Annotated in this window: 48 protein-coding genes and 1 pseudogene (1 of these 49 running past the window's edge); 36 read left to right on the top strand and 13 right to left on the bottom strand. The window is 64.4% G+C overall.

The features are described 5' to 3' along the window. From AAHK20_RS28750 to AAHK20_RS28715, 8 genes are all read left to right on the top strand, one after another. On the top strand, positions 1-166 hold the 3' end of the coding sequence (locus AAHK20_RS28750) for an acyl-CoA dehydrogenase family protein (RefSeq protein WP_449184893.1). The gene continues 965 nt to the left of window position 1, outside the view; the window shows 166 of its 1131 coding nt (coding positions 966-1131); its start codon lies off the left edge, out of view; its stop codon occupies positions 164-166. Positions 167-181: 15 nt separating this feature from the next. After that, positions 182-640 (top strand): YchJ family protein, encoded by a 459-nt coding sequence (locus AAHK20_RS28745; protein ID WP_449184892.1) that lies wholly within the window; start codon positions 182-184, stop codon positions 638-640. 352 nt (positions 641-992) lie between these two features. Next, complete coding sequence (locus AAHK20_RS28740; protein ID WP_449184891.1) at positions 993-2282, top strand: dienelactone hydrolase family protein; 1290 nt, start codon at positions 993-995, stop codon at positions 2280-2282. A gap of 470 nt (positions 2283-2752) precedes the next feature. Further along, positions 2753-4102, top strand: coding sequence for an adenosylmethionine--8-amino-7-oxononanoate transaminase (bioA, locus tag AAHK20_RS28735; protein WP_449184890.1), 1350 nt, complete (start codon positions 2753-2755; stop codon positions 4100-4102). Then, on the top strand, positions 4102-5289 hold the full coding sequence (gene bioF, locus AAHK20_RS28730) for an 8-amino-7-oxononanoate synthase (protein WP_449184889.1): 1188 nt from the start codon (positions 4102-4104) through the stop codon (positions 5287-5289). Before bioA ends, bioF begins: the two co-directional genes overlap by 1 nt. Then, positions 5286-6017, top strand: coding sequence for a dethiobiotin synthase (gene bioD / locus AAHK20_RS28725; protein WP_449184888.1), 732 nt, complete (start codon positions 5286-5288; stop codon positions 6015-6017). Before bioF ends, bioD begins: the two co-directional genes overlap by 4 nt. A 35-nt stretch (positions 6018-6052) precedes the next feature. Then, positions 6053-7153 (top strand): biotin synthase BioB, encoded by a 1101-nt coding sequence (gene bioB / locus AAHK20_RS28720; protein ID WP_449184887.1) that lies wholly within the window; start codon positions 6053-6055, stop codon positions 7151-7153. A 613-nt stretch (positions 7154-7766) separates the two neighbouring features. After that, positions 7767-9908: a phosphocholine-specific phospholipase C gene (locus AAHK20_RS28715; protein WP_449184886.1), complete on the top strand. Its 2142-nt coding sequence runs from the start codon at positions 7767-7769 to the stop codon at positions 9906-9908. Positions 9909-9975: 67 nt separating this feature from the next. On the opposite strand, the gene AAHK20_RS28710 is transcribed toward AAHK20_RS28715, so the two are convergent. Further along, positions 9976-10353, bottom strand: coding sequence for a hypothetical protein (locus AAHK20_RS28710; RefSeq protein ID WP_449184885.1), 378 nt, complete (start codon positions 10351-10353; stop codon positions 9976-9978). Between AAHK20_RS28710 and AAHK20_RS28705 the strand changes: the two genes are divergently transcribed. Continuing rightward, complete coding sequence (locus AAHK20_RS28705; protein WP_449184884.1) at positions 10340-10681, top strand: hypothetical protein; 342 nt, start codon at positions 10340-10342, stop codon at positions 10679-10681. The genes AAHK20_RS28710 and AAHK20_RS28705 overlap by 14 nt on opposite strands. Before the next feature lie 248 nt (positions 10682-10929). Here AAHK20_RS28705 and AAHK20_RS28700 read toward each other — a convergent pair whose 3' ends face one another. Then, positions 10930-11532, bottom strand: a complete 603-nt coding sequence (locus AAHK20_RS28700) for an RBBP9/YdeN family alpha/beta hydrolase (protein WP_449184883.1) — start codon at positions 11530-11532, stop codon at positions 10930-10932. A gap of 192 nt (positions 11533-11724) precedes the next feature. Here AAHK20_RS28700 and AAHK20_RS28695 point away from each other — a divergent pair, with 192 nt between their 5' ends. Genes AAHK20_RS28695 through AAHK20_RS28675 form a run of 5 tightly spaced genes read left to right on the top strand, consistent with a single transcriptional unit; the run spans position 11725 to position 14867 of the window. Further along, entirely contained in the window at positions 11725-12666 is a 942-nt protein-coding gene (locus AAHK20_RS28695) for a 2-hydroxyacid dehydrogenase (protein WP_449184882.1), read from the top strand. A 40-nt stretch (positions 12667-12706) separates the two neighbouring features. Beyond that, complete coding sequence (locus tag AAHK20_RS28690) at positions 12707-13630, top strand: hydroxymethylglutaryl-CoA lyase (RefSeq protein ID WP_449184881.1); 924 nt, start codon at positions 12707-12709, stop codon at positions 13628-13630. Positions 13631-13678: 48 nt separating this feature from the next. Further along, a complete protein-coding gene (locus tag AAHK20_RS28685; RefSeq protein ID WP_449184880.1) occupies positions 13679-14197 on the top strand; it encodes a YbaK/EbsC family protein in 519 nt (172 codons plus the stop codon). Continuing rightward, positions 14194-14439 carry a DUF1289 domain-containing protein gene (locus AAHK20_RS28680; protein ID WP_449184879.1) on the top strand — a complete coding sequence of 82 codons (246 nt, stop codon included), beginning with the start codon at positions 14194-14196 and terminating at the stop codon, positions 14437-14439. The genes AAHK20_RS28685 and AAHK20_RS28680 overlap by 4 nt, the downstream gene beginning before the upstream one ends. Further along, positions 14436-14867, top strand: coding sequence for a MaoC family dehydratase (locus AAHK20_RS28675; protein ID WP_449184878.1), 432 nt, complete (start codon positions 14436-14438; stop codon positions 14865-14867). The genes AAHK20_RS28680 and AAHK20_RS28675 overlap by 4 nt, the downstream gene beginning before the upstream one ends. Before the next feature lie 276 nt (positions 14868-15143). Here AAHK20_RS28675 and AAHK20_RS28670 read toward each other — a convergent pair whose 3' ends face one another. Then, positions 15144-16043 carry a DMT family transporter gene (locus tag AAHK20_RS28670; protein WP_449184877.1) on the bottom strand — a complete coding sequence of 300 codons (900 nt, stop codon included), beginning with the start codon at positions 16041-16043 and terminating at the stop codon, positions 15144-15146. Positions 16044-16160: 117 nt separating this feature from the next. On the opposite strand from AAHK20_RS28670, the pseudogene AAHK20_RS28665 reads away from it, so the two are divergent. Then, positions 16161-16628, top strand: a pseudogene (locus AAHK20_RS28665) (Lrp/AsnC family transcriptional regulator); the annotation flags it as partial. Positions 16629-16741: 113 nt separating this feature from the next. Here the strand turns inward: AAHK20_RS28665 and AAHK20_RS28660 are convergent. Next, on the bottom strand, positions 16742-17641 hold the full coding sequence (locus tag AAHK20_RS28660) for an alpha/beta fold hydrolase (protein ID WP_449184876.1): 900 nt from the start codon (positions 17639-17641) through the stop codon (positions 16742-16744). Between the two features lie 326 nt (positions 17642-17967). Here AAHK20_RS28660 and AAHK20_RS28655 point away from each other — a divergent pair, with 326 nt between their 5' ends. Then, positions 17968-18927, top strand: coding sequence for an NAD(P)H-dependent flavin oxidoreductase (locus AAHK20_RS28655; RefSeq protein WP_449184875.1), 960 nt, complete (start codon positions 17968-17970; stop codon positions 18925-18927). A gap of 130 nt (positions 18928-19057) precedes the next feature. On the opposite strand, the gene AAHK20_RS28650 is transcribed toward AAHK20_RS28655, so the two are convergent. After that, the gene (locus tag AAHK20_RS28650; RefSeq protein ID WP_449184874.1) at positions 19058-22480 is read right to left on the bottom strand and encodes a methylmalonyl-CoA mutase family protein; all 3423 of its coding nucleotides are present in this window, start codon (positions 22478-22480) and stop codon (positions 19058-19060) included. A gap of 131 nt (positions 22481-22611) precedes the next feature. After that, a complete protein-coding gene (locus AAHK20_RS28645) occupies positions 22612-23544 on the bottom strand; it encodes a LysR family transcriptional regulator (RefSeq protein ID WP_449184873.1) in 933 nt (310 codons plus the stop codon). Between the two features lie 285 nt (positions 23545-23829). Here AAHK20_RS28645 and AAHK20_RS28640 point away from each other — a divergent pair, with 285 nt between their 5' ends. Continuing rightward, a complete protein-coding gene (locus AAHK20_RS28640) occupies positions 23830-25194 on the top strand; it encodes an MFS transporter (protein ID WP_449184872.1) in 1365 nt (454 codons plus the stop codon). Positions 25195-25329: 135 nt separating this feature from the next. Here AAHK20_RS28640 and AAHK20_RS28635 read toward each other — a convergent pair whose 3' ends face one another. After that, positions 25330-26433: a porin gene (locus tag AAHK20_RS28635; RefSeq protein ID WP_449184871.1), complete on the bottom strand. Its 1104-nt coding sequence runs from the start codon at positions 26431-26433 to the stop codon at positions 25330-25332. A gap of 591 nt (positions 26434-27024) precedes the next feature. After that, positions 27025-27516 carry a peptide-binding protein gene (locus tag AAHK20_RS28630; protein ID WP_449184870.1) on the bottom strand — a complete coding sequence of 164 codons (492 nt, stop codon included), beginning with the start codon at positions 27514-27516 and terminating at the stop codon, positions 27025-27027. A gap of 564 nt (positions 27517-28080) precedes the next feature. On the opposite strand from AAHK20_RS28630, the gene AAHK20_RS28625 reads away from it, so the two are divergent. The 10 genes from AAHK20_RS28625 to AAHK20_RS28580 all read left to right on the top strand — a co-directional run bounded on the left by AAHK20_RS28625 (position 28081) and on the right by AAHK20_RS28580 (position 39286). Beyond that, on the top strand, positions 28081-29106 hold the full coding sequence (locus AAHK20_RS28625) for a bile acid:sodium symporter family protein (RefSeq protein WP_449184869.1): 1026 nt from the start codon (positions 28081-28083) through the stop codon (positions 29104-29106). Positions 29107-29746: 640 nt separating this feature from the next. Further along, complete coding sequence (locus AAHK20_RS28620) at positions 29747-31018, top strand: GGDEF domain-containing protein (RefSeq protein WP_449184868.1); 1272 nt, start codon at positions 29747-29749, stop codon at positions 31016-31018. A 131-nt stretch (positions 31019-31149) separates the two neighbouring features. Continuing rightward, positions 31150-33015 (top strand): EAL domain-containing protein, encoded by a 1866-nt coding sequence (locus AAHK20_RS28615; protein WP_449184867.1) that lies wholly within the window; start codon positions 31150-31152, stop codon positions 33013-33015. Positions 33016-33227: 212 nt separating this feature from the next. Continuing rightward, positions 33228-33920, top strand: coding sequence for an aspartyl/asparaginyl beta-hydroxylase domain-containing protein (locus AAHK20_RS28610; protein ID WP_449184866.1), 693 nt, complete (start codon positions 33228-33230; stop codon positions 33918-33920). 153 nt (positions 33921-34073) lie between these two features. Then, positions 34074-35102 carry a LacI family DNA-binding transcriptional regulator gene (locus AAHK20_RS28605; RefSeq protein WP_449184865.1) on the top strand — a complete coding sequence of 343 codons (1029 nt, stop codon included), beginning with the start codon at positions 34074-34076 and terminating at the stop codon, positions 35100-35102. Further along, a complete protein-coding gene (locus tag AAHK20_RS28600) occupies positions 35099-36556 on the top strand; it encodes an AGE family epimerase/isomerase (protein ID WP_449184864.1) in 1458 nt (485 codons plus the stop codon). Before AAHK20_RS28605 ends, AAHK20_RS28600 begins: the two co-directional genes overlap by 4 nt. Then, a complete protein-coding gene (locus AAHK20_RS28595) occupies positions 36553-37464 on the top strand; it encodes a carbohydrate kinase family protein (RefSeq protein ID WP_449184863.1) in 912 nt (303 codons plus the stop codon). Before AAHK20_RS28600 ends, AAHK20_RS28595 begins: the two co-directional genes overlap by 4 nt. Positions 37465-37572: 108 nt before the next feature. Further along, positions 37573-37794: a hypothetical protein gene (locus AAHK20_RS28590; protein ID WP_449184862.1), complete on the top strand. Its 222-nt coding sequence runs from the start codon at positions 37573-37575 to the stop codon at positions 37792-37794. Between the two features lie 77 nt (positions 37795-37871). Then, complete coding sequence (locus AAHK20_RS28585) at positions 37872-38117, top strand: hypothetical protein (RefSeq protein WP_449184861.1); 246 nt, start codon at positions 37872-37874, stop codon at positions 38115-38117. Positions 38118-38314: 197 nt separating this feature from the next. After that, complete coding sequence (locus AAHK20_RS28580) at positions 38315-39286, top strand: ion channel (RefSeq protein WP_449184860.1); 972 nt, start codon at positions 38315-38317, stop codon at positions 39284-39286. A 6-nt stretch (positions 39287-39292) separates the two neighbouring features. Here AAHK20_RS28580 and AAHK20_RS28575 read toward each other — a convergent pair whose 3' ends face one another. Further along, complete coding sequence (locus tag AAHK20_RS28575; RefSeq protein WP_449184859.1) at positions 39293-39910, bottom strand: glutathione S-transferase family protein; 618 nt, start codon at positions 39908-39910, stop codon at positions 39293-39295. 850 nt (positions 39911-40760) lie between these two features. Here AAHK20_RS28575 and AAHK20_RS28570 point away from each other — a divergent pair. The 6 genes from AAHK20_RS28570 (at position 40761) to AAHK20_RS28545 (ending at position 48762) form a co-directional block, all read left to right on the top strand. Then, positions 40761-41726 (top strand): 2-keto-3-deoxygluconate permease, encoded by a 966-nt coding sequence (locus AAHK20_RS28570; RefSeq protein WP_449184858.1) that lies wholly within the window; start codon positions 40761-40763, stop codon positions 41724-41726. A gap of 13 nt (positions 41727-41739) precedes the next feature. Next, the gene (locus AAHK20_RS28565; RefSeq protein WP_449184857.1) at positions 41740-42081 is read left to right on the top strand and encodes a UxaA family hydrolase; all 342 of its coding nucleotides are present in this window, start codon (positions 41740-41742) and stop codon (positions 42079-42081) included. Positions 42082-42104: 23 nt separating this feature from the next. Then, entirely contained in the window at positions 42105-43283 is a 1179-nt protein-coding gene (locus AAHK20_RS28560) for a UxaA family hydrolase (protein ID WP_449184856.1), read from the top strand. Positions 43284-43536: 253 nt separating this feature from the next. After that, the gene (locus AAHK20_RS28555) at positions 43537-44634 is read left to right on the top strand and encodes a porin (protein WP_498063350.1); all 1098 of its coding nucleotides are present in this window, start codon (positions 43537-43539) and stop codon (positions 44632-44634) included. A 248-nt stretch (positions 44635-44882) separates the two neighbouring features. After that, complete coding sequence (locus tag AAHK20_RS28550) at positions 44883-48479, top strand: indolepyruvate ferredoxin oxidoreductase family protein (protein ID WP_449184854.1); 3597 nt, start codon at positions 44883-44885, stop codon at positions 48477-48479. A 133-nt stretch (positions 48480-48612) separates the two neighbouring features. Further along, positions 48613-48762, top strand: a complete 150-nt coding sequence (locus AAHK20_RS28545) for a hypothetical protein (RefSeq protein ID WP_449184853.1) — start codon at positions 48613-48615, stop codon at positions 48760-48762. A gap of 119 nt (positions 48763-48881) precedes the next feature. On the opposite strand, the gene AAHK20_RS28540 is transcribed toward AAHK20_RS28545, so the two are convergent. The 4 genes from AAHK20_RS28540 to AAHK20_RS28525 are packed head-to-tail and all read right to left on the bottom strand — an operon-like array spanning position 48882 to position 53560. Continuing rightward, positions 48882-49607 (bottom strand): ABC transporter ATP-binding protein, encoded by a 726-nt coding sequence (locus tag AAHK20_RS28540; protein ID WP_449184852.1) that lies wholly within the window; start codon positions 49605-49607, stop codon positions 48882-48884. Beyond that, on the bottom strand, positions 49595-51424 hold the full coding sequence (locus AAHK20_RS28535) for a branched-chain amino acid ABC transporter ATP-binding protein/permease (RefSeq protein ID WP_449184851.1): 1830 nt from the start codon (positions 51422-51424) through the stop codon (positions 49595-49597). The genes AAHK20_RS28540 and AAHK20_RS28535 overlap by 13 nt, the downstream gene beginning before the upstream one ends. Positions 51425-51427: 3 nt before the next feature. Beyond that, positions 51428-52327, bottom strand: a complete 900-nt coding sequence (locus tag AAHK20_RS28530; protein WP_449184850.1) for a branched-chain amino acid ABC transporter permease — start codon at positions 52325-52327, stop codon at positions 51428-51430. Between the two features lie 30 nt (positions 52328-52357). Then, positions 52358-53560 (bottom strand): branched-chain amino acid ABC transporter substrate-binding protein, encoded by a 1203-nt coding sequence (locus tag AAHK20_RS28525; protein ID WP_449184849.1) that lies wholly within the window; start codon positions 53558-53560, stop codon positions 52358-52360. Between the two features lie 336 nt (positions 53561-53896). Between AAHK20_RS28525 and AAHK20_RS28520 the strand changes: the two genes are divergently transcribed. The 3 genes from AAHK20_RS28520 to AAHK20_RS28510 all read left to right on the top strand — a co-directional run bounded on the left by AAHK20_RS28520 (position 53897) and on the right by AAHK20_RS28510 (position 57444). Beyond that, positions 53897-55141, top strand: coding sequence for a D-amino acid dehydrogenase (locus AAHK20_RS28520; protein WP_449184848.1), 1245 nt, complete (start codon positions 53897-53899; stop codon positions 55139-55141). Beyond that, positions 55138-55911, top strand: a complete 774-nt coding sequence (locus AAHK20_RS28515; protein ID WP_449184847.1) for a maleate cis-trans isomerase family protein — start codon at positions 55138-55140, stop codon at positions 55909-55911. Before AAHK20_RS28520 ends, AAHK20_RS28515 begins: the two co-directional genes overlap by 4 nt. Positions 55912-56088: 177 nt before the next feature. Beyond that, positions 56089-57444: a Fic family protein gene (locus AAHK20_RS28510; RefSeq protein WP_449184846.1), complete on the top strand. Its 1356-nt coding sequence runs from the start codon at positions 56089-56091 to the stop codon at positions 57442-57444. Positions 57445-57671: the final 227 nt, after the last annotated feature.

Below are 57671 nucleotides of genomic sequence, written 5' to 3'. Positions count from 1 at the left end.
CGAAGCGGCCGAGCGCATCTGCTCGGCGGCGCTGCAAGTGCACGGCGGCTACGGCTACCTGAGCGACTTCCCGGTCGAGCGCATTTACCGCGACGTACGCGTGTGCCAGATTTATGAGGGTACGAGCGACATTCAAAAGATCCTGATCGCACGCGGTCTCAACTGACAACCACAATCAAGCATGACGAACCGCGTATCGACGACGCCTGCCGCCCGCCCCGTTGAATGCCCTTGTGGCGGCACCGCGCCGGGCAAGGCGTCCGCCGCCAAAGCGCCGCGCTTTGCGGACTGCTGCGGACGCTTCATCGATGGCGGCGAATCCGCCCCCACTGCGCTCGAACTAATGCGCTCGCGCTACAGCGCGTACGTGCTCGGCGCGACCGACTACCTGCGCGCCACCTGGGACCCGTCAACCTGTCCCCCTGATCTCGATGTCGACACGGCCGCCGCCGACGCCCCGCGCTGGCTCGGCCTGCAAGTCAAACGCTTCGAAGCCCTCGACGATACCCACGCGATCGTCGAATTCGTCGCACGATACAAAGTCGGTGGACGTGCGCAGCGTCTGCATGAAATCAGCCGATTCATGCGCGGCGCCGATTCGCGCTGGCGCTACGTCGATGGCGATGTAAGCGAGCGCTGAACACAGCATTTCACACCATCGTTGGTGGCGCCCAACAATCGCCGGGCGGCAGAAAACTGACTCTAACAAGCGCCGCCCAGGTTTTGCCTGACGTAGACCCCCTCGTATTGTTCAGCCCAGCTGAAAGATCGGGGTTCTCCTGCATTGCACAAAGAAAAATTGTCACGCTAGGATGACCCCACGTTTTGCCGCATCACGTTTGCCGCGAAATGTGATGCGCGCCAGCATCGCCTCCCTTGCAGTGCGCTTTCTAAAGTCGTTCGATTGGCTTCGCCCGGATGTCTTTTTTACTCCGGCGCGTGGGAAGCAGCGCGCTATTCAGGATTCACTTCAAAGCAGGCAGGTGTAGCGAATGAGTTTGAAGAACCTTTTGATCGGATGTACGGCAGCGTGCGCGCTGTCGATCGCCAACGCCGATCCTCTCGCAATCGCGAACATCGCTGCTGCCGGGCCGCTTTCCCAGGCCCGCGTTCCGAACCTCGAATATCACGACGCCTACCAGCCGAAGGTCGCCGTCGATATGAACGAGCAGATCATCCGCGTACCCGTCGATGCATCCGGCTCCGTCACGCTCGAGACGACGATCTTCAAGCCGGACGGTCCCGGCCCGTTCCCGATGGTCGTGTTCAACCACGGCAAAATCCAGGGCGACCCGCGCGACCAGGCGCGCAGCCGGCCGATCGCGTTCGCTCGCGAATTCGTGCGGCGCGGCTATATCGTCGTCGCGCCGAATCGCGAAGGCTTCGCGGACTCGGGCGGCACCTATCAGCAAGCCGGCTGCGACGTCGAACGCAACGGCGTCGCGCAAGCCGACGATGTCGCCGCGACGATCGCCTATATGTCGAAGCAATCGTATGTCGACGCGCAGCACATCGTCGTGGCCGGTTCCTCGCATGGCGGCCTCACGACGATCGCCTACGGCGTCAACGCCGCGCCCGGCGTGCGCGGCCTCGTCAATTTCTCGGGCGGCTTGCGCCAGGATGCGTGCAGCGGCTGGCAAAGCAACCTCACGCAGGCATTCGAAACGTACGGCGAAAACACGCGGGTGCCGTCGTTGTGGCTCTACGGCGATAACGATTCGGTCTGGACGCCGGCGCTTTCCGCCAAGATGTACGCGGCCTACACCGCGCACGGCGCGCATGCGCAGATGTTCGACTTCGGCGACTACAAGAACGACGCGCACCGGCTCGTCGTCGATCACGATGGCGTGAGCGTGTGGTGGCCGGCCGTCGAGGCGTTCCTCGCGCGCATCGGCATGCCGACGAGCGTCCAGTACCGCGTCGAAGAACCGTCGATGCCGAAGGCATCCGGCTACGCCGCGCTCGATGCCGTGAATGCCGTGCCGTTCCTCGATGCCGCAGGCCGCGCGGGCTATCAGAACTTCCTCAAGCAGTATCCGACGCGCGCGTTCGCCGTGTCCGATTCGGGCGCGTGGTCGTGGGCCGAAGGCGGCGACAACCCGATGGCGCTCGCGGTTCAGAACTGCGAAAAGGAAGGCGCGGGCGCGTGCCATCTCTACGCCGTCAATGATTCGGTGGTGTGGAAAGACGGCAGCTCGGCTGCGCCCACTGCGACCGCGCAAGCCACGCCTGATGCTCCCACTGCCGGCGATAGCGAGAGTCACTCGCTCGCGAGCCGCTAAAGATCGAATGATCGCCGCGCACTGACGCGGCGTTTTTTTGCGCGTCGGATCGCGCGTTCCTTCGCGCATCAAACCCCGCGTTGAACACATCGTCCCCCCGCGCTAACCCAATACGCAGACGAAAACACGCGTCGAACTCGCCGCCGCGGCTGAATATCGTCCGGTGAGTCGCGCGACTTTGCCGTCGTCAACCGCATCGAATTATCTCGATTTGATGCGAAACGCCGCGAGCTGCGTCTAACAGCCGTTTAGCTCGTCGACGCGGCCTATATGCATGTACTCCGTTGCCTAGTGCAACGTCGAGCAGAACGCGTTACTCTCACTGCCGTTTTTCCGATTGGCGGCGAGACGTGCAGCGTTTTCTGCTCGTCGATTCGCAATCGGGGTACCTGTCATGTGTTTCTGCATGAACACCGGCCGATGCGCGCCAAGAGAGGCGCATCAACGAACGTTCATGCTACGGAGTGGTTTTGAAAGCATCAGCAACCGAAGACTGGGTCGCACGCAGCCTCAAAGCCGTGTGGCATCCCTGTACGCAGATGAAGCACCATGAGCGCTTGCCGCTCATTCCCGTTGCGCGAGGCAGCGGCGCATGGCTCTACGATCGCGAGGGGCACCGCTATCTCGACGCGATCAGCTCGTGGTGGGTCAATCTGTTCGGGCACGCGAATCCGCGCATCAACGACGCGCTCAAAGCTCAGCTCGATACGCTCGAACACGCGATGCTCGCGGGCTGCACGCACGAGCCCGCGGTCGAACTCGCGGAGCGCTTGGCGCTGCTCACGCACAACACGCTGGGTCATGCGTTCTTTGCGTCGGACGGCGCATCGGCCGTCGAAATTGCGCTCAAGATGAGCTTTCACTATTGGCGCAATCACGGTAAGAGCGAGAAGCGCGAGTTCGTCTGCGTGGCAAACAGCTATCACGGCGAGACGATCGGCGCACTCGGCGTAACCGATGTCGCGCTGTTCAAGGACGCGTACGACCCGCTCATTCGTCATGCGCATGTGGTGGCCTCGCCCGATGCGCGCCAAGCGCGCGAAGGAGAAAGCGCGGCCGATGTCGCGCGCCGTGCGCTCGAAAACGTGCGCACGCTCTTCGAAGCGCGCGCTACGCAAATCGCAGCGCTAATCGTCGAGCCGCTCGTGCAATGCGCGACGGGCATGGCGATGCACGATCCCTCTTACGTCGCGGGGTTACGTGCGCTGTGCGATCAATACGGCGTGCACCTGATCGCCGACGAAATCGCCGTCGGCTGCGGGCGCACCGGCACGTTCTTCGCGAGCGAGCAAGCGGGCGTTTGGCCTGACTTTCTGTGCTTGTCGAAAGGCATCAGCGGCGGGTATTTGCCGCTGTCGATCGTGCTGTCGCGCGACGAAATCTTCGCGGCCTTCTACGACGACGACACCACGCGCGGCTTCTTGCATTCGCACTCGTACACCGGCAATCCGCTTGCATGCCGCGCCGCGCTTGCGACGCTCGACCTGTTCGCGAGCGACAACGTGCTGGCCGCAAACGCGAGCAAAGCGGCGCTGCTCCGCGAAGCGCTGAAGCCGCTCGCGACGCACGAGTCCGTGCGCAATTTCCGTCAATGCGGAACGATCTTCGCATTCGATGCCGTGGTCGAAGGCGCTTCTGCCAAAACCTTCTCGCGCCGCTTCTTTGAAAAGGCGCTCGCCAAGGAACTGCTGCTGCGTCCGATCGGCACGACGGTCTACCTGATGCCGCCATATATTCTGGATGCCGAAGAAATCTCCCTGCTTGCCGCTCGAACACGCGAGACGTTCGAAGCGACGCTAGCGGAAGCGGAGGCACCGTAATGTTCATCCTAGACACGCTCAAAGAAGGCCTTGCCGATCTCGACGCGCGCGGCCTGCGCCGCCGCCGGCGCATCGCCGACACCCCTTGCGGCGCGCACATGCACGTCGACGGCCGCGACATCGTCGGCTTCGCGAGCAACGACTATCTCGGCCTCGCCGGCCACCCCGCGCTCGCTGCCGCGCTCGCCGAGGGCGCCGCGCGCTACGGCGCGGGCAGCGGCGGCTCGCACCTGCTCGGCGGGCACTCGCGCGCGCACGAACAACTCGAAGACGACCTCGCCGAATTTGCGGGCGGCTTCGTCGATGCGCCGCGCGCGCTGTCGTTTTCCACCGGCTACATGGCGAATCTCGCGGCGCTCACTGCGCTCGCGGGCCGCGGCACCACGCTCTTCTCCGACGCGCTCAATCACGCCTCGCTGATCGACGGCGCGCGGCTCGCGCGCGCCGACGTGCAGATCTATCCGCATAACGACGCCGAAGCGCTGGCCGCCATGCTCGAAGCGTCCGACGCCGCGGTGAAAGTGATCGTCAGCGACACGGTGTTCAGCATGGACGGCGACATCGCGCCGCTCGCCGCGCTGCTCGCGCTTGCCGAGCGGCACGGCGCGTGGCTCGTCGTCGACGATGCGCACGGCTTCGGCGTGCTTGGCCCGCAAGGCCGCGGCGCGCTCGCTGCCGCAGCGCTGCGCTCGCCGCATCTCGTCTACATCTGCACGCTCGGCAAGGCCGCGGGCGTGGCGGGCGCGTGCGTGATCGCGCACGAGACGGTAATCGAATGGCTGTTGCAGCGCGCACGTCCGTACATCTTCACGACGGCGTCGCCGCCTGCGGTCGCGCATGCGGTATCGGCCAGCATCAAGATCATCGCGGGCGACGAAGGCGACGCGCGGCGCGCGCACCTCGCGACGCTCATCGAACGCACGCGTGCGATGCTCAAAGCCACGCGCTGGCAGCCGGTCGATTCGCACACCGCTGTGCAGCCGCTCATCATCGGGTCGAACGAAGCCGCGCTTGCCGTCGCTGCGCGTCTCGACGAGGCGGGCCTGTGGGTGCCCGCGATTCGCCCGCCGACCGTGCCGGTGGGCACGTCGCGTTTGCGCATCTCGCTGTCGGCGGCGCACTCTCATGAAGACCTCGCACGTCTGGAAACGGCACTCGCGCAGCTCGACGAGGTGAATCACGCATGAGCGCCCCGCTCTCCCTCTTCGTCACCGGCACCGACACCGAAATCGGCAAGACGCTCGTTTCGTGCGCGCTCTTGCGCGGCTTCACGCGCGAGGGCTTGCGCGCCGCCGCGATGAAGCCGATCGCCGCCGGCGCCTACGAGCGCGACGGTCAATGGCGCAATGAAGACGCCGACCAGCTCGACGCCGCCGCCAGCGTGCTGCTGCCGCCCGAAATCCGCACCCCATATCTGCTGAAAGCGCCTGCGGCGCCGCATATCGTCGCGGCGCAAGAAGGCGTTGCGCTGGAGATCGCGCGCATCGTCGATTGCCATGCGCAAGCGCTCACGCAAGCGGATATCGTCGTCGTCGAAGGCGTCGGCGGTTTTCGCGTGCCGCTCGACGATACGCGCGACACCGCCGATCTCGCAGTCGCACTGAACCTGCCAGTTGTGCTGGTCGTCGGCATGCGGCTCGGCTGCATCAGCCATGCCTTGCTCACCGCCGACGCGATCGCGTCGCGCGGTTTGCACATCGCGGGCTGGGTCGCCAATCGCGTCGACCCGGCGATGGGCTTCGCCGACGAGAACATCGATACGATTCGCGCCTGGCTCGACCGCGAGCATCGCGCGCCGCTGCTCGGCGTCGTGCCGCATCTTGCGTCGACCGCGCCCGATTCCATCGCCGATGCCGCAGCCGATTGCATCGACACCGCCAAACTATTACAGACGCTGCGCACCACGCAGCGCTGAACCCCTTCGACTCATTGCCTACAAGGATTGACGACATGACTCAGCTCCAACCTGCCGCCGACGCCCCGAAGGAAGTCCCCTCGGGGGAGACCGCGAGCGCTACCGCTACTCAAGCCACTCAAGCCGCGAATGCCGGCGGCACGCCGGCGCGCTGGCGCGTGGCCGATGTCGCCGCGCTGTACGAACTGCCGTTCAACGATCTGCTGTTGCGCGCGCAACAGGTTCATCGCGAGCATTTCGACGCGAACGCCGTGCAGCTCTCGACGCTGCTGTCGATCAAGACCGGCGGCTGCGAAGAGGATTGCGGCTACTGCTCGCAATCCGCGCATCACGACACGGGCCTGAAGGCCGAGAAACTGATGGACGTCGAGGTGGTGCTCGAAGCCGCGCGCGCCGCAAAGGCCAACGGCGCGACGCGCTTCTGCATGGGCGCGGCCTGGCGCAATCCGAAGGAGCGTCACATGGAGCCGCTGACCGCGATGGTGCGCGGCGTGAAGGAGATGGGCCTCGAAACCTGCATGACGCTCGGCATGCTCGAAGACGCGCAAGCCAAGGAACTCGCCGACGCCGGGCTCGACTACTACAACCACAACCTAGACACGTCGCCCGAGTTCTATGGACAGATCATTTCGACACGCACCTACCAAGACCGTCTCGACACGCTCGAACGCGTGCGCGACGCGGGCATCAACGTGTGCTGCGGCGGGATCATCGGCATGGGTGAAACGCGCCGCGAGCGCGCGGGCCTGATCGCGCAGCTCGCGAACATGAACCCGTATCCGGAGTCGGTGCCGATCAACAACCTCGTGGCGATCGAAGGCACGCCGCTCGAAAACACCGAACCGCTCGACCCGCTCGAATTCGTGCGCACGATCGCGATCGCGCGCATCACGATGCCGAAGGCGATGGTGCGTTTGTCGGCCGGGCGCCAGCAGCTCGACGACGGGATGCAGGCGCTGTGCTTCCTGGCCGGCGCGAACTCGATCTTTTACGGCGACCAGTTGCTGACGACGAGCAACCCGCAAGCGGAAAAGGATCGCAAGCTGCTTGCGCGGCTTGGCATGCGCGCGGAGGCTGCGCAGCAGATGCCGGTGGAATCGGCGCAGCAGTGCGACCGCGTAACGTCCGCGAACTAAGCGGCGACGTAAGCGAAATCAGCCGCGCGAGCTCTCGCGCGGCTTCAAAGAAAGCGCGGCCGTCGTCCTCGGCCGCGCGCGTCTCTGCTGCAAGCAAAGCGTAATCACACTCCCGCCGCAAACGTTTCACGTAATTTTCTTACCGTTTCTCCACACTTAGCCGACTTCGAACGAGCCGGCGCCATCGCAATCCCCAGCAACCGCCAGCCGCGGCTCGCAGCACTGCCCCCCGTTTATGTGGAGACAACGCATGCGCCTTCGGACGACGGCTACGCTCGCCTTACTCTCAAGCATCGGCCTCATGGGCTGCGGCCCTGACGACGGCTCCGCTTCCTCGAGCGCCACGCCGGCAGCTCATGCTCAGCTGTCGGCTGCGAATGACAACGCCGCGGTCAGCCCCTCAGCCAGTCCAAGCACCAACGCCACAACCAACGCCGGCCCGAACGCAACCAGCCTCGCCGCCGCCCAGCCCGACACGTTCCCGAACGAACCGGCTCCGGTCACCCCCGTCGTGCACTACCCGCCGGAGTCCAGCAGCAACTGAGAGCAACCCAACCGCGGGGCAAGCCGCTCCTTGCGCCCGCACCTCCCCCCAAGCAGAAGGTGAAACCAAATGACCTTGAATAGCCGTCGCCGTTTTCTGCAAACCGTAGCGCAATCCGCCGGCGCCGCCGCCGCGATGACTGTCTTCCCCGAATCGATCCGCCGGGCGCTGGCCGTGCCCGCGGCGTCGCGCACGGGAAGCCTGCGCGATGTCGAACACATCGTCGTGTTCATGCAGGAGAACCGCTCGTTCGACCACTACCTCGGCCACCTGCGCGGCGTGCGTGGTTACAACGACCGCTTCCCGATCCCGCTGCCGAGCGGTCTGCCGGTGTGGAACCAGCCGTCGAAGGAAAACCCGGCGCAGCCCGTGGTGCCGTTTCACCTGAACACGCAGACGACGAGCGCGCAATGCGTGGGCGACCTCGACCACACCTGGTACAAGACGCAAGCCGCGATCGACGCCGGCCGCTACGACCAATGGCCCGCCAACAAGACGGATCTGACGATGGGCTACTACCTGCGTTCGGACATCCCGTTCCACTACGCGCTCGCCGACGCGTTCACCGTCTGCGACAACTACTTCTGCTCGCTGCCCGGCCCGACGCACCCGAACCGCTCGTACTTGATGACGGGGATGATCGACCCGACCGGCACGCAAGGCGGGCCGCTCCTCGACAACAGCGACTTCGTCGACGGCGACGGTCCGCCCTCCTACGCACTGCTGTCGTGGACGACGTATCCCGAGCGGCTGGATGCGGCCGGCATCTCGTGGCAGGTCTACCAGCAGGGCCTGACCGGCGCCGATCCGCTGAACGGCAACTACGGCACCAACGTGCTGATGAATTTCCAGCAGTACATCAATGCGCCGGTCGGCTCGTCGCTGTACAACCGCGCGATGTCCGTCCGCACGATCGACCAACTGAAGGCCGATGTGCAGGCGAACAATCTGCCGCAAGTGTCGTGGCTGCTGCCGCCCGCCGCGTACTCGGAGCATCCGCAGTACACGCCGGCCTACGGCGCCGAGTACCTGTCGAACATTCTCGACGCGCTCACGTCGAACCCCGACGTCTGGAGCAAGACCGTCCTGTTCGTGATGTACGACGAGAACGACGGCTTCTTCGATCACATCGTCCCGCCGCAGCCGGCGACGACACGCGCGCAAGGCCTCTCGACGGTGAGCGTCGACGGCGAGATCCACAACGTCGTGAATCCGCTGCGCGGCGGCAGCTACACCGCCGACGGCTTCCCGTACGGCCTCGGCCCGCGCGTGCCGATGACGGTCGTCTCGCCGTGGACCAAGGGCGGCTTCGTTTGCTCGCAAGTGTTCGATCACACGTCGGTGATCCGATTCATCGAAGCGCGCTTCGGCGTCAACGAGCCGAACATCACGCCGTGGCGCCGCGTCGTGTGCGGCAACCTGACCTCGGCGTTCGACTTCCGCACGCCCGATTCGACGATTCCGCCGCTGCCCGACACGAGCGACTACAAGTCGATCGCCGACAACCAGTGCGCGAACAATCCAAAACCCACCGTGCCGTCGACGCCCGGCGTGGTCGATCCGCAGGAGCCGGGCACGCGCTACGCGCGAGCGCTGCCGTACGAGCTGCACGTGAACGCCCATCTGAAGGCCGAGCAGCACACGCTCAATCTCTCGTTCGCGAACACGGGCGAGCACGGCGCGCACTTCTACGTCTACTCGACGAACCGCACCGATGGCCCGTGGCGTTATACGGTCGAAGCGCACAAGTCGCTGCACGACACGTTCGATCTGTCGGTGACTTCAGGCGTCTATGAATTCACGGTCTATGGTCCGAACGGCTTCGTGCGTCAGTTCGCGGGCACGACCGCGGAGAGCACGCAAGGCGGCGCACACGCGCATGTCGCGAGTCCGGAAGTCGAAGCGGGCTACGACATCGCGAACGGCAACCTGTATGTGAAGATCGTGAACCACGGCAAGGCCGCGATCGAACTGACGGCGGTCGACAACGCCTACGGCGCGCCAACGCGCAGCTTCAGGATCGACTCGGAAGGCGAACACGAGGCACGCTGGGAGCTGCGCTCAAGCCATCACTGGTACGACTTGACGATCTCCGACGGCACGGGCGGCACGTTCCTGCGGCGGCTCGCCGGTCACATCGAGACCGGCCGTCCGAGCTTCTCGGATCCGGCGGCGGTCGCGCCGGTGACGAGTCTCGGCAGCCTGGGGTAACGCAGGGTTGAGCAACCGGCCCCCGCAGCGTGCGGGGGCCGGTTGTTGGCCAATTACGTCGAACCCATCACGATTGCGTCCAGCCGCGCTGGCTCGCCTTGCTTTGATTGTTGGCGATCATCGCATCAGGATTGCCCGCAAAGGAGTACATAGCCGCCGAGTTGGCATCGGACATGCCGGTTTTCTCGCAGAGGTTGCGCATCGGTTCGCTCACGCAATCGTCGACGACGAGCGAATGCACGCCCAGCTCCTTGGCGGCTTGCGCTGCCGCCGCATGATAGGTGTAGCCGATGCCTTTGCCCTGCATCTCGTGCGGCATGTCGATATCGCCGTAGCCGAGCGTCGAGCGATTTCCGTGAACCGGGTCCTCGTTGCTGACGTACATGGTGTGCCTGTACGTGGCGGCCTTGCCATCCTTGGCCGTGTATTGAATGTCGAAATTCACCGTGCGCGAGTCGGCGCTTTTCGGCTGTCGATCGATCGTCACATCTCCATGCGCCGGATTCGAAAAGCGGTATGACGCGCTTGACAGCGTCCGAGACTCAAAGGAAACGGCTTGGGTGCTCGCCACGTTGGAAACAGTCTGCGGCGCCGACGTGCTCGCGCCCGGAGCGCCCAACTCAGACAGCGGCGATTGCAAAATCCGCTGGGACGAAGCGGATTGCGTGGGGTTTGACGATGTACTCGTCGTGAAGCGAGACGAGCGAGTATTCGTGCTTTCCGTGCTTGCCGGTTGGTTGGTCAAGCCTGCCAGCGGCCCGCCTGTTTGCTGACGCTTCGGCCGCGGCGGCGGAGAAAGAGGTGTCGGAAATTGTGGTTCCTCCTGCATTCCCGAAAGATTGGAGGACGACGAATTCCTACTGATTGGCGTGGACACGGCAGGCTCCTTCTGAGGCTAGACCTTCGGCATTAAACGCCCGATGTTAGCTTCGTGAAATAAGGAGACGCGCGAGCAGCGGAAGTACCGTGTTGAAATGCGAAGCGATGATGTATGCAGCGTGCGCGGGCATCCCCCGCACGCTCAAACCAGCGCGTGCGGCGCAAGCTCGAGCGCCTCGTCGCGAAAGCGCAGCGGCGCCGCGCAATGTACGAGCGTATCGACGAAGTACTTCGCGCGCGGCCACGGCCCGTACCCCGCCGCGACGTTGATATGTCCCGCGTCGCCGAGATTCACGAACGCGCTGCCGAGGCGCTGCGCCAGCGCGCGCGCATCGGCAAGCGGCATCCACGGATCGGTTTCGCTGCCGATCACGATCGACGGCACGCCGAGGCGCCGCGCGTCGAACGCACCCGCAAACGCGAATTTCTTCGGACTGGCAGGCGCGACGAACAGCACCCCCGCCACGTTCGACGCATGCGAACCGTGCGCGAGCGCATGCGCGGTCGCGAGACAGCCGAAGCTGTGCGCGGCAAGCACGAACGGCCCCTTCTCGCGCGCGAGCAAGTCGCGCACGGCCTGCGACCAGGTCGCGAGATGCGGCGCATCCCAATCGGCCTGCTCGACGCGCAGCGAACGCGCGAATTGCCGCTCGAGCCAGGTCTGCCAGTGCGCGCCCTCGCTGCCATGGAGGCCCGGTACCGTCACGAGGCGCGGCGGCCACGTCGATTTGGTGCATGCAAGCATTTGCGCTCCCGGCGAGGAATTCGAGCAGGCATTCTCGCGCGCGCCCTCGTCGCGCCGAACCAATTTTTCGTGCTTTGTTTATCGGCGGAAATGGGACCGCTGCGCGCGACGGCGGCTGAAAAAGTAGAATGAAGCCTATTCTTAAATCGGCCGCGTCTTCGCGAAGTAAGGGCCGGCTCATATTCGAACGATATGAAGATTCTGTTCTACTCGTCGCATGACGACACGTCCGCGTGGCTCAACGATTTGGCCCAGGCGCTGCCACGCGCCGACTTGCGCGCATGGAAGCCGGGCGACACGGCTCCCGCCGACTACGCGATCGTCTGGCGTCCGCCCCGTGAATTGTTTGCTCACCGTCCGGGCTTGCGCGCGGTGTTCAATCTCGGCGCGGGCGTCGATGCGATCCTCGCGCTCGAACACGCGCATCCGGGCACGCTGCCGCGCGAAGCGGCGCTCGTGCGGCTCGAAGACACCGGCATGGCCGCGCAAATGGCCGAATACGTCACGCACGCCGTGCTGCGCTACATGCGCCGCTTCGACGAGTACGCGCGCCAGCAGGCCGAGCGCCGCTGGCACGTGCTCGAACCGCACGCGCGCCGCACCTTCACCATCGGCGTGCTAGGTCTCGGCGTGCTCGGTACGCACGTCGCGCAGACGCTCGCGTCGTTCGGTCTGCCGGTGCGCGGCTACAGCCGCAGCGCCAAACGCATCGACGGTGTGACCGCCTATGCGGGCGCGGAGCAGCTCGACGCGTTTCTCGACGGCGTGAAGGTGCTCGTGAATCTGCTGCCAAGCACTACCGATACGCACGGCGTGCTGAACCGCAACACGTTCGCTAAGCTTGCGCGTGGTGCGTACCTCGTGAACGTCGCGCGCGGCGCTCATTTGGTCGAAGAAGACCTGCTCGAAGCATTGAAAGACGGTCAAATCGCAGCAGCGACGCTCGACGTGTTCCGCAAGGAACCGCTTGGCGCCGACCATCCGTTCTGGAACGAGCCGCGCATCACGATCACGCCGCACATCTCCGCTGAAACGCTGCGCGAAGAAAGCGTGCAGCAGGTGGCGCTTAAGATCGAGGCGCTCGAACGTGGCGAAGCGATCAGCGGCATCGTCGATTTGGCGCGCGGGTACTGAGCGCGCACAGACACACAACACCTAGGAGAAGGAGACAACCATGTCCATCCCCAGCGCAGTGAAGATCGTCGAAGTCGGCCCCCGCGACGGGCTGCAGAACGAAAAAGAATTCGTGGCGACCGACGTCAAGATCGAGCTCGTCAACCGGCTTGCCGCAGCGGGCTTCAAGAACGTCGAGTCGGCGTCGTTCGTGTCGCCGAAGTGGGTACCGCAGATGGCCGATGGCGCCGAAGTGATGAGCGGCATCGAACGCCGCGCAGGCACGATCTACTCGGTGCTGACGCCCAACCTGAAAGGCTTCGAAGGCGCGCTCGCCGCGCGTGCCGATGAGATCGTGATCTTCGGCGCAGCGAGCGAAGCGTTCTCGCAGAAGAACATCAACTGCAGCATCGCGGAAAGCATCGCGCGCTTCGAGCCGGTCGTCGCGGCGGCGAAGGAGCACGGCTTGCGCGTGCGCGGCAGCGTGTCGTGCGCGCTTGGCTGCCCGTATCAGGGCGAGGTGCCGGTGGCGTCGGTGGTGGACGTCGTCGAGCGCTTTGCCGCGCTCGGTTGCGACGAGATCGATATCGCCGATACGATCGGCGTCGGCACGCCGAAGCGCACGCGCGAGGTGTTCAGCGCCGTGACGCAATCGTTCCCGCGCGAACGGCTCTCCGGCCACTTCCACGACACCTACGGGCAAGCGCTCGCGAATATCTACGCGGCGCTCTTCGAAGGCATCGAGATTTATCACGCATCGGTGGCGGGGCTGGGCGGCTGTCCGTATGCGAAGGGCGCGACCGGCAACGTCGCGACCGAGGACGTGCTGTACCTGATGAACGGCCTCGGCATCGAAACCGGCATCGATCTCGATCAAGTCGTCGCGATCGGCGATTTCATCTCGACGTCGATTGGCCGCGCGAACGTATCGCGCGCCGGCAAGGCATTGCTCGCGAAAGCGCGCAGCCAGGCCGCATGCTCATAAGCACTCGATGCACTCCGTCACATTCACTCTGCGATAACAATTTTCTCTATGTCGGACGAAGCCTTTACCGAACCGAGCAGCGACCAGACGCTCCCCGATAGCGCCCGCCGCGTCGCGCAACTGCTGCGCGAGCGCGGGCACACCAAATCCGTCGTGATGCTGCCGGAAACCGGCAAGACCTCCGCCGAAGCGGCCGCGGGCCTTGGCTGCTCGGTCGCGCAGATCGCGAAGTCGATCCTGTTCCGGCGCCGCGAAGACGATGCGCCGGTGCTGGTCGTGGCGAGCGGCGCGAATCGCGTCGACGAAAAGAAAGTCGCGCAGCAAGTCGGCGACATCGCGCGCGCGGACGCGAAGTTCGTGCGCGAGAAGACCGGCTATGCGATCGGCGGCGTCTGCCCGATCGGGCACGCCACGCCGCCCGTCACGCTGATCGACGCCGACTTGCTCGAACTCGACAGCCTGTGGGCCGCGGCCGGCCATCCGCATGCGGTGTTCAATCTCTCGCCGCAGGAACTCGTCGCTTTGACGGGCGCGCCCGTGGCCGACGTGGCGCTGCGCGACGCATGACGACCTCCGAAGCGACCCAACCCGAAGCTCAGGACGCGCCGCCGACGCCCGCCGTGCCGTCGCCGTGCATCAACGTGTGCAAGATGAACGCCGACACGCAATGGTGCGACGGGTGCCTGCGCACGATCGACGAGATCCGCGCGTGGTCGAAGCTCGACGACGACGGCAAGCGCGCCATCTGGGCGGAACTCGATCTGCGGCATGCGTCGCTGATGGAACAGCGCAAGGCGGCCGCGCCATGAACGAGCCGGCACGCGTCGTGCAGATCGGCGAAACGTGCAGCAGCACGCTCACGCTACCGGTCGAATCGATCAAATCGTTCGCGACGCTCGTCAACGATTTGAACCCGCTGCATCACGACGACGCATTCGCCGCGCGAAGCCGGTTCGGCGGCATCATCGCGTCGGGCACGCAGCCGACTGCGCATTTCATGGCCCTCGTCGCGACGCACTTTTCGAGCTACGCGCAAGGGCTCGGCCTCGAATTCGATATCAAGCTGAAGAAAGCGGTGCTGGCGGGCGATACGCTGACGTTCTCGTGGCGTGTCACCGACGCCTATTGGAAGCCGAGTCTGAACGGCGATCTCGTGACGCTCGAAGGCACCGTGATCAATCAGCGCGGGGAAATCGCGCTAACGGGCCGCGCGACCATTCTTGCGATGGCGAACTGACATTCCGGCCGACAAAAAAGAAAGCCGCGCGCCTTGGGTGGCGTGCGGCGGAATTTTTTTTAACGTGATCAGCGTCGGTTTCAATGATACGGGCGGCTCACTCGAATCGCATCGGTAATTTCCCTACAGACTGCTGACATTTTGTCTATTGGCGTCTTTTGTCGATGCTTTGCGACGAAACGCTCTGTCTTAACGTAAGTTAGCGTAATGCTTCGCCAACTTTATTTCGACATCCGAAGCAAATTCTGAAGCAACTTACGTCGACTCAGGTTGACCTCAGGTTGACGACAGCCGCCGCTGCGGCACGATGCGCCAGCCAAGATTTACGCCCGCCGCCGCAAGCAGAATCAACACGGCGCCCGCGACTTGAATCCACGCGAGCGATTGCCCGAACGCCACACGGTCGACGATGATCGCGACGATCGGATAGATGAACGACAGCGCGCCCGTCATTGCCGTCGGCAGCTTTTGAATGGCGCCGTACAGCAGCACATACATGACGCCGGTGTGGACGACGCCGAGCGTCCCGAGCTGGAGCCAGTGCGCGGGTGTCGTCGGCAGCGCGTCGAAGTGCACGAGCGGCGCGAGCATCAGTGCGCCGAGCACGACCTGGATCAGCGCGATCAGATGCGGGGGCGTACCCTTCAAGCGCTTGGTGACGATCGACGAGATTGCATAGAGGAAGGCCGCGCCGAGCGCGAGCGCCACGCCTTCGAGATACTCGCCCGGTACCGCCAGCACTGCCGGCTCCACACGCACGACGAACACGAGACCGACGAACGCCACGACGAGCCACGCGATCGTCGATGCCGTCACGCGCTCGCGAAACACGATCGCGCCAAGTGCGACGAGCATGAACGGCTGCGTGTTGTAGACGGCGGTCGCCATCGAAATCGACGCGCGCGAATACGCCGCGAACAGCAGTAGCCAATTGCCGACGATCGCCGCGCCCGCGAGCGCGACGAGCCCGAGCATCCGCCACGAAAACCATTCACGCCGTATCAGCCCGAGCGCGAGGCAGATGGCGAAGAGCGTCGCCGCGCCGAACACGCAGCGAAAGAACACCACATTGATGGACGATTGCTGCGACGAGACGACGAGCCAGCCGATCGTGCCCGACATCAGCATGGCGGCGGTCATTTCGGCGGCGCCGCGCCGGATTTCCTGGGTAGCCATGGCGATTTTTCTTTCCCGGTTCAAACTCGATAGTCCCGAGTGTAGACATTTGAATCGCCGCAATACATGGCTAAACTAAGGTGATTACACGACCTCAGCTAATTATCGAAGGTGAAAATGCCAAAACGCCTTTACACCTCGACGGCGCCCGCCTCCCTCGACGAAACCGATCGCGAACTGCTGTCGGCGCTCGCCGAAGATTCGCGCATCGCGGTGAGCGAGCTGGCCCGGCAGGTCGGGCTGTCGGCGCCTAGCACGGCCGAGCGGCTGCGGCGGCTCGAAACGCTTGGCATCATCGAGCGCTTCACCGTCCAAATCGACCCGCGTGCGCTCGGCTACACGCTGCAAGCGATCGTGCGCGTGAAGCCGCTGCCGGGGCAGTTGCACCTGGTCGAAGAAGTGATCCGCCGCATCCCCGAGTTCGTCGAATGCGACAAGGTGACCGGCGACGACTGCTTCGTCTGCCGTCTGGTGCTGCGCTCGATCGAGCAGCTCGACGAGATTCTGTCGAAGGTGACCGAGCGCGCCGAAACGAGCACGGCGATCATCAAGTCGACGCCGGTGCCGCGCCGCCTGCCGCCGCTGCAGCCACCGCAAGCGGTTCCGGCGGGGCTTGCGGAGACAGGAGCACCGGCGCCTTCATTGGCGTCCCCAGCCACGCCGTCGCCCGCGCCGTCCGTGCGCGGGCGCAGCAAACGCTAGCTTTCAGCCGGCTCGTTCGCCTCGAAGAACGACAGCATCTCCGCGACGAGCTCGTCGGGCGCTTCTTCGGGGATGTAGTGCCCGCACGGCAGCGCCCGGCCGCTGACATCGCGCGCCACGTGCCGCCACTCGGCGAGCGGATCGAAGCAGAGCTCGATTACGCCCTCCTCGCCCCACAGCACACGCAGCGGGCAACTGACCTTGTGCCCGCACTCCTCGTCCGCGCGGTCGTGCACGAGATCGATCGTCGCCGACGCGCGGTAGTCCTCGCACATCGCATGCACCGCGCCCGGCTGGCGCAGCGCGTCGCGATAGGCCGCGAGCGCGTCGGGCGCGAACGGCGCCAAACCCGCATGGCGGCTGCCCATCACGCGATCGACGTAAATGTCCGGGTCCGCGCCGATCAGTTTTTCGGGCAAGGGCTCGGGCTGGATCAGGAAGAACCAGTGGAAGTACTTGGTCGCGAACGTGCGATCGGTGCCCTCGTACATCGCGAGCGTCGGCGCGATATCGAGCAGCATCAGGCGTTCGACGGCATCCGGGAAATCGAGCGCCATCCGGTGCGCGACGCGCGCGCCGCGATCGTGCGCACAGACGAGAAACTGGTCGAAGCCGAAATGGCGCATCACGGCGACTTGGTCCGCCGCCATCGCGCGCTTCGAATAGGGAACATGCGCCGCGTCGCTAGCGGGCTTGGCCGACGCGCCGTAGCCGCGCAAGTCGGTGGCGATCACCGTGAAATGCTGCGCGAGCTGCGGCGCGCAGCGATGCCAGATCATGTGCGTTTGCGGATGACCGTGCAGCAACAAGAGCGGCGGTCCCGATCCGCCTTTGACCCCGTAGATATCGACACCCGCAACGTTGACATGAAACGGCGAGAAATCCGGAAAGGCCATAACGTCCCCTCGATTGTCGTAGTAGGCCCTTCACATTCTATGAGCGGCTCGTGACGCCAGGCCGTGCGATGGGGCACGAAACCGTAGAAGCAGAGCACTCACTCCAAGTTGAAACCGTGCTGCTCGCTGTCAAAATTCCCCTATAATCGAACGACCGTTCATTTTGTTTGCGACGCAACGGCGAGCATGGGCCGATAGCTTTCTAAATGCTGTCGATGGTTTTCTTCCTATGTCGTCCGGCCGACAGCGTCGCGAGCCCCGCATCGCTACACTCATATCGCCGCGCGCATTCCCGAGCGTGCCGGCGCCCTAAAGGAGACTGCGTCATGGCCTTGCCCGCCGCCCTGCAAAATCTCGCGCTGCCCGTCGTCGCTTCGCCGATGTTCATCGTCAGCTATCCGGAACTCGTGCTTGCGCAGTGCAAGGCGGGGATCGTCGGCTCGTTCCCGGCGTTGAACGCCCGCCCGGCCGAATTGCTCGACGAATGGCTCACGCAGATTCAGGAACAGCTCGCCGCGCACAAGGCGGCGAACCCGGGCGCCGCCATCGGCCCGATTGCGGTGAACCAGATCGTTCATCAGTCGAATGCGCGGCTCGAACACGACGTGCGCGTGTGCGTCGAGCACAAGGTGCCGATCTTCATCACGAGCCTGCGCGCGCCGGCAAAGGAAATCGTCGACGCCGTGCACAGCTACGGCGGCATCATCCTGCACGACGTCATTAACCTGCGCCATGCAAACAAGGCGCTCGAAGCGGGCGTCGACGGCCTGATCCTCGTCGCCGCGGGCGCAGGCGGGCACGCGGGCACGACCTCGCCGTTCGCGCTCGTCGGTGAAGTGCGGCGCATCTTCGACGGCCCGATCGTGCTGTCGGGCGCGATCGCCAACGGCGGCTCGATCCTCGCCGCGCAAGCCATGGGCGCCGATCTCGCCTACATGGGCACGCGCTTCATCGCGACGAAAGAGGCGCACGCGGTCGAAGGCTACAAGCAGGCGATCATCAACTCGAACGCTGCCGACATCATCTACACGAACCTTTTTACGGGCGTGCACGGCAACTACATCCGCGAGAGCATCGTGAGCGCGGGCCTCGACCCGGACGCGCTGCCCGAGTCCGACAAGTCCGCGATGAACTTCGCGAGCGACAAGGCGAAAGCGTGGAAAGACATCTGGGGCGCGGGGCAAGGCGTCGGGTTGATGAACGACGTGCCGTCGGTGGATGAGCTCGTTGCGCGGTTGAAGCGCGAGTATGAGGACGCGAAGGAGCGGCTCTCGATTCGGCGTTGAGCGACGTTGTCGAGCGCCGTTGTTTAGTGCAATACGAAGCAGAACCGGCAGGGACAATGCGAGCGCCTGCCGCCTTCGCTACGGTAGGAGAACTTGACCCGCCGGCCGCCCATCGCGGCGGCCGCTCCCCTCACATATTCCGCCGGTACTGCCCGCCCACCTCGAACAGCGCATGCGTGATCTGCCCGAGCGAGCAGACCCGCACCGCATCCATCAGCACCGCAAACACGTTCTCGTCGTCGATCACGGCGTGCTGCAGGCGTTGCAGCATGTGCGCCGACTCGCCTTGATGCCGCGCCTGGAACGCACGCAAGCGCGTTAGCTGGCTCTGTTTTTCCTCCTGCGTCGAGCGCTGCAACGGGATCGGCGGCGGCGCTTCATGCGGATGCGCCGACAAAAACGTGTTCACGCCGACGATTGGATACGAGCCGTCGTGCTTGCGATGCTCGTACAGCATCGATTCGTCCTGGATGCGCCCGCGCTGATAGCCCGTCTCCATCGCACCAAGCACGCCGCCGCGCTCGGTCAGCCGGTCGAATTCGGCGAGCACCGCCGCTTCGACGAGATCCGTCAGCTCCTCGACGATGAAGCTGCCCTGATTCGGGTTCTGATTCTTCGCGAGCCCCCATTCGCGGTTGATGATCAACTGGATCGCCATCGCGCGGCGCACCGAGTCTTCGGTCGGCGTCGTGATCGCTTCGTCGAATGCGTTGGTGTGCAGCGAATTGCAGTTGTCATAGATGGCGATCAGCGCCTGCAGCGTCGTGCGGATGTCGTTGAAGTCGATTTCCTGCGCGTGCAAGCTGCGGCCCGACGTCTGCACGTGGTACTTGAGCTTCTGGCTGCGCTCGTTCGCACCGTACTTGTCGCGCATCGCCACCGCCCAGATGCGGCGCGCCACACGCCCGAGCACCGTGTATTCGGGCTCCATGCCGTTCGAGAAGAAGAACGAGAGGTTCGGCGCGAAATCGTCGATGGACATGCCGCGTGCGAGATACGCCTCCACGTACGTGAAGCCGTTCGCGAGCGTGTACGCGAGCTGCGAGATCGGGTTCGCGCCGGCCTCGGCGATGTGATAGCCGGAGATCGACACTGAGTAAAAATTGCGCACGCCGTGCTCGACGAAGTACGCCTGGATGTCGCCCATCACCTTCAGGCTGAACTCCGTCGAGAAGATGCAGGTGTTTTGCCCCTGGTCTTCCTTCAGGATGTCGGCCTGCACGGTGCCGCGCACGTTTTGCAGCGCGTGAGCACGTGCCGCGGCGACTTCGTCCGGCTTGGGTTTGCGACCTTCGGCGGCGCAGCGCGTCTCGAGACGCTCGATCTGTTGATCGATCGCGGCGTTGAAGAACATGGCGAGGATCGTCGGCGCGGGGCCGTTGATCGTCATCGACACCGACGTCTGCGGCGCGCACAAATCGAAGCCGTCATAGAGCGTCTTCAGATCGTCGAGCGTCGCCACCGATACGCCCGAATTGCCGACCTTGCCGTAGATGTCGGGCCGTTCGTGCGGCTCCTCGCCATAGAGCGTCACCGAATCGAACGCGGTGGAAAGGCGCTTCGCGGGCATCCCCTCGGACAGCAGCTTGAAGCGCCGGTTGGTGCGCAGCGGGTCGCCCTCGCCCGCGAACATCCGCGTCGGGTCTTCGTTTTCGCGCTTGAACGGAAACACGCCCGACGTGAACGGGAAATGGCCGGGGAGGTTTTCGAGCGAGAGCCAGCGCAGCAGCTCGCCCGGGTCGGCGAACTTCGGCAGCGATACCTTGCGGATCGACGTGCCCGAGAGCGTCGTGATCGAAAGCGTGGTGCGGATCTCGCGGTCGCGGACCTTGACGACGTGTTCGTCGCCGGAATAGGCGGCGACCGTCTTCGGCCATGCCGCGAGCAGCGCCTTTTCGCGTTCGCCGAGCCGGGAATCGCGCGCGGCGATCAAGAGGTCTAGGGAAGCGATGGCTTTCTGACTCGTGGAGCGTGCGTTCTCCGGCGCATCGATTGCGTCCGTCGCGACGGATGCCGCAACCGCGTCCGAGGCTTCGGCAGCCTTCGGTCCAGTAGCAGCGTTTGATGCCTGTGCTTCTTCGATCACCATCCGCCGCGCTTCGCTCAATTGCCAGCGCTCGCGAGCGACGCGCGCCTGCGCTTCGACCCGCGTCCGATAAGCGCGCGCCGTCTCAGCCACCTCCGACAGATAGCGCACACGCGACGGCGGCACGATCGCATGACGCTCGCTCGAATAACGCACGCTCGTCTTCGGCAGCCGTCCGCCGCCCTCGCGCAAGCCGCACGCGGCGAGCGACGCCGCAACCTGCTGATACAGCGCGGTCACGCCGTCGTCGTTGAAGTGCGACGCGATCGTGCCAAATACCGGCATCGCGTCGGGCGGCGTGTTCCACGCTTCGCGATTGCGCTGGACTTGCTTGGCGACGTCGCGCAGCGCATCAGCGGCGCCCTTGCGGTCGAACTTGTTGATCGCGACGAAATCGGCGAAGTCGAGCATGTCGATTTTTTCGAGCTGGCTCGCGGCGCCGAACTCGGGCGTCATCACGTAAAGCGACTTGTCGGCGTAGGGCACGATGCCCGCATCGCCCTGCCCGATGCCCGAGGTCTCGACGACGATCAAGTCCACGCCCGCCGCGTTGCACGCGATGATCGCGTCGGGCAGCGCCTCCGCGATCTCCATCGACGCGCCGCGCGTCGCGAACGAGCGCATGAAGACGCGCGGCCCGCGCCCCCAGTCGCCGATCGCGTTCATGCGAATGCGGTCGCCGAGCAGCGCGCCGCCGGACTTGCGGCGTGACGGGTCGATCGCGAGCACGGCGATCGTCAGCGCGTCGTCGTAGTCGAGGCGGAAGCGCCGCACGAGCTCGTCGGTCAGCGACGACTTGCCCGCGCCGCCCGTCCCCGTCACGCCGAGCACCGGCACCTGCGCGGCCGCTGCGCGTTCCGCGAGCGCCGTGCGCGTGGCGGCGTCGGCCTGTCCGCTTTCGAGTGCGGTGATGAGCTGGGCGAGCTGGCGGAAACGGCCGGCACTGCCTTGCCCAAGCTGCGCCGCCAGTGCATCGGCGTTGATCGCGTCGACTGTCGCGCGCGGCGACTTCGACGCGCGCGCGATCATGTCGTCGATCATCCCTTGCAGCCCGAGCCGCTGGCCGTCCTGCGGCGAATAGATGCGCTCGACGCCGTAGCGCTGCAGCTCGTGGATCTCATCGGCGACGATCACGCCGCCGCCGCCGCCAAACACCTTGATGCGCTCGCCGCCGCGCTCGCGAAGCATGTCGACGAGGTACTCGAAATACTCGACGTGCCCGCCCTGGTAGCTCGACACGGCGACGCCGTCGGCGTCCTCTTCGAGCGCGGCGTTCGCGACATCGGCGACCGAGCGGTTGTGGCCGAGGTGGATCACCTCGACGCCGCTCGCCTGAAGAATGCGGCGCATGATGTTGATCGACGCGTCGTGGCCGTCGAACAGTGCGGCGGCGGTCACGAAACGCAGACGCGGCGTGGACGGCGGCTTGTGGCCGCTCGTGCGCTGCGGCATCGAAAGATCGGTCATGTCTCCCCCGGGGATCGAGCGGGTGTTTTTTGCAGTATAGGCAAACGTCCGGGGAGGTTGACGTTCGCGTCAAGACAAAGCAAAGCGCGCGCCGCTGACGCGCGGCAATTCGGCGGGCCGAAAGCGAAGTCTCAGCGCGCCGCCGCGCGAATCTCCTCGAGCGACGGCCACAGCGGCTTGCCTGCAAACCGCGCCGCCATGAAGTCGACGAACGAGCGCACTTTCGCCGACACATGACGCCGGCTCGCATAGACGGCATGGATCGGCAGCTCGCGCGGCGGCACCGCGTCGACGAGGATCGGCACGATGCGCCCTTGCGCAATATCGTCGCCGATCACTTCGGTGCCGAGCCGCGCAATGCCCACGCCCGACAGCACGACGACGCGCTGCGCCTCGAGATGCGCGACGACGAGATTGCCCGCGATCGGCACGCGCGCCCCATCGGGCCCGCTCGGCAGCCAGTCGACGGCGGGCATGTTCCGGTACTGAATGAAGTTGTGCTTCGCGAGGTCGTCGATGGTGCGCGGCGTGCCGTGGCGGCTCAGATACTCCGGCGACGCGCACAGCACGATGTGCGCGGTCGCGAGCTGCCGCGCGATCAGCGACGACGACTTCAGCCCGAACGGCGACGCGCGGATCGCCACGTCGAACCCCTCCTCGATCAACTCGACGACGCGATCGGACAGCTCGACTTCGGTCGTCACCTGCGGATGCTTCGCGGCATAGTCGGAGACCGCGGCCATCACGTAGCGCAAGCCGAACGCCGATAGCGACGACACCCGCAGCCGCCCCTGCGGCACGATGCTCGCGGCGCTGACCGCCTGCTCGGCCTCGTCGAGTTCCGCGAGCACCTGCGCGAGCCGCTCGTAGTACTCGCGGCCGGCCTCGGTCGGCGCGACGCGGCGCGTGGTCCGGTTCAGAAGCCGCGCGCCAAGCTGCTGCTCGAGATGCATCACGTGCTTGCTCGCCATCGCCGCGGACATCTCCATGCGTTCGGCCGCGCCGACAAAGCTGCCCACCTCGACGACATAGCGGAACACTTTCATGCTGACGAGGGTATCCATGGCAATCGCTCGCAATAAGAATGAATCGACCGGGTTGGCCGCACTTTATCAAAGTCGCGTAGGCAAAGAAGAACGGCGCGACTGACGAGCCAAAGCGCTGCCACGGGCATCGACTCCGAGTCCGGGCGTCCTTCCGGCACAGGTATCGGGAAAATACCTAAGAAATGCACTCCCATTGACTGACAACACTGCGCTATAAAGGCAATGTTGTCTTACAACACGCATCCGATTCGATCCGCAACGACGTCCCAACACGCGCCAGCCCGCGCGAGATCAGGAACCACGATGGATATGAGCCGCACCGCCGCCCGCATCGCCACCCGAACCCACGTCCGGTATGGCGTGCTCCTGATGCTCTTCGTCGTCACGACGCTCAACTACGCGGACCGCGCGACGCTCTCGATCACCGGCGCGGTCATCCGCAAGGAATTCGGCGTGGACGCGGTGCAGATGGGCTACATCTTCTCGGCGTTCGGCTGGGCTTATGTGCTCGCGCAGCTGCCGAGCGGCTGGCTGCTCGACCGCTTCGGCGCGCGCCGCGTCTACGCGGCCAGCATCTTCTTCTGGTCACTCTTCACGCTGCTGCAGAGCGCGATCGGGATCGCGGGCAGCGCGGCGGCCACAGTGGCCGCGCTGTTCGTCCTGCGCTTCGCGGTGGGCATCGCCGAGGCGCCGGCGTTTCCCGCGAACGGCAAGCTCGTCGCGACCTGGTTCCCGACGGCTGAGCGCGGCACCGCGTCGGCGGTTTTCAACTCGGCACAGTATTTCGCCGCTGTCCTCTTCACGCCGCTGATGGCGTGGATCACCCACGCGTTCGGCTGGCAGCACGTCTATCTGGTGATGGGCGCGGCCGGTGTCGCGCTGGCGTTGGTGTGGCTGAAATTCATGCACAGCCCCGCCGACCATCCGCGTATCAGCCAGGCGGAGCTCGATCTCATCGAAGAGGGAGGCGGCGTCGTGGGCGCGCCAAGGAAAGCCGTGCCTTCCGCCGCCAGCAACGGAACAAGCACGGCGAGCTGGCAGATCTTCAAGGAGTTGCTCGCCAATCGCATGCTGCTCGGCGTGTATCTGGGCCAATACTGCATCACCGTGCTCACGTATTTCTTCTTGACCTGGTTTCCGCTCTATCTCGTCCAGGCCCGCCACATGTCGATCCTGCAAGCGGGATTCGTCGCCTCGATCCCGGCGATCTGCGGGTTCACGGGCGGCGTCCTCGGCGGCGTCTTGTCCGATTGGCTGATCAAGCAAGGCTGCTCGCTCACCGTCGCGCGCAAGGTGCCGATCGTCGGCGGCATGCTGCTGTCGGTCTGCATCGTCGGATGCAACTATGTGAGCGCCGACTGGATCGTCGTCGCTCTGATGGCGCTCGCTTTCTTCGGCAAGGGCATCGGCGCGCTCGGCTGGGCAGTCGTCGCCGATACGGCGCCAAAGCAGGCGATCGGATTGTCGGGCGCCATTTTCAACACGTTCGGCAACACGGCCGGCATCGTCACGCCGATCGCGATCGGCTACATCGTGAGCGCGAGCGGCTCGTTCGAGGGCGCGCTGATCTTCGTCGCGGCTCACGCACTGCTTGCGGTGTTCAGCTATCTCGTGATCGTGAAAGACATCAAGCGAGTTCAGCTTTCCGCACAGGCGCTCGTCAATTGAAGCGCATCAATTGAAAACGGCCCGGTCGCCAATGCGACCGGGCCGTCGTCCAACCTAGGCCACCGTGCTGGGCCGTTCCGTAATCCGGACCGAACGGCACAAGCTCGGCCTTTCGGCCAAGCACACTGCCCGCGCTTAGAACTTCGCGCGAATGCCCGCACCGAAGGTGTTGCCGTCCGACAGGCCGCTCAAGCGGTCGTTCATATAGGCCGCGTAGACATCGGTGCGCTTGGACAGCGGGTAGTCGTAGCCGAGCGCCCAAGTCTTGCGGGTCTGGTCGAAGCCGCCCCCATCGCGCGAGTAAGCAAACGACGCCATCACCGTGCCCGGGCCCACCGGCACCGTGACACCGCCCTGCCCCGTGTTGACGTGCCAGCTGCCGCTCACGAGTTCGTCGTTCTTCGTGTACATGTACTGCGCGTAGAACTTCACGAATTTCAGGTCATAGGATGCGCCAAACTGGCCAACACTTTGGCTCTTGAACGCGACTGCCGTGCCGAACGGGCTGACTGTCGCCAAATCGCCCGGCGTGTTGTTGAAATTCACGTACTGGAACACGCCGGTCGCGGCGAACGGGCCGTGGAAATACAGGAACTGAGCGCTCCACTTCTTAGCGCCGTTATTGCCGGCGCTATTGCCGAGCCCGTACATCACGCTGCCCGACAGACCGTTGAAGTCAGGCGTCGCGTACTGCACCGCATTGTTCCAGCCCGAATCGCCGACCACGCCGGTGTCCGTCGTATAGGTCGCGCCGGTCGGAATCGCCGTGTTGCCGAGGAAGGTGTGCCACACCATCGGCGAGAACTCGTACGAATCGCTGAACGGGTTGAAGAGAATCGTCGAGATGAAGAGCTGCGTCGTCAGACGGCCCGCGGTCACGGTACCGTAAGGCGACTCGATGCCGACATAGGCGTTGCGCGAGAAGAACGTATCGCCCGTGAAGCGGCCGTAGTTACCGTTTTGCGGCAGGAAGAAGTCTTCCAAGGTGAAGATGGCCTTGTAGCCGCCGCCCAAGTCTTCCGAGCCCTTCAAGCCCCAGTACGACGTCGACATGCCGCCGCCGGAAACCTGCCACGCATTCTGCTGGCCGGGAAACTTCTGATTCCCGACCCATGTATCGACCTGGCCGTACAACTGAACGCTTGATTGCGCGTGCGCCGCGGTACCCGCAGCGAGCAAGCCGGCCACGGCTGCGCACTTGAAGCTGGTTTTCAGCGTACGGCTGACGATTGCTTTCATACGATCTCCTGTCTTTTTCAAAAGTAAGCGTTGACGGGCGCGGGGGCGGTTCGCGCGAACTGTTTAGTTGGCCGTTCGATGTTCAGCTGTCGATCCGGAGTTAGCGCTTTAGCTGTCGACCTAAGTTGGCGCTTTAGCGCTTACTTGGGTCCCATGCAAAGCTCTTACTCCGGTCCCATGCAGGGCTGTCGATCCGGTTGTGGGCGAGGATCATCTTTACGGACCATTTTTCTGGACAAAAATGGGTTCGCTTATTGCGGGTATAGCGAACCCATTAATTGCCCTTTGATTTGTCTTGCTTATCGAGCGCTGCTGCAGACGAACATCGAAGGCAATGGCCCGCAATGCCGCGTCAGCGGCTGATCTGGCCGGCATTCAGGCGCAACGCTATCGTCGCCGAAAGCCGCGGGGTCGCAATATTATTTTGAAAAGAGGGGGTCGATCAACGGTACGAAACCGCCGGAGATGCAGAAAAGTGTGGCGTGATTACGTCACTTTGGATGCCGCATCGCGGCTTGCGGGAGAGGGAGGGCTGGCTGACGGGCGGCAACCCGCAGCCGTCGACGGCGCGTGGCGCGTGGCGCGCCGTAGTCAGTTGCGGTAGGGGGAAGGCGCGGGAGGATGCGGGACTTCGCTGGGCGGACGCGGCACGTAGCGCGATGGATCGCGCTCCTCGTTGTAGCGAGTGACGTCCGCGCGAATCGAGCCCGATCTCATATAGGGCGGGTTGGGGTCTTGGCGCTGAAACGGCCGCGTGACCTCGCTGACGGGGCGAATTGGCGTGCCGTACACCGGATCGCGACCGCCCGGGGTGCCGGACGGCCCCATCCAAGACCCGCCGCCGGCCGCCTCGCGCGGATTCTGACCGGGGCCTGCCGCGCGACGCTGCGCTGCGTAACCGCGCGAATCGGCCCGGGGTGCATGCGTGGTGGGGCCGCCGGAGGCGCGCATGCCGCCCGCGTGGTATCCGCCGCCCCCGCCGCCCCCGCCGTGACCCGATTGCGGCGGCTGTGCGTGGGCGAACGACAGCACGGTCGCGCAAAACGCGCCCACTGCCCAACGTCCAACGATTCGAAAACCCATTTCCGCCATGATCGATATGTCTGCAAACCCTTCCCGCTACACCTGCCCAAACAGGGTGCACAGCAACGGAAAACAAACGTCATACTGACTTGTATTGCTCACACAACTGTGCTCCGAAGAGCTTTCCAGCAGTAATTTATGGGCCGCTCGAAAACGTGTCGAGGCAAAAAGTGTTAGACCCGGGCCAGGGTTGTAACGCCTTGTTACTGCGTTGAATTTGTAGTGTTTTCCCTAGATCGAGACGCCTTCTGCACGCTCGGATTTTGTGCGAAAGAGGTCATTGTTACCGTCGCCGGCGAACACGATGGGTATGGTCACGCTTGTTGCTTGCAAGCGACGTATGACGGCGCTGGTGCCCTGCCGCGATGCACACCGCCCTATTGCACCACCCGGCACCACCCGCCTCGCCGCGACCCCAGGCTCATGTGCATCGGTCATCAATCAACAATTTAAATGAATTTGTATTTTCAATAGCACGGCCCGACAATAACGCCAATGCTTTTGTGGGCGAAGTCCGCCCCACCACGCAACCCTTTACTGCAATCGCCGCATTGAGAGTCAACGATGGCCCGCCCGAAATTTCTTCCCGACAACTTCACGCTGATGCTCGTCGGCACCGTCATCATCGCGAGCCTGTTGCCGTGCAAAGGCGAAGCGGCGGTCGCGTTCAACTGGATCACGAACATCGCGATCGGCCTGCTGTTCTTCCTGCACGGCGCGAAACTGTCTCGCGAAGCGATCGTGGCGGGCGCGACGCACTGGCGCCTCCATGCGGTCGTGCTCGTCAGCACGTTCGTGATGTTTCCGGTGCTCGGCTTCGCGCTCAAGCCGCTGCTTTCGCCGCTTGTCACGCCCGCGCTGTACACCGGCGTCCTGTTCCTCTGCGCGCTGCCGTCCACCGTCCAGTCGTCGATCGCGTTCACGTCGATGGCCAAGGGCAACGTGCCCGCCGCCGTTTGCAGCGCGTCGGCGTCGAGCCTGCTCGGCATCTTCGTGACCCCCGCGCTCGTGAGCGTGATGTTCGTCAATCAGGCGGCCGGATCGGGCTCGGCCTGGCACACGGTCGGCAACATCGTGCTGCAACTGCTTGTGCCGTTCGTCGCCGGCCAATTGTTGCGGCCGGTGATCGGCAAGTGGCTCGACCGCAACCGCGGCGTCCTCAAGTTCGTCGACCAGGGTTCGATCCTGCTCGTTGTCTACTCCGCGTTCAGCGAAGCCGTGAACGAGGGGCTGTGGCACCACATTCCGCCGCTGGCGCTCGGAGGCCTCGTGGTCGTGAACGCGGTGTTGCTGGCCGTGGCGCTCGGCCTCACGGCCTTCGCCAGCAAGCGCATGGGCTTCAGCCGCGAGGACCAGATCACGATCATCTTCTGCGGCTCGAAGAAGAGCCTCGCCGCCGGCATTCCGATGGCCAAGGTCATCTTCGCGGCGCACGCCGGCGCGGTCGTGCTGCCGCTGATGCTGTTCCACCAGATTCAGCTCATGGTTTGCGCCGCGCTCGCGCAGCGCTGGGGCGCGCGCGACATGAGCAGCGAACGCCTTGCCGCCGCCTCGCGCAACGCGGCGGCGCCCGCCGCGGCGCGCCGCTGATTGCGCGGTATCAGCGCCATCAGCCGCTTCGCGCGACGATACAAAGGAACGGACCACGATCTTGCCTCCTAGCCTGTCGGATACGGAACGCCGCCTCGCGCGGCGTTTTTGTTATTTGACGCGAGCGTCGCGGGCGCGTCGCGTCGGCCGAAAGTCATAAGGCACGGCCACCGCTGGCGAGATCAGGATCGGAATTAGCGAGCTCCGGCCCCACAGCCAGCCAATCGCGGATTTAATCGAGCGAATATTTTCGGAATCCATCTGTAATATTCCGAAATAACCTGCAGCAACACGAACGTTTAATCATACGAAACCGTCAACCGCAATTCCCTTGGCTTATCTCGGACGTCCAGGTTAAATAAGGCGCCAAGGCAAACGTTTGCAATTCCGCGATTATCTGGAAACCAGGAGCCATACGCGGCAGCATGCTTGCCCACTATCTCCCCAAAAGGCCACACAGGCCCTCGAAATCCGCCGGTCTATTCCAAAAGACTCAGCCACCCGCGATAAGCCTCGGATAAAATTCAAATCTCTTTAAAATCAGCGCCTGCGCTATTTGGCGATATTAGAATGGCGCCACGGGAACTGAGAGCCCGAGTTTCAGCTGTACCCGAAAGTGCATGCCGAAGAGAGAATAAGAATGAGCAGCCAAGACCGGTCCCACGAGGATCGTCACGAGGTGGCAGGCGGCAAGCGGTCGAAACGGCGTTCGCGGGGACGCCGAATCAAGACCGTCGACTCGCCTGAAGACAACCTGTCTTTCGAAGACTACGCAGCCGACCGGCTGTGGTCGTTTCTCTGCGCGCAGCTGGCGACGGCGCTCGCGGCGTATGTCGTCATGTTCGCCGGCGACGCCTGGCTGCACGGCGAGCTCGTCGCGCGCATGACACTCGTCTACGCTGCCCCCGTGCTGCCGATGGCGGCGGCGCTCGCGCTCGTCTGGCGCAAGGACAGCGGCATGCGTACGAGCATCGCCGCGCTCGTCTTCATCGGGGCGCTCGAAACGGGCATCGTGCTGCACGGCCTGCACTGGCAGCGCGGCGCGCTCATCGTCCTGCCGGCCTTCGTGCTGATCCCGCTGATGTTCAGCCCGGTCCTGCAGCGCGGCTGGGATTTCCCGATCGCCGCCGCGCTGGCCCTCACCGGCCCGCTCGCGCTGCTCGCCGTCCACCGGCTGCCGGCCGACGCGCAGATCGGCATCCTGTTGTCGATGTTCTTTGCGCTCGCCACCAGCTTCGTCACGAACCACTTCGCGCGCCGCGCGAAACGGAAAAGCTTCCGGCTCGAGCATCAGTTGCGCGCGTTCGCCGACATCGACGATCTCACGCAACTGCCGCGCCGCCGCCGCGTGTTCGAGCTCGGCCGCCGCATCCTGCAGCGCTCCGAGCGCGCGGGGCAGCCGTTCTCGGTGCTCTACATCGACGCCGATCATTTCAAGTCGGTCAACGACCGCTTCGGCCACGACGCCGGCGACCGCGCGCTGCGCCTCATCGCTCATCACATTCAGGACAGCATGCGTTCGTCCGACGTCGCGGGACGCTTCGGCGGCGAGGAGTTCGTGGCGCTTCTGCCTGGCACAGACCAGATCGACGCCGCGCGCGTCGCCGAGCGGCTCAGAAAGCGCATCGAGGAGATCCGCCAGTTCGAAGTCACGCTGACGATCAGCATCGGCGTCGCGCAACATATTCGCGGCGAGCAGATCGACCGCGTGATCCGCCGCGCCGACGGCGCGCTCCTCCACGCGAAAGGCGGCGGACGCAACCGGGTGGTCATCGCCGGGCGCGCGGCTGGCGACGACGCCGCGCCCGCGCAACCGGCGCATGAGACGCAGGCGGCCCAAGCCCCCCTCGCGAAAGCACCGCACGAAGAACCGGACATCGAGCCGTTTTCGCGCGAATGGCAGCCAGACTGAGTCCTGAGACCTCAGCGGCACTTCGCGCACTACGCCGGTGCGCGAAGTCACAAAAAATTCATTCAACTCTTTAGGCCCGGCGTCGATAACCCGAACGTCCAACCAAACGTCGGCTCGTCGGCCGTTCAGTCATGTCACTTCGTTCGTCATCGGCAGCCTCCGCCCCGAGGATCGCCGATTTGATCGCGCAGCATGCGCTTTCCGCGGTCTTCCAGCCGATCATCGAGTTCGAAGGGGGCACGATTCTCGGTTACGAGGGGCTGATTCGCGGTCCGTCCGGCTCGCCGCTCGAGTCGCCGGGCGCGTTGTTTTGGCGCGCCGCACAGGAAGGGATGACAACCGAACTCGAGCACGCCGCCGCGCGCACCTGCATCCAGGCGTTCGCGAAGCTCGGGTGCGAGGGCAAGCTGTTCCTGAATTTCAGCGCCGAAGCGATCCTGAAGCTCGGAGAAACGCGCGACGCCACGCTCGCGTGGCTCCTGCGCCTCGGCCTGCCGGTCGAGCGCCTCGTGGTGGAGCTGACCGAGCAGTGCGCGATCGCCGATTTCGCCGGCTTCATGCCGATCGTCGCGGCGCTGCGCGAAACCGGCGCGCAGTTCGCGCTCGACGACTACGGCACCGCGAACGCGAGCATGAACCTGTGGGTGCGCCTGCAGCCGGACATCGTGAAGATCGACCGTTTCTTCATCGACAACATCGCGAGCGACGCGCTCAAATTCGAAGCGGTCCGCGCGATGCAGCACTTCGCCAATTCGAGCGGCGCGCGGCTCGTCGCCGAAGGCATCGAAAAGGAAGCGGACCTGATCGTGATCCGCGACATGGGCATCGGCTTCGGCCAGGGCTACTTCTTCGGCCGCCCGCACGCCGCGCCCGCAAGAAGCATCACCGACGACGCCAAGCAGGCGATCCGCGCCGAGCACATCGCCGTGTTTCCCGGCCAGACGCGCAGCGTGTCCGCGTCGCCGTCCGGCGGCATGGCGGCCGCGAAGATGCTGGTGGCCGCGCCCGCGCTGCCGCGCACGGCGACCAACAACGATGTCCTCGACCTCTTCAACCGCATGCCTAATCTGCACGCGGTGGCCGTCGTCGAAAACGACGAGCCGGTCGCGCTGATCAATCGCCGCGCATTCATGGACCGCTACGCGCTGCCCTATCACCGCGAGCTGTTCGGCAAGCGCCCGTGTCTGCAGTTTGCGAACGCATCGCCGGTCATCATCGAGAAGTCGATGACGGTCGAGCAAATGGCGAAGCTGCTGGCGAGCGACGATCAACGCTACCTCGCCGACGGCTTCGTGATTACCGACAACGGCAAGTACCTCGGCCTCGGCACCGGCGAGAACCTCGTGCGGGCCGTGACCGAAGTGCGCATCGAAGCGGCGCGCTACGCGAACCCGCTCACGTTCCTGCCGGGCAACATCCCGATCAGCTCGCACATCGCGCGCCTGCTCAGCCACGACGCCGAATTCTTCGCGTGCTATGTCGACCTGAATCACTTCAAGCCGTTCAACGACCAATACGGCTACTGGCAAGGCGACGAAGTGCTCAAGTTCGCAGCCGCCGTGCTCGCCGACATCTGCGACCCGACCCGCGACTTTCTCGGGCATGTGGGCGGCGACGACTTCCTGATCCTCTTTCAAAGCGAGGACTGGCAGGCGCGCGTCCACAGCGCCATCGCAACGTTCAACGCGGGGGCGCAACGCTACTACGCGGATACGGACCGCGCCGCGGGCGGCATCCACGGCGAAGACCGGCGCGGCAACCCGACCTTCTTCAGCTTCGTGACGATGGCGATCGGCTGCGTGCGCGTGCAGTCGCAGCCGGACCACAGCCACGTCTACAGCAGCGAGATGATCGCGTCGGCGGCGGCGCTTGCGAAGCGCCGCGCGAAGCACGAGGCGACGGGCTTTTTCCTGATCGACGTCGAGGAAGGCGAATCGATCATGCATATGGCAGCCACGCCGCCGCAGCCGGAGACCGAGGCGCGGACGCTCAACTAGAGCGGAGACCGTGACAGAACCGAGCCGGCCCAGGCTTGCTGTTGCCTTCCCACGGTTTACGCGGTGCTGACGCTTTGTAATCTCCAATAACCGACATCTACGGTGAAACGCGCGCACGGGAAACGCGCCGCCGAACTCCATCGTTCGTCCCAGTCTAAACTGCACGCGGCGCCGCCCCGGCGCCGACATCAATCGCGGCAACGAGGGTTCGGATGTTTGGGTTGTACGACAGCAGTGTGCGGCTGATGCGCCGCGTATTCGACAGTCGCATCGACGACGCGCCCGTGCTCGATGCGGCGCGCCACTTTCCCGATGCGGCGCGTTTCGTCGCGAACTGGCAGGCGATCCGCGCCGAGGCGCTCGACGTCGCGACGAATCTGCGCAACATCCCCCGCTTTCACGACATCATGCGCGAGCAGGCCGACATTTCGGCCAACGACGCACGCGACTGGCGCATGTACATCATGAAAGCGTATGGCGTGGCGTTCGAGCGCAACCTGCAGCGCTGCCCGACGCTCGCGTCGATCGTCGCGCAATCGCCCGATGTGCTCTCGGCATCGTTCTCGTTTCTCGCGCCGGGCAAGCACATCCCGCCGCATCACGGGCCATTTCGCGGCATCCTGCGCGGCTATCTCGTGCTGTCGATGCCGCTCGACGCGAACGGCAACCCCGCCGCCACGCTCACCGTCGACGGCCACGCCTACGGCCTGCACGAAGGCGAATTCATGCTGTGGGACGACACCTTCGAACACGAAGTGCTGAACGCGAGCGACCAAGTCCGCATCGTGCTGCTGCTCGACGTCCGCCGCCGCAGGATGCCGTTCGACATGCGGATTCTGTCGAATGCGGTGATCTCGATGGTGCGGCTCGGCATCCGTCTGCGTGGCGAGAAAATTGCCGTCTGACAAGCGTGTTTAGTAAATTTTACTAAACACTAGAATGTTCGCTTTCTCCTGATTCTACGGGTATTTACGCGTGCCTAGCCGCGCGTTTTCCGGTCGATTTCGTCGAGTTTTACTATACAATCGGCCGAACCAGAATCGACAGAATCGGAGACGATGGCGACCACCATTCGCGACGTCGCACGGGCGGCGAGCGTATCGATCGGCACCGTATCGCGGGCGCTGAAAAACCAGCCGGGCTTATCGGAAGCGACGCGTCTGCGCGTCGTCGAGGCCGCGCGGCGCCTCGGCTACGACCAGGCGCAGCTGCGCCCGCGCATCCGGCGCCTCACCTTTCTTCTGCATCGCCAGCACAACAACGTCGCGGCGAGCCCGTTCTTTTCGCACGTGCTGCACGGCGTCGAGCACGCGTGCCGCGAGCGCGGCATCGTGCCGTCGCTGCTGACGGCGGGTCCGACCGACGACATCGTCGATCAATTGCGCCTGCATGCGCCCGATGCGATCGCGGTGGCCGGCTTCGTCGAACCGGAAACGCTCGCGGCGCTCGTCGCGCTGCAACGTCCGCTCGTCCTGATCGACCTGTGGGCGCCGAACCTGCGCTCAGTGAATCTCGACAACGCCGCGGGCGCCGCGCTCGCGATGCAGCACCTGTTCGGACTGAAGCGCACGCGCGTCGCCTTCATCGGCGGGTCGCTCGCGCACTACAGCATCGCGCAGCGCGCGCTCGGCTACCGGCGCGCGTTCTTCGAAGCGGGTCTCCTGTTCGATCCGTCGCTCGAAGTCACCATCGACGCCGGGCTCGATCCCGACGCCGGCGCCGCGCGCGCGATGCATCGCCTGCTCGACGCGCCCGGCCCCGCGCCCGATGCCGTGTTCGCCTACAACGACGCCGCCGCGCTCGCCGCGATGCGGGTGTGCCTCGCGCGCGGCCTCTCCGTGCCGCACGACATCGCGATCGTCGGTTTCGACGACATCCCCGCCGCCGCGCATTCCGCGCCGCCGCTCACTACGATCTCCGTGGACAAGGAAGCGCTCGGCGCACGCGGCGTCGAGCTGCTGCTCGAAGAAGCGCCGGCCGAACTCGAAGTGCGGCTGCCCGTGCAGTTGGTCCCGCGCGCGAGCACCGCCCTCCCGCTCGACACGTTCAACACCGCCAGCACCCTCTTGGGAATCACGACACCATGACGAAGCTGCCTAATCACGCAAAATCGCAGGCCCGCGCCGTTCTCGCCACCGTGCACACGAACGAAGCGGTGCCGCCCGTCGACGACTTCCGCGACCGCGCGTTCCTGCTCTCGCACGTCGAGGACACGTTGCGCTTCTACGCCCCGACCGTGTTCGATCCGTCCGGCGGCTTCTACCATTTCTTCAAGGACGACGGCTCGGTCTACGACCGCACGACGCGCCACCTCGTCAGCAGCTGCCGCTTCGTCTTCAACTACGCGATGGCGTACCGCCATTTCGGCGACACGCAGCACCTCGACTACGCGCGCCACGGCCTCAAGTTCCTGCGCGACGCGCACTGGGACGCCGACAATCAAGGCTACGACTGGGAAATCGAGTGGCGCGACGGCAGGAAGCGCACGCTCGACGGCACGCGCCACTGCTACGGCCTCGCGTTCGTGCTGCTCGCCGCTTCGCACGCGGTGATGGCGGGCATCGAGGAAGCGCGTCCGCTCGTGGCGCAGACGTTCGAGCTCATGGAGCACCGCTTCTGGGACCGCGCCGCCGGCCTCTACGCCGACGAAGCGACGGCGGACTGGCACGTGTCGGGTTATCGCGGCCAGAACGCGAACATGCACACGACTGAGGCGCTCCTCGCGGCCTACGAAGCGACGGGCCACCTCGTCTATCTGGACCGCGCGGAACGCGTCGCGACCAACATCACGATGCGCCAGGCGCAGCTTTCGCACAGTCTCGTCTGGGAGCATTTCCACGCGGACTGGTCGGTCGACTGGCACTACAACGAAGAGGACAGCTCGAACATCTTCCGCCCGTGGGGCTTCCAGCCCGGGCACCAGACGGAATGGGCGAAGCTGCTCTTGATCCTCGAGCGCCATCGCGCGCTGCCCTGGCTGCTGCCGCGTGCGATCGAACTGTTCGACGCCGCGCTCACCCACGCCTGGGACGACGACCACGGCGGCCTGTGCTACGGCTTCGGCCCGGACGGCACCGTCTGCGATCACGACAAGTACTTCTGGGTGCAGGCCGAAACGTTCGCCGCCGCCGCGCTGCTCGCGCAGCGCACCGGCAGCGAGCGCTTCTGGGACTGGTACGAGGAGATCTGGCGCTATAGCTGGGCGCATTTCGTCGACCATCGCCACGGCGCGTGGTATCGCATCCTCACGTGCGACAACCGCAAGTACAGCGACGAAAAGAGCCCCGCGGGCAAGACCGACTATCACACGATGGGAGCGTGCTACGAGGTGCTGAACGCGCTGTCGCCGCTCGCGCACGCCGCGGCGAACTCGGGTGCGGGTGCGGATGCGGCCGCCGGCGTCACCGCTGCCGCCGCGGTCGAACGCGCCGCCGAATCTTCAAAGCACGCGACCGAACACGCCGCCGCGCACGCGGCGAAATCGGCCCGCAAGCCCGCTCACAAATCCAACAGCCACAGCAAGCCGCGAGAAGCATCATGACCGCCCCGACCGATTTTCCGCTCTTCGTCTCCGCCGGCGACATCCTGACCGACCTCGTACGCACCGGCGATTCACACTGGCTGTCGCGTCCGGGCGGCGCGGGCTGGAACGTCGCGCGCGCGGTGGCGCGGCTCGGCATTCCGACGGCGAGCGTCGGTTCGCTCGGCACCGACTACTTCTCCGACGAGCTCTGGAACGCGAGCATCGCCGCCGGCCTCGACATGCGCTTCCTGCAGCGCGTCAACCGGCCGCCGCTCTTGGCGATCGTCCACGAGACGCATCCGCCGACCTACTTCTTCATGGGCGAAAACGGCGCCGATCTCGCGTTCGACCCCGAACTGCTGCCGGAAGGCTGGATGAAGGCGGCGCGGTGGGCGCACTTCGGCTGCATCAGCCTCGTGCGTCAGCCGCTCGGCGCCACGCTCGCGACGCTCGCCGCCGATCTGCGCGCGCACGGCGTGAAGATCAGCTTCGATCCGAACTACCGCAACCTGATGGAAACGGGCTACCGCCCGACGCTGGAAACGATGGCGGCGCTCGCCGACCTCATCAAAGTCTCCGACGAAGACCTGCGCCTCATCTTCAAGACCGACGAAGCCGATGCGCTCGCGCAACTGCGCGCGATGAATCCGGCGGCGATGGTGCTCGTCACGCGCGGCTCGGAAACCGCGACGCTCTTCGCCGGCGGCGAGACGATCGAGGCGAAGCCGCCGCGCGTCGAGGTAGCCGATACGGTGGGCGCGGGCGACGCGTCGATCGGCGGTTTCCTGTTCAGCCTGATGCAATCGCCGCAGCGCAGCTACGCCGAGCATCTGGCGTTCGCGCTGGCCGCGGGCGCGGCGGCATGCCGCCATTCCGGCGCCCATTCGCCGACGCTCGACGAGGTGGTTTCGCTGCTGACCGATTAGAGCCGTTTTTTGCTCGAAAAACCGTGTTCGGACCGTGCGCCGGCCGACACGGTAAGTTCGCAAAGCGCGTGCTAGGATGAAATTTCCCTCTCTAGCGGAGCGCGCATTATGGACGACGTCACCTACACCAAGGGAATCTACACGGCGACCGCAACGGCGCGTCCGCTGGACGGCGGGCAATTCCAGGGCGTCGTATCGCTCGAGCGCGACGACCCGGACGACCCTGAAAACATGGTCTACGAAGTGGAATCGACGAGCGCCAGCGAACAGGAAGCACTCGACGAAGCCAAGGCGCTCGCGCACCGCATTCTCGGCGAGATCGAACTGTAGGCACACGACGCGGCTCTAAAAAAACAACAGCCCTGATCGATCGACGGTGCGCTTTGCATGGGGCAGAGGTGATGAAAATGGCCGAACAACTCTTTCTCTACGGGGTGTATTCGATCCACGTTCGCCCGCTCGAACTGCAGGGCGCGCGCTGGGACGCCGAATACGAAATCCGTCACCGCGACCATCCGGTGCAAAAGTGGACGACGGTCGGCGGCGACAGTGGCTACGCGGACGAAGCGGCGGCGGTCGATGCCGCGCACAAGCAAGCGGTCGCCGATATCGACCACGGCGCCGGCGTGCCGAAACCGCGCTCGTTTCCGTGAGCGGCGCGGCAGGCGCCCAGCCGCTCGAGAGCGGCAACGCGTGCCGGAACTTGCGGCGGCCATAACCCAGTAAGCAGGTAAATCAGCGAAACGGCGCAAGCCGGGCCGAAAGCGGCCTTGCTCAGTACTGCTGTGGACAAAAAAGCGCGAGCGGCGTGCTACGCTGCGAAGGATAAGAACTCGTGCGCTTACCGCCCATGTCAACCCGATCCCCCTGGACCTCCGACGCCAAACCCGAACCCGAGCGGCACGTCCCCCGCGGTCGCAAGCTCACCACCAGTTCGGGCACCGTAATCGCGCACGGCATGCCGGCGCGCGCGTGGTTCGATCTCTACCATCGCGCGCTGAACCTGAACTGGCCGACTTTCTTCGGCGCGCTCGCCGCCATGTTCCTGATCTTGAACATGGTGTTCGCAAGCCTCTACATGCTCGGCACCGACCCGATCGCGAATCAGTATCCGAAAGGTTTCCCGGGCGCGTTCTTCTTCAGCGTCGAGACGCTCGCGACGGTCGGCTACGGCGACATGCATCCGCAGACTTACTACGCGCACACGATCGCCACGCTTGAAATCTTCACGGGGATGTCGGGGATCGCGCTTGCCACCGGCCTCATATTCGCCCGTTTCTCGAGACCACGCGCCAAGATCATCTTCGCGCGCCACACCGTGGTGCGGCCGTACGACGGCCGGATGACGCTGATGGTGCGCGCCGCCAACGCGCGGCAGAACGTGATCGCGGAGGCGCACGCGAAGCTGCGGCTCGTGCGCCGCGAAACGACGCCCGAAGGCGACACGTTATGGCGCATCCGCGATCTCGACCTGGTGCGCGATCAGCATCCGATCTTCCTGCTCGGGTGGCTGCTCGTGCACGTGATCGACGAGACCAGCCCGCTCTTCGGGGAGACAGCCGAAACGCTCGCGCAATCCGACGCGTCGTTCATGGTGATGATCGAGGGCTCCGACGAAACCACTGCGCAGACGATGCAAGCACGCTACGAGTGGTCGCACACCGACGTCCTCTGGCACCATCGCTTCGCCGACCTGCTGCACGACGACGAGCAGGGCGTCACGCACATCGACTACACGAACTTCGACAAGGTCGTGCCGATCGAGGAGCCCGGGAAGGAGCCGACGCTGGAGGCGGTTCAGTCCGGCGCGCGGCCTTGCTGATCCTGGCTAGTGCGGTTTGGGGTGCGCCGCGATTTCGCGCTCTTCGATCGCCCATGCCCGCGCATAGCCTTCGCGGGCGTGCGCCCTCGCAACGTAGTCGCCGAACTTCCCGGCGGGGTCGAACAGCTTCGCCATGATGCCGATCTGCAGCGTGCTGGCCAGCAGCAGGTCCGCCGCGCTGAAGCGCTCGCCGAGCAGCCACGGCCCTTCGTCGAGCGCGCTTTCGATCGCGTGGGTGACGCGCTCCAGGTCGCCCCAGCCAAAGCTGAACGTATTACCGGCGGCGCCGGTGATGCGCTCGGCCATCGCGGGCTCGACGCAGCCGGGCGTGAAGAACATCCACTGCAGGAAGCGCCCGCGCAGCGGGTCGCCGAACGGTGCTCCGACCCTGGCTTCGGGGAATTTGTCGGCGAGATAAAGGAGCACCGCGCCCGATTCGGCGACGCGCATGCCGTCGTCGTCGAGCGCGGGCAGCTTCGTCATCGGATTGACGCCGCGAAACGCGCTCGAACCCTGCTCGCCCGCGCGGATGTTCACGTACGCCAGTTCGTACGCCGCACCGATCTCTTCGAGCATCCACAGCGCGCGGAACGCGCGGGTTTTCGGCCAGTAGTACAGCTTCATGAGCGGGCTCCGAATCCGGGTTCGAAGTCGGTAGCGTAGCGCAAGGAACGCCGCGCGCGGTTAGAAATTCTCGCGCTTATCGATCCAATGATTATCGCCACCAGTCATATTCACTCAGAAAGCGAATCCATAGAAACGCGTTTAGCGGTGCCTTAAAAAGCGCCGCCATCAGCAGATCGTGTGAAATGGGTTCAGGCTCACGCATATTCCACTGAAGGCCGCACGCTTTAAATGAGCACTGGCCTCGAATCTTGAATCCGATCTTCTGGACAGCGGCTTCCGGCTCGGGTGCTGAAAATACCACCACCGACAAACGGCTCGTTTAAGTTTTTGCTCGATTCTGCCGCAATATTCTATTAGAGACAGCGACTCCATTCTCGCCGACCCGAGCCCTTCCAGCGCATATTCTGATTGGCAATAACGCGCATTCCATTGCGGCATACACGATTTTCAAAATTCACCAAGAAAATGCCCTCAGCGGATCTCAGACACTCTGAATTTCCCTGAATCGACGCCTCCTAGCGCTTGCCCAGCGGACCTCCGGCGGCCTTCCCCCAAGCGCCGCGACGGCCGCAAACCGTTATCTCGAAACGGTCCGCCAGCATCTCATAACAATTCCGATTCGTTGATAACTATTGCCTGGCGATATACCCCACCGACGCCCATACTTCATTCCGTCGATCCGATCTAAACAAAACTTGGCTCCGGATCAAACAGTTAGGAAACACCGATATAAGCAACGGAGTTTCAACAAGCAGGGTTTCGGAAAACATCCCGAATAAAACAAAACCTGCCAATTCCAGCACCGGTGTATGTCCATTACCTTTAATGAGAGATGACCATGAAGATAATGAAAACCATGCAGCGCGTGCCAGGCGGGATGATGGTTATTCCGATGCTGGCTGCGGCGGTGCTGAATACCTTCTGCCCGCAACTGTTGAGAATCGGCGGATTTACCGAGCACCTGTTTGTAAAGGGCGCCTCACCGCTCGTGGCTCTGTATCTGCTGTGCGCCTGCGCCAGCATTAATGTCCGGCAGGTGGGCTTGCCGCTGAAAAAGGGTCTGGTTCTGTTCCTGGCCAAAGTGGGCTCCGGCCTCATCATCGGCTTCGGCGTGGCTCATCTGTTCGGCGCGCACGGCATCCTGGGTCTCACCCCGCTCGCCATCATTCCTGCGCTGACCGCCACGAACGGCGGCATGTACGGCGGGATCGTCAGCGAAATCGGCGACAGCAGCGACCTGGGCGCGCTCGCTCCGGTCCTGCTCGGAGACAGCCCGTTCTTCACGCTGCTCGCACTGGGCGCATCGGGAATGATGAAGGTTCCGTACGTCGCGCTGATTGCAGTCGTCTTGCCGATGTTCGTGGGCTTCGCGCTCGGCAACCTCGACGAAGACTTCAAGAAGCTGCTGACCGGTGCGCAAGGCTTCCTGGTGCCGTTCTTCGCCTGGGCTCTCGGCATGAACATGGATTTGCACCAGCTGCTCCACGCCGGCTTCCAAGGGATTCTGCTTGGCGCGGTGACCCTCGTCGTCGGTGCGTCGCTCGGCTTCCTCGGCTACCGCGTGTTCTTCAAGACCGCCAAGCCTGCTGTAGGCGCCGCGGTGGCAACGACCGGCGGCCTGTCGGTGGCGTTCCCGGCACTCGTCGCGCAGATCGACCCGTCGCTGCAATCGCTCGTCCCGGCCGCCAGCGCCCAGATTTCATCCGCAGTGATTTTTACCGCGATTTTCTGCCCGCTCCTCGTTTCGCTGCTCAACAAGCTCGAGGAAAAGAAGAACTCGGCAGTCGCGATCCCTGTAACCGAACAGATTTAAAGAGGTTTCTACCATGAACACGAATTCGATTATTGCCCTGAAGATCAAGGCCGTTGACAGCGTGGCGACCGTACTGGAAGACGTAGAGGCAGGCGACGCCATCACCGTGAAGGACAAGGCTGGCGCCACCTCCGACCTGCAGGCCCTCGAGGCCATCCCGTTCGGCCACAAGATCGCGACGCGCCAAATTGAACAAGGCGAAGAAATTCTGAAGTACGGCGAAAGCCTGGGCATTGCGACCTGCACGATCCCGGCTGGCTCCTGGGTGCATATCCAGAACATTGAAAGCCAATACGGCCGCGGCGACCAAGGCGATTTCACCAAGGTCTCCCACACCCGCCAATCGCGCTATTAATCAATTATTAAAGGAGAGTCATCATGAGCACCCAATCCCAATACACCTGGTACGGCTATCGTCGCCAAAACGGCCAAATCGGTTCCCGCAACATCGTCGCGATCATCCCCGCCACCGTCTGCGTAACCGAAATCGCCCAAGCCATCGTCTACAACACGCAAATGACCAAGGCGCTGCTGCACCACTGCGGCTGCTGCCAGCTAATGCCGGATCTGGAACTGGTCACGGACACGCTCTCGCAACTCGGCTCGCACCCGAACGTCGGCGCCGCACTGGTCATCAGCCTCGGCTGCGAAGGCTCCAACGCCGATGAAATCGCCACTCGGATCGCCGCCACCGGCCGTCCGGTCGAAAAGATCGTCATGCAAGAACTCGGCGGCACGAGCGCCACGATCCACGCCGGCATCGACATCGTCCAAAAGATGGCCATCGCGATCTCGGCGCAGCAACGCAGCGAAGCGACCCTCGACGAAGTCGTCATGGGCATCAAGTGCGGCTCGTCCGACACGACCTCGGGCCTGTCGTCGAACATGGTGATCGGCCAGATGACGGACCAGATCGTCGATGCGCTCGGCACGGTGATCTTCGGCGAAACGACCGAATTCATGGGCGCCGAACACATCCTGGCCCGCCGCGGCCGCACGCCGGAAGTCGGCCAACGCATCTATGAAATCGTCGATGCGATGGAAAAGCGCGCGATGGCGATTGGCGTCGACATGCGCAACGGCCAGCCGACCCCGGGCAACATCAAGGGTGGTCTGTCGACGATTGAAGAAAAATCGCTCGGCGCGATCAACAAGTCGGGCTCGCGCACGATCGAAGGCGTGATCGAGTATCAAGACCTGGTGCCGGGCAAGGGCCTCTGGATCAAGGACTCCCCGGGCTTCGAACCGGAAATCCTGACGGGCATCGCCGCCTCGGGCGCTCAAGCGATGGTCTTCTCGACCGGCCGCGGCGCACCGCAAGGCTTCCCGATCATGCCGGTCATCAAGATCTGCGGCAACCCGCGCACGTATCAGACCCTGTCGCACGACATGGACGTCGACGCCGGCCAGATCATCCTCGGCAACAAGTCGCTCGACGAAGTCACGGAAGAATGCCTGCAAAAGCTGATGCGCGTGCTGTCCGGTGAGCTGACGAAGTCGGAAGCCATCAACTACAACCGCACGATGGACATCCACACGCGCGGCCCGAAGATCTAAACCCGAACGCATCCTGAAAGAAAACTCTCCTCGCGCAAGCGATTCAGCCCCGAGCAATCGGGGCTTTTTTTTGTGCACGTCCGGTGCGAGTGACCGTGGCATGCGCAACTCAAAAATAGGGCGCATCAATTCCGCATATCATCGCGCGCCCGAAATTTTAAAAACACGTTTTCGCGGCAGCCGATCTCGATAAGCCGGCGCCGCGAAAACTCACTCGTCAAGGAAAGGTCTGCTAATGAAGTTCACCACGCGAATGAAATGCATCGCTGCCGCCACGCTGTACCTCACCGCAGCCGGCGCGGCTCACGCGCAAAGCAGCGTGACGCTGTACGGCCTCATCGAAAACGGCATCGATTTCGCGAGCAACGCCAATGGCGGCCACCTCTATCAAATGGCGAGCGGCGTCTCGGCCGGCAGCCGCTGGGGCGTGAAGGGCCAGGAAGATCTGGGCGGCGGCGTGACCGCGATCTTCAGGCTCGAAAGCGGATTCAACGCGACGAACGGCAACCTCGGCAGCGGCCTCGCGTTTTCGCGCAACGCGTATGTCGGTCTGTCCAGCAAGACGGCAGGCACGCTGACGCTCGGCCGGCAATGGGACCCGGTCGTCGACCTCGTCGAACCGTATTCGCTGAACTACGCGTATGGCGGCTGGTACTTCGCGCACCCGAACGACATGGACAACATGGACAACGGCTTTCCGATCCAGAACGCCGTGAAGTACACGAGCCCCACCATCGGCGGCTTCACCGGCGAAGCGCTGTATGCGTTCGGCGGCCAGGCCGGGCAGTTTTCCACCAACGCGATCTGGAGCGCTGCGGGAGCCTATACGAATGGACCGTTCTCGGCAGGCGTCGGCTATTTGCACATCAACACGCCGCAGACGGCCGTTCAGGGCTACCAAAACGGCGGCGGCTTCGTGAATGCGGTGTACGGCAACTACCTCGTCAACGCTCGCAGCCAGGACATTCTCGCGGCCGGCGCGTCCTACCAGCTCGGTAAGGTCAAGCTGATGGGCAACTTCACGAACGTCAATTTCCAGCGCGGCGATGCCGGGCAGGACGTCAAGTTCCAGAACTACGAAATCGCCGGCATCTACACCCTGACGGACCAGTGGAGCTTCGGCGGCGGCTACACGTACACCGACGGCAAGAATCACGCGACCGGCCAGGAGCCGAAATATCAGCAACTCAATCTGGTGGCGCAGTACGATCTGTCGAAGCGCACCTCGCTCTATGCCTTGACTGCCCTCCAGCGAGCAAGCGGCGGCACGCTAGCGCAGATCGCGGGCTTCAGTCCGTCGACGAACGGCAAGCAGGCGGTTGGGCGCGTGGCGATTCGGCATTCGTTCTGATATCGCGTCGCGCTCTCACGTGCGTCGCTGCGCTTGCGGCGGCGCACAAAAGTAGTTACCACTCAAGCTATCGAAACATTCGAGAACAATCTACTCGCCAACGGCGCAACGATAACGAGATAGCAAAAATCTTCCCTTATTGCCGCTGAAAAATAGAGTCTCCGCGGACACGACGCCGCACGTCCGCCCCATCCGCCCACGCCCGCCGGCTTTCCAGCGGATGGCACAAGAACTGGAGACTCCCCCACATGACCGCCCGCCCGCCGTCGCTCGACACGCCTGCCCTGTCGGACTACCGCCTCACCGATAACCTCACCGCCACGCGCGGCCGCATTTTCCTGACCGGTACTCAGGCCCTCGTGCGCTTGATGCTCGCGCAGCGCGCGCTCGACAAAACGCGCGGCTTGAACACGGCCGGCTTCGTGTCCGGCTATCGCGGCTCGCCGCTCGGCATGGTCGATCAGCAGATGTGGAAGGCGAAAAAGCTGCTCGTCGCGAGCGACGTGCGCTTCCTCCCCGCGATCAACGAAGAACTCGGCGGCACGGCCGTGCTCGGCACGCAGCGCGTCGAGTCCGATAGCGAGAAGACCGTCGATGGCGTGTTTGCGATGTGGTACGGCAAGGGCCCGGGCGTCGACCGCGCCGCCGATGCGTTGAAACACGGCAACGCCTACGGCTCGTCGCCGCACGGCGGCGTGCTCGTGGTGGCGGGCGACGATCACGGCTGCGTGTCGTCGTCGATGCCGCATCAGAGCGACTTCACGATGATGTCGTGGCACATGCCGGTGGTGAATCCGTCGAACATCTCCGACATGCTCGAGTTCGGTCTCTACGGCTGGGCGCTGTCGCGCTTTTCGGGCGCGTGGGTTGGATTCAAGGCGATCTCGGAGACGGTGGAATCGGGCTCGACGGTCGATCTCGACGCACTGAAAACCGACTGGACCGATCCCGACGATTTCCAAACGCCCGCCGGCGGCCTGCACAACCGCTGGCCCGATCTGCCGAGCCTCACGATCGAATCGCGTCTGCACGCGAAGCTCGATGCCGTGCGCCGCTTCGCGCGCACCAACAGCATCGACAAATGGATCGCGCCGAGCCCCCAGGCGAACGTCGGCATCATCACCTGCGGCAAGGCGCACCTCGATTTGATGGAAGCGCTGCGCCGGCTCGATTTGAGCGTCGCCGATCTCGAAGCGGCCGGCGTGCGGATCTACAAGGTCGGCCTGTCGTTTCCTTTGGAGATGACGCGCATTGACACCTTCATCGAGGGCCTGAGCGAAGTGCTCGTGATCGAAGAGAAAGGTCCGGTCATCGAGCAGCAGATCAAGGACTATCTCTACAACCGCAGCACGGGCGCACGCCCCGCGGTGATCGGCAAGCACGACGCCGATGGCACGCTGCTGCTGTCGGATCTCGGCGAACTGCGTCCGTCGCGGATCCTGCCGGTGTTCGCGAACTGGCTCGCGCGCCACAAGCCCGCCCTCGATCGGCGCGAGCGCGTGGTCGATCTGGTCGCGCCGCAAATCCTCTCGAACGCCGCCGACGCGGTGCGCCGCACGCCCTACTTCTGCTCGGGCTGCCCGCACAACACGTCGACGAAAGTGCCGGAAGGCTCGATCGCGCAGGCGGGCATCGGCTGCCACTTCATGGCGTCGTGGATGGAGCGCGATACGACGGGCCTCATCCAGATGGGCGGCGAAGGCGTCGATTGGGCCTCGCACTCGATGTTCACGAAAACGCGCCACGTCTTCCAGAATCTCGGCGACGGCACCTATTTCCACTCGGGCATTCTCGCGATCCGCCAAGCGGTCGCGGCGCGCACGAACATCACCTACAAGATCCTCTACAACGATGCGGTCGCGATGACGGGCGGGCAGCCCGTCGACGGCAGCATCTCGGTGCCGCAGATCGCTCGGCAGGTCGAGGCCGAAGGCGTGTCGCGCTTCGTGGTGGTCAGCGACGAGCCCGAGAAATACGACGGCCATCACGGCCTCTTTCCGAACGGCACGACGTTCCACCATCGCAGCGAACTCGATACGGTGCAGCGCCAGTTGCGCGAAATCGAAGGCGTCACGGTCCTGATCTACGACCAGACCTGCGCCGCAGAAAAACGCCGCCGCCGCAAGAAAGGCGAGTTCCCCGATCCGGACAAGCGTCTCTTCATCAACGAGGAAGTCTGCGAGGGATGCGGCGATTGCGGCGTGCAGTCGAACTGCTTGTCGGTGGAGCCGGTCGAGACGCCGCTTGGCCGCAAGCGCCGCATCGATCAATCGTCGTGCAACAAGGACTTTTCTTGCGTGAACGGCTTCTGCCCGAGCTTCGTGACGATCGAAGGCGGCAAGCTCAAGAAGGCCGTGGGCGCCGCGTTCGATGAAGCGGCACTCGCTGCGCGCGTCGACGCGCTACCGATCCCGGCCACGCATCTCGACGCCGCGCCGTACGACATCCTCGTCACGGGCGTGGGCGGCACGGGCGTCGTGACGGTCGGCGCGCTGATCAGCATGGCGGCGCACCTCGAAGGCAAGAGCGCTTCCGTGCTCGACTTCATGGGCTTCGCGCAGAAAGGCGGATCGGTGCTGTCGTTCGTGCGCTTCGCGGCGCGCGACGAATGGCTGAACCAAGTTCGTATCGACACGCAGCAGGCCGACGTGCTGCTCGCCTGCGACATGGTGGTGGGCGCGAGCGCCGAAGCGCTGCAATCGGTGCGGCACGGCCGCACGCGGATCGTCGTCAACACGCACGCGATTCCGAACGCGTCGTTCGTGCAGAACCCCGATGCGAGCCTGCACGCCGACGCGCTCATCGACAAGATGCGCCACGCCGCCGGCGAGGACTTCATGTCGGCCTGCGACGCGCAGAAGCTCGCGACCAAGTTCCTCGGCGACACGATCGGCGCGAACATCCTGATGCTCGGCTTCGCGTGGCAGTTGGGGCTCGTGCCGGTATCGCACGCGGCGATGATGCGTGCGATCGAGCTGAACAATGTCGCGGTGCCGATGAATCAGCTTGCGTTCGCGGTGGGGCGGCTTGCTGCGGGTGATCCGGCTGGACTCGATGCGCTGTGGGCGGCTCGTCATGCGGCTAAGCCTACGGCTTCGGCGGCAGCAGTGGCGGTCGAATCGCTCGATGCGCTGATCGCCGATCGCGAAGCGCGTCTCGCGGCGTACGGCGGTGCGCGTTACGTCACGCGTTATCGCGCACTGGTTGACGCGGCGCGGCGTGCTGAAGCGGGCATCGGCGGCGAGCGCGTCTCCCGTGCCGTGGCGACGACGTTCTACCGTTTGCTCGCGGTGAAGGACGAATACGAAGTCGCGCGCCTGCACACGGACGCGGCATTCCGCGAAGCGCTCGAAGCGCAATTCGAAGGCACGGCGGGCAAGGACTTCACGGTGAAGTTCAACCTCGCGCCGCCGACCATCGCCAAGCCCGAGCACGGCAGCGTGCCGCGCAAGCGCGAGTTTGGCCAGTGGTTCTGGCCGGTGCTCGGCACGCTCGCGAAATGGCGCGGGCTGCGCGGCACGGCGCTCGATCCGTTCGGCCGCACGGTCGAGCGGCGCATGGAGCGCGCGCTGGCCGACGACTACGAGGCGACGATGGGGCGTGCGTTCACGGTGTTGAACGCAGCCAATGCCGACGATGTCGCGAAGCTCGCCGACCTGCATGCACGTGTGCGTGGCTATGGGCACGTGAAGCTCGCGAACCTTGCGGGCGTGAAGCGCAGCGAGCGCGATCTTGCGGTGAAGCTTGGCGTCGATGTGGCGACGAGCCGTGACGTGCAGAAGGCGCTCGATGAAGCGAAGGGCGCGGGGACGTTGCGGGGGATTCCGGTTGTGGTGGCGAAGTAAAGATAGCGGCTTGCCTGCGGCGGCGAGGCTATTGCTTCGCGCCGCGGGTTGCTGTTCATTGACAAGCACCAAACATTTGATCGGACATTTGGAAGACAATTTGCCTCCCTAAGCACATCACGGACCGATCACCATGCCCAACAGCAACAAGCCAGACACTTACCCGATTTCTGCAAAAGAGTGCGAAACGATCTGCGAAAAACTCGAGGATTTCGAATTGGCTGAGATCGTCAGGGAGCGCAGCGGCGAACAAGCCGTGAGCGTGAAACTTGAGGATCTATGAACTGAAGTTCTTACCGTCTGCACTAAAGGAGTGGGAAAGACTCGGCAGAACCGCGCGCGAGCGGAATGCGGCGTATGGCGTCGCGATCAAACGGCTCAATTACATGAACTGCTTCGGCATCATGCCCCCGCACTTCCCCCCAAATACGCCGCCCTCACCCGGCTATCCTGCGCCAGTTCCTGCGACGGCCCGGATAGCGCAATCTTCCCGCTCTCCAGCACATAAGCCCGCGAAGCAATCCTAAGCGCCTGCCGCGCGTTCTGCTCCACGACAAGAATCGCCGTCCCCTCGCTTTGAATCTTCGCGATCATCGCGAAGATCGCGCGCACGAGCTTCGGCGCGAGCCCCATCGACGGCTCATCGAGCACCACGAGCCGCGGCTTGACCATCAGCGCGCGCGCAATCGCGAGCATCTGCTGCTCGCCGCCGCTCAAAGTCCCGGCGAGTTGGTCGTGCCGCTCGCGAAGCCGCGGAAACGTTTCGAACATCATCTCCAAGCGCGCTTCGATCGAACCCGCCTCACGCCGGATCAAATAGCCGCCGAGCCGCAGATTCTCCTCGACCGTCAACGCCCCGAACATGCGCCGCCCCTCCGGCACATGCCCGAGCCCGAGCGCGACGATGCGGTGCGCGGGCAAGTCGTTGAGCGAGTGCCCGTCCATCGTGATCTGCCCGGCGCGCGCGCGGACCAGCCCCGAAATCGCACGCAGCGTCGTGGTCTTGCCCGCTCCGTTGCTGCCGAGCAGCGCGACGATCTCCCCCGCGCCCACTTCGAGCGAAATGCCGTGCAGCACCTCGACCTTCCCGTAGCTCACGTGCAGATCGCGGATCTCTAGGAGTCCCACAGCGATGCCTCCCCGGCTTTGCCGTCCTCCGCTTCTTCGTCTTTTTCCGCAGTGCCGAGATACGCGTCGATCACGCGCGGGTCGGCTTGGATCTCGGCCGGTTTGCCCTCGGCGATGATCACGCCGTGGTCCATCACGATGATGCGGTCGGACACGCCCATCACGAGCATCATGTCGTGCTCGATCAGAACGACGGTTACGCCGTAGTCGCGAATCCGATGTATCAGCTCCATCAGCGATTGCTTCTCGGTGGGGTTCATGCCGGCGGCCGGTTCGTCGAGCAGCAGCAATCGCGGGTTGCTCGCGAGCGCCCGCGCGATCTCGAGCCGCCGCTGATCGCCATAGGGCAAGTCGGCCGCGCGCTCGCCGGCCCGCGCGCGCAGGCCGACGAAATCGAGCCAGCGCAGCCCGTCCGCCGCGTGGCTGGCCGCTTCGGTGCGCGCGAACGGCAGCGCCAAGAGCTCGGCGACGATCGGCGCCTTGAAGCGATGGTCCATGCCGACGAGCACGTTTTCGAACGCGGTCATCTGGCCGAAGAGCCGAATGCCCTGGAACGTGCGCGCGATGCCGCGATGAACGATCCGATGCGGCGCGCCGCCCGCGAGCGGCGCGCCACGCCAGAGCACTTGACCACTCGTCAGACGGATCACGCCGGTGAGGCAGTTGAACATGGTCGTCTTGCCCGCTCCGTTCGGCCCGATGACGCTCAGGATTTCGCCGCCCTTCACGGTGAAGCTCACGCCGCCCACCGCCAGCACGCCGCCGAAGCGCTTGGTCATATCGCTCACGTCGAGCAGCGTCTCGCCAGCGGCGATCTCGCGCGGCGTTGGCGCGGGCGCGGGCGTGGACGCTGCGTCGCCGAGCGCGATTTGCTTCGGCGGCGCGACGCGGCGCAATGCGGCCGGCCACAGCCCTTGCGGCCGCAGCAGCATCAGGATCACGAGCCCGATCGCAAAACCAAAGATCCGCCACAGCGATAGAAACCGCAGCATTTCAGGCAGGCCCGCCACGATGACCGCGCCGATCAGCACGCCAGGAATGCTGCCGCGCCCGCCGAGCACGACGATGATCAGGATCGTGACCGACTGCAGATAGGTGAAGCCGGTCGGATCAATGGTGCCGAAGCGCGCCGCAAAGAGGCTGCCGCCCAGTCCGCCGATCAGCGCGCCCATCACATAGGCCAGCAATTTGGTGCGCAACGTCGGCACGCCGACCGCCTCCGCCGCGGCCTCGTCCTCGCGGATGCTGGTCCACGCTCGGCCGAGCCGCGATTGTCCGAGCCGGATCGCGAACACGAGCACGCATCCCGCGAACACGATCCCGAGCTCATACACCGCGCGCGGCGACGCGATCTCGTAGCCGAACAGCTTCGGCGGCTCGATGCCGTAGATGCCGTTCGGCCCGCCGGTGATGTCGAGATTGGTCGCGATGATGCGCACGATCTCGCCGAAACCCAGCGTGACGATCGCGAGATAGTCGCTGCGCAAACGCAATGTCGGATAGCCGATCACGATCCCCGACGCGCCCGCGAACACAATCGAAAACGGCAGCGTCTCCCAGAACGAGAAATGCAGCAGCGTTTCCATCAGTGCCGTGGTGTACGCGCCGATCGCGAAGAACGCGGCATAGCCGAGGTCCAGCAGCCCCGCATAGCCAACGACGATATTGAGCCCGAGCCCAAGGATCGAGTACGTGAGGATCGTGAGGCCGACATCGACGATGTAGTTGCTGGCAATCACCGGCAGCGCGGCCGCCGCGGCAAACAGCGCCACGCCGATCGAACCGCGCTTGTAAGCGGAAGCGGTGACGGAGCTCATGGCCTACATTCTCTCGACGACGCGCTCGCCGAACAGCCCGGTCGGCTTCACGACGAGCACGGCGATCAGCACGCCGAACACGAACACGTCGGTCCACTGCGACGACACATAGCCCGCTCCGAACGCTTCGAGCAGCCCGATCAGGATGCCGCCCGCCATCGCCCCCGGAATGTTGCCGATGCCGCCGAGCACCGCCGCCGTGAACGCGCGCAGCCCCAGCACGAAGCCCATGAAGAAATTGATCTGCGTGTAGTAGAGCCCTTCCATCACGCCGGCCACTGCCGCCAGCATCGAGCCGAGGAAGAACGTCAGCTGAATCATCCGTTCGACGTCGATGCCCATCAGGCGCGCCGCGTCCTGATCGATGGCGAGCGCGCGCATCGCGGTGCCGATGAACGTGTGGTGAACGAAGAAATAGAGCGCCAGCATCAGCGCGATGCTGCAAACGACGATGCCGATCTGCGCATAGGTGATCTGAACGCCGTCGAGGAAGAATCCGGTCTGCGTGAGCAGATGCGGATAGGTCTTGAAGCCTGGGCCGAACATCAGGAGCACGCCATTCTCGAGCGCGAGCGAAACCCCAAGCGCCGTGATCAGGATCGACAGCCGCGGCGCGCGTAACAGCGGCTGATACGCGAGCCGCTCGATCGCGAGCCCGAGCAGGCCGGTCGCAAGCATCGCCGCGAGCAGGGCAAGCGCGAGCGCCAGCACCCACGGCATATGCGAGGCCGCGAGCGCCGACAACGCGGTCCAGCCGATGAATGCGCCGACCATGAACAAGTCGCCATGCGCGAAGTTGATCAGACGGATGATCCCGTAGACCATCGTGTAGCCGAGGGCGACGAGCGCGTAGAACGAGCCGATCGTCAGCCCCTCGACGACGTACTGAAAGAAGGTGCTCATGTGCCGGTGCGGCTCAAGCGGCTGTCCCTCCTACTTCATCGCCGTCCACTTCCCGCTCGCGCTCAACGACTGGTACGGCACGAACTCATCGTTCTTGACGATCACCGTGACGTACACCGCGCGGCTGCGGTCGCCCTTCGGGTTGAAGCCGATCGAGCCGGTCACGCCCTTGTAGTCGGTGATCTTGTGCAACGCAGCGGTGATCGCGGCGGGGCTTGTCGATTTCGCGTCCGCGATCGCTTTCGCGGTCACGCCGACGGCATCGTACTCGTAGACCGAGTACGGTCCCGGCCCTTGTCCGTATGTCTTCGTGTAGTCGTCGACGTAGCCGTGCGCCGTGGACAGGAACTGCGCGAGCGGCGCCGTCGTGATGATCATGCCCTCGGCCGCGGGGCCGGCGGTCTTGAAGAGCGTCGGGTCGTTGTTGGCGTCGCCGCCCATGAACGTCGCCTTATAGCCCAGCTGCCGCGCCTCCTTCACCATCAGCCCGCCTTCCGCGAAATAGCCGGTGTAGTAGATGACGTCGGGGTTCAGCGAGTTGACGCGCGTGAGCGTCGGCGAATAGTCCATCTGCCCCGGCGTGATCGAGTTCGCGTAGACCACGTCCACCCCTTGGCTCTTCAACGCCGACACCGTGTTCTGCGCGAGGCCCTTCGAGTAGGTCGTGTTGTCATCGATCACGGCCACCTTCTTCGCGTGCAGGAAGTTCTTCATGAAGCCGGCGGCGAACGGCCCTTGCTCGTCGTCGCGGCCGATCGTGCGGAACACGTTGTCCCAGCCCATCTCAGTCAACTGAGGATTGGTCGACGCATCGAGCACATAGGGAATTCCCGAGCGGTGAAATGCGGTGAGCTCCGGCAGCGCGGCGCTCGAGCAATAACCACCCGCCACAGCGACAACGCCCGCGTCGACGAGTTTCTGCGCCGCTTGCACCGCCGTCTGCGCGTCGCAGGCATCGTCTTCGGGAACCAGCTCGATCTGCTTGCCGAGCACGCCGCCCGCCGCGTTGATCTTCGCGGCGGCGAGCTTGGCGCCGTTCACGATATCCTGGCCGGCGTTCGCCGAGCTGCCCGAGAGAGGCACCGGCACACCGATCTTGATCGTGTCGCCCTGGCTCTGCGCGACGCCCGGCGCGAGGCCGGCCGCCACCGTCAAGGCGACGAGCGGCGCGAGCGCGAGCGGCCGCAACACCAGTTTCTTCGCGCGACGCGCGCCAACATTTCCTGTGGTCATTTCGTTTCTCCTTGTTTTAAGAAGGATCGGCGCGTTTCGGGCGAGGAGGGTCGGGGGGCCGGCCATCCGGGGCCGGCCATCCGGGATGGGCTGCCATGAAGCGCTCGCTTCATCATAGGTCTCGTTCCCCCCAAATATGAAGGAAGTGGAAACACGTACGGCCCGCAGCGACCCATGCTCGCTGAGCGTGCGGGTTTTTCAAGGCCTTCACCGTGCGTCATCCCACAGTGCGAGCGGGCGCCTGAAGGACGGCGCGTTCCGTACTATCCTGGGATCAGGCCGGCTTGCTTCGACGCCAACGATAAACGTCACTCGAGCTGGCATGGAGACGCTTCAATGAAGACGATCGTGCTGGGCGGAGGAATCGTCGGGGTCACGTCCGCCTATTTCCTGGCGAAAGCGGGCGACGAAGTCACCGTCGTCGACCGGCGCGCGGGCGTCGCGCTCGAGACGAGTTTCGCCAATGCGGGCCTCGTCGCGCCCGGCCATTCGTACACCTGGGCGTCGCCGCGCGCGCCGAAGATCATGCTCAAGTCGCTGTTCCAGGAGGGTCAGGCGCTGCGCCTGAAGCTCACGGCCGACTGGCACATGTGGGCCTGGTGCTGGCTCTTCCTGCAAAACTGCACCGAGGAGCGCGCGCGCCTGAACACCTCGCGTAAGGTGCGGCTGTGCCGCTATTCGCAAGCGCAGCTCCACGCGCTTACGGCCGCCGAACAGTTGGATTACGAGCGCATCAGCCGCGGTCTGCTCTATCTCTATCGCGACGAAGCCGCGTTCGCGAGCGGTATCGCGCATATGTCGGTCCTCACCGAAAACGGCCTGCCGCTCGAAACGCTCACCCCGCAGGACGCGATCGCCAAGGAGCCCGCGCTCGCCTCCGCCCGCGACGAGCTGGCCGGCGCCATCTACTGCCCGACCGATGAAAGCGGCGACGCGTATCTGTTCACGAAGGCGCTCTATGAACGCTGTGTGGCGCTCGGCGTGACGTTCCAGTTCAACACCGACATCCAGCGTGCGAGCGCGAGCGCCGACCACATCGATCGGATCGAGACCTCGCGTGGTCCGATCAAAGGCGACCGCTTCGTGCTTGCGCTCGGCTCCTACTCGCCTTTTCTCGGACGCACGCTCGGCTACCGGATACCGGTGTATCCGGTGAAGGGCTACTCGGTGACGCTGCCCGTCGAGAGCGGGCACACGCCGCCCGATCTCGGCGGCGTCGATGAGAAGAACCTCGTCGCCTGGGCGCGTTTCGGCAACCGCCTGCGGTTTACCGCGACGGCGGAGTTCGCGGGCTACGACACGCGGCACAAGCCGGCCGATTTCACGCACATGCTGGCCGCCGCGCGCGGGCTCTTTCCGAACGGCGCGGATTACAGCCGCCCGTCGTACTGGGCGGGCTTGAGGCCAATGACGCCGGAAGGCACGCCGATCATCGGCGCGACTCGCCACCGCAACCTTTTCATCAACACCGGTCACGGACACATGGGCTGGACGATGTCGTGCGGCACCGCGCGCTTGCTCGCCGACATCATGCAAGGCCGCACGCCCGAGCTGGATATGACGGGACTCACATTGAAATGAGCACAACCGACGTTTCCGACGACTACCTGCATCTGAATTTCACACTCGACGCAGGCACGGGGCAGCGCGCATCGATCGGCTTGATCGTGCTCGCGACGGACAACACGATCGAGTACGAGTGGCGCAAGTGGCTTGCGCTCGAAGGCGTCGCGGTCTATGAAAGCCGCGTTGCGAGCCCGGCGCAGATCACACCCGAGACGCTCGTCGAGATGGACGGCCGCATCGGCCCCGGCACCGAGGTGATCCGGCCGGGGCAGCGGCTCGACGTGGTGGCGTTCGGCTGCACGTCGGCATCGATGGTGCTCGGCGAGGAAACGGTGTTCGCGCGCATCCGCGAAGTGAGGCCCGGCGTGGCGTGCACGACGCCGATCACGGCGGCGCGCGCCGGTCTGGAAGCGCTCGGCACGCGCAAGATTGCGCTACTGACACCGTACGTGCGCCGGATCAACGACGCGATGCGCGACTATCTGCAGGCACGCGGCCTCGAAGTCGTACGGATGGGTTCGTTCGAGCACAGCGACGACAACGAAGTTGCGCGCATCGATGCCGAGTCGATCCGGCGCGCGATCCTCACGCTCGGCGAGCGTGCCGATGTCGAAGCGGTGTTTGTTTCGTGCACGAGCCTGCGGATCGCGGATGCCGTCACTGACATCGAGACGGAACTCGGCAAGCCGGTGACGTCGAGCAATCACGCGATGGCCCGGCACGCGCTGCGGCTCGCGGGTGTTGCGGATGCGCTGCCGCAGTTCGGACGGTTGTTCGCGGTTTAGTTTGGCCGCGCTGCCCACGGGCGCCTGAGCTCGCGCCATGCGTGCGCGTCAATTAGCGCGGGGGTAATTGCTCTAACCACTCACGTCCGACAATCTGCTCAGTATTCGCTCAAATTTGTCATATCCGCTCATTTCAACTAATATCCGCTCAAATTCGAGCAGATACTGAGCAGATAAATGAGCAGATTGACCCCAGCAGCCGTCCTCGACGCCATCCAACGCCTAGCCCATGCGGGCCAGCTCGAGGTTTCCTCTACCGACGTCATGCACGCTACGCATGGCAGCTCCGCCACTGTCCGGCGCCATCTGGATGTGCTGTGCGCCAGTGGGCAGCTCACGCGTAGCGGCCAGGCGCGAGCAACCCGCTACCGGCTGGTTGATGTAGCTGCGACCGTCCGGACCGCCACCCCGGAGGAGCCTTCCGCCGGCCCGTACCCAGAGTGGTCACCCGCCGCCGTTGAACTCGGCCGCAAACTTGAGATGCCCTTGGCTGCGCGCGACCCGGTTACCTACCGGCGCGGATTTGTCGAAGACTACGTGCCCAATAAGACTTGGCTGATGCCACAAGACCTGGCCGACGAGCTCTATCGAGGCGGTCGCCTGCGCGAACAACAGCCGGCGGGAACCTACGCGCGCAAGGTGCTGGAGCAACTGCTCATCGACCTGTCCTGGTCGTCATCTCGTTTGGAGGGCAACCGCTATACCTTGTTGGCGACCGAAGACTTGTTCAAGCGCGGGACCGCCGGCAACGACGCCGATGCGGTGATGCTGCTCAACCACAAAGCGGCCATCGAGTTTCTGGTCGATGCAGTACCGTTGCAGGGCCTCTCGACAGCGCTCATCCGAAACCTGCATGCAGTGCTCATGCAGGACCTTCTTGCGGATACCGATGCGCTGGGCGTTATCCGCAAGAAGTTGGTCAACATCAGTGACACCGTCTACGTGCCGACTCAAGTGCCGACCGTGCTCGAGGAGATGCTGGAGACCATCCTGGCCAAGGCCAAGCTCATCAAGAATCCGGTGGAGGCCGCCTTCTTCCTGTGGGTGAATCTGGCGTACCTGCAGCCATTCGAGGATGGCAACAAGCGCACCAGTCGCCTGGCAGCAAACATCCCGCTGATGCTCTATAACTGCTCGCCGTTGTCCTTCCTGGACGTCGCCCCTAACGACTACGCCCAGGCGATGCTGGGCGTGTACGAATTCCTGGATGTCTCGCGCGCGGTGGACCTGTTCGCCTGGACCTATCGGCGCTCGATGAAGAAGTATGTCGTCGTGATGGAGTCCATGGGCGCCCCGAACCCTCTGAGACTGCGATACCGGGAGCAGTTGACCGAGGCCATTGGCCTAGTGGTTCGTGACAGAAAATCTGCGCAGGCCGCGGTGGCGGAGTTGGGGCTCGCCGAGGACCAGGCGCCGGGCTTCCATGCAATGCTGCTCGATGAGTTGAAGAAGCTCGAGGTATTCAACTGCGCGCGGTACCGGCTGACGCTGACCGCAACGCAGGCCTGGATTGACGTTAACCGGCCTCACTGAGCGCGATAGTCGTTCCGGACGCGTTCAAGCAAGCGGTCCTGGAATCGCCAGCCTCAAACACTCGCACGCCACGGTTTGACCCTCGTGCGCCAGCCTGAAACACTCGCGCCCCACGGTTTGATCCTCGCGCGTCAACCTCAAACCCTCGCGCCCCACGGTTTGATCCTCGCGCATCTGAATCGCCCCGGCCCCAGTAGACACCTGCAAGCCTCAAACTAGAGGTTAGA

This window comes from Trinickia camelliae (assembly GCF_053525655.1).
This window is presented reverse-complemented; position numbering and strand designations above follow the sequence as displayed.

Bases quoted from the DNA above. Each gene is read 5' to 3' on its own strand.
- AAHK20_RS28620 (WP_449184868.1), top strand. From the start codon at position 29,747: ATGAGCAGCCAAGACCGGTCCCACGAGGATCGTCACGAGGTGGCAGGC.
- AAHK20_RS28705 (WP_449184884.1), top strand. From the start codon at position 10,340: ATGTCGAAATTCACCGTGCGCGAGTCGGCGCTTTTCGGCTGTCGATCG.
- AAHK20_RS28645 (WP_449184873.1), bottom strand. From the start codon at position 23,544: ATGGATACCCTCGTCAGCATGAAAGTGTTCCGCTATGTCGTCGAGGTG.
- AAHK20_RS28615 (WP_449184867.1), top strand. From the start codon at position 31,150: ATGTCACTTCGTTCGTCATCGGCAGCCTCCGCCCCGAGGATCGCCGAT.
- AAHK20_RS28545 (WP_449184853.1), top strand. From the start codon at position 48,613: ATGCCCAACAGCAACAAGCCAGACACTTACCCGATTTCTGCAAAAGAG.
- AAHK20_RS28690 (WP_449184881.1), top strand. From the start codon at position 12,707: ATGTCCATCCCCAGCGCAGTGAAGATCGTCGAAGTCGGCCCCCGCGAC.
- AAHK20_RS28575 (WP_449184859.1), bottom strand. From the start codon at position 39,910: ATGAAGCTGTACTACTGGCCGAAAACCCGCGCGTTCCGCGCGCTGTGG.
- AAHK20_RS28605 (WP_449184865.1), top strand. From the start codon at position 34,074: ATGGCGACCACCATTCGCGACGTCGCACGGGCGGCGAGCGTATCGATC.
- AAHK20_RS28630 (WP_449184870.1), bottom strand. From the start codon at position 27,516: ATGGGTTTTCGAATCGTTGGACGTTGGGCAGTGGGCGCGTTTTGCGCG.
- AAHK20_RS28685 (WP_449184880.1), top strand. From the start codon at position 13,679: ATGTCGGACGAAGCCTTTACCGAACCGAGCAGCGACCAGACGCTCCCC.
- AAHK20_RS28570 (WP_449184858.1), top strand. From the start codon at position 40,761: ATGAAAACCATGCAGCGCGTGCCAGGCGGGATGATGGTTATTCCGATG.
- AAHK20_RS28510 (WP_449184846.1), top strand. From the start codon at position 56,089: ATGAGCAGATTGACCCCAGCAGCCGTCCTCGACGCCATCCAACGCCTA.
- AAHK20_RS28525 (WP_449184849.1), bottom strand. From the start codon at position 53,560: ATGACCACAGGAAATGTTGGCGCGCGTCGCGCGAAGAAACTGGTGTTG.
- AAHK20_RS28555 (WP_498063350.1), top strand. From the start codon at position 43,537: ATGAAATGCATCGCTGCCGCCACGCTGTACCTCACCGCAGCCGGCGCG.
- AAHK20_RS28550 (WP_449184854.1), top strand. From the start codon at position 44,883: ATGACCGCCCGCCCGCCGTCGCTCGACACGCCTGCCCTGTCGGACTAC.
- bioD (WP_449184888.1), top strand. From the start codon at position 5,286: ATGAGCGCCCCGCTCTCCCTCTTCGTCACCGGCACCGACACCGAAATC.
- AAHK20_RS28625 (WP_449184869.1), top strand. From the start codon at position 28,081: ATGGCCCGCCCGAAATTTCTTCCCGACAACTTCACGCTGATGCTCGTC.
- AAHK20_RS28695 (WP_449184882.1), top strand. From the start codon at position 11,725: ATGAAGATTCTGTTCTACTCGTCGCATGACGACACGTCCGCGTGGCTC.
- AAHK20_RS28535 (WP_449184851.1), bottom strand. From the start codon at position 51,424: ATGAGCTCCGTCACCGCTTCCGCTTACAAGCGCGGTTCGATCGGCGTG.
- AAHK20_RS28520 (WP_449184848.1), top strand. From the start codon at position 53,897: ATGAAGACGATCGTGCTGGGCGGAGGAATCGTCGGGGTCACGTCCGCC.
- AAHK20_RS28590 (WP_449184862.1), top strand. From the start codon at position 37,573: ATGGACGACGTCACCTACACCAAGGGAATCTACACGGCGACCGCAACG.
- AAHK20_RS28635 (WP_449184871.1), bottom strand. From the start codon at position 26,433: ATGAAAGCAATCGTCAGCCGTACGCTGAAAACCAGCTTCAAGTGCGCA.
- AAHK20_RS28700 (WP_449184883.1), bottom strand. From the start codon at position 11,532: ATGCTTGCATGCACCAAATCGACGTGGCCGCCGCGCCTCGTGACGGTA.
- AAHK20_RS28640 (WP_449184872.1), top strand. From the start codon at position 23,830: ATGGATATGAGCCGCACCGCCGCCCGCATCGCCACCCGAACCCACGTC.
- AAHK20_RS28680 (WP_449184879.1), top strand. From the start codon at position 14,194: ATGACGACCTCCGAAGCGACCCAACCCGAAGCTCAGGACGCGCCGCCG.
- bioB (WP_449184887.1), top strand. From the start codon at position 6,053: ATGACTCAGCTCCAACCTGCCGCCGACGCCCCGAAGGAAGTCCCCTCG.
- AAHK20_RS28610 (WP_449184866.1), top strand. From the start codon at position 33,228: ATGTTTGGGTTGTACGACAGCAGTGTGCGGCTGATGCGCCGCGTATTC.
- bioF (WP_449184889.1), top strand. From the start codon at position 4,102: ATGTTCATCCTAGACACGCTCAAAGAAGGCCTTGCCGATCTCGACGCG.
- AAHK20_RS28715 (WP_449184886.1), top strand. From the start codon at position 7,767: ATGACCTTGAATAGCCGTCGCCGTTTTCTGCAAACCGTAGCGCAATCC.
- AAHK20_RS28745 (WP_449184892.1), top strand. From the start codon at position 182: ATGACGAACCGCGTATCGACGACGCCTGCCGCCCGCCCCGTTGAATGC.
- AAHK20_RS28655 (WP_449184875.1), top strand. From the start codon at position 17,968: ATGGCCTTGCCCGCCGCCCTGCAAAATCTCGCGCTGCCCGTCGTCGCT.
- AAHK20_RS28660 (WP_449184876.1), bottom strand. From the start codon at position 17,641: ATGGCCTTTCCGGATTTCTCGCCGTTTCATGTCAACGTTGCGGGTGTC.
- AAHK20_RS28585 (WP_449184861.1), top strand. From the start codon at position 37,872: ATGGCCGAACAACTCTTTCTCTACGGGGTGTATTCGATCCACGTTCGC.
- AAHK20_RS28600 (WP_449184864.1), top strand. From the start codon at position 35,099: ATGACGAAGCTGCCTAATCACGCAAAATCGCAGGCCCGCGCCGTTCTC.
- AAHK20_RS28670 (WP_449184877.1), bottom strand. From the start codon at position 16,043: ATGGCTACCCAGGAAATCCGGCGCGGCGCCGCCGAAATGACCGCCGCC.
- AAHK20_RS28675 (WP_449184878.1), top strand. From the start codon at position 14,436: ATGAACGAGCCGGCACGCGTCGTGCAGATCGGCGAAACGTGCAGCAGC.
- AAHK20_RS28740 (WP_449184891.1), top strand. From the start codon at position 993: ATGAGTTTGAAGAACCTTTTGATCGGATGTACGGCAGCGTGCGCGCTG.
- AAHK20_RS28565 (WP_449184857.1), top strand. From the start codon at position 41,740: ATGAACACGAATTCGATTATTGCCCTGAAGATCAAGGCCGTTGACAGC.
- AAHK20_RS28515 (WP_449184847.1), top strand. From the start codon at position 55,138: ATGAGCACAACCGACGTTTCCGACGACTACCTGCATCTGAATTTCACA.
- AAHK20_RS28580 (WP_449184860.1), top strand. From the start codon at position 38,315: ATGTCAACCCGATCCCCCTGGACCTCCGACGCCAAACCCGAACCCGAG.
- AAHK20_RS28650 (WP_449184874.1), bottom strand. From the start codon at position 22,480: ATGACCGATCTTTCGATGCCGCAGCGCACGAGCGGCCACAAGCCGCCG.
- AAHK20_RS28560 (WP_449184856.1), top strand. From the start codon at position 42,105: ATGAGCACCCAATCCCAATACACCTGGTACGGCTATCGTCGCCAAAAC.
- AAHK20_RS28595 (WP_449184863.1), top strand. From the start codon at position 36,553: ATGACCGCCCCGACCGATTTTCCGCTCTTCGTCTCCGCCGGCGACATC.
- AAHK20_RS28530 (WP_449184850.1), bottom strand. From the start codon at position 52,327: ATGAGCACCTTCTTTCAGTACGTCGTCGAGGGGCTGACGATCGGCTCG.